This is a genomic window from Dyella solisilvae (assembly GCF_003351225.1).
In the GTDB taxonomy this organism is placed as follows: Bacteria; Pseudomonadota; Gammaproteobacteria; order Xanthomonadales; family Rhodanobacteraceae; genus Dyella; species Dyella solisilvae.
Window position 1 is genome coordinate 404,722 of sequence record NZ_QQSY01000002.1, and the last position, 53,196, is coordinate 457,917.

Consider the following 53,196-nt stretch of genomic DNA (forward strand, 5'->3'; position numbering starts at 1 on the left):
AGGGCATCCTGCCCTGACGAAAAGTACCTGGCGTCCATGCCAGGCACCCCTGCGGGGCCTGATCGTCCACCCCTCACCGCCTCACAGGGGTTTGGGCGACGGCTCGTGCCGCTTCGCGACACATCGCGTCGCAAAACCCCAAGGCTCCTATGGAGACTATTTCGCGCTTGGCGCTTGGCGCTTGGCGCTTGGTTCTTGGCTCTTAGCTTTTCGCTTTTCGCTTTTCGCTTTTCGCTTTTCGCTTTTGGCTTCGGCTCTTGACCCCCTCCCCTATGGCGCGAGCGGGCGGGTGGAGGAATAGCCCGAAGGGTGGCCGGCAGGGATGCCGGCCAGTTTGACGTCAGGGCAGGAAGCCCTGTCGGCAAACCCCGTAACCCGCCCGCGGACCTGGAGGGCGAAGCCCGGAAGGCGCGCCATCGGGGTGGCCTCTCTTTTGGTTACTTTTCTCTGGCCACACAGAGAAAAGTGACCCGCTCGTCGGCAGACGAGCGGAAGCCCGCCGCAGGCGAGCAACCAGGAGGCACCCTCAAACCAAGAGCAAAAGGCACTGGATCCCAGCCTTCGCTGGGATGACGAGTAGGACAGGCCTTCGCTGGGATGACGGGTAGGAGAGGCCGTCGCTGGGATGGCGCCAAGCGGAGCACATCGACACGAGCTATCCGGGAGCAAACCTCGAATCCCATTGGCCCCTGCGATCAAATTGAACCAGAATCCCCCCACCGGGTACGAACGCATAGGCAGGACGAAGGCTTCCGGATGCCGCCATGCTCCACGGGCCAACCCAACCGGCACGACCCCGCGCCAGCGACTGCGATGAAGCGACGCTGCTGAGCCGCGTCGCCTCCGAGGACATGGAGGCGTTCGAGACGCTCTACCGCCTGTACGGCCCGCGCCTGCAGCGCTTCGTCAGCGGCATCACGCGGCAACCCGCGCTGGTCGAGGAAGTGCTCGATGACACGATGATGGTGGTCTGGCGCAAGGCCTACACCTTCAATCACGCCGCCAAGGTGTCGACCTGGATCCTTGCCATCGCTTACCGCCAGTCGCTCAAGACGCTCAAGCGGCTCGGCAGCCTTTCGGAAGTCGAACTCGACGAGGGCGTTGAAGCCGCCGCCCCCGGTCCCGATGACGAATTGCAGCACCTGGAGCTTCGCCAGCATCTCGATGCCGCGCTCGCCACGCTGTCGCCGGAACAGCGCACGGTGATGGAGCTCACCTATTACTTCGGCTACGCCTGCCGCGAGATCGCGCAGATCATGGGTTGCCCGGTCGATACGGTGAAGACGCGGATGTTTTACGCGCGACGCAAGCTCAAGCGATGGCTGGCCTCGCGCAGGGAGGCCATATGAACGGTCGGGTCATCAAGTTCGAAGGCTCCGCGCACGCGCAGGTCGACCGCCTGCTGCCGTGGTGGGTGAACGGCACGCTGGACGAGGACGAACGCGCACTGGTCGAGCAGCACCTTGCCGAGTGCCCGCCATGCCAGCACGAAGCGGCGTGGCTGCGTGGACTGCAGGAGCAATACGCCGAGGACGACGCGCCCGCGGCGGACGTCACCCGCGCCGCGCGCCGTCTGCGTCGCCGGCTGGCCAACGAGACACTGCACGTGCACGCCACGGCGCCGACGCCCTGGTGGCGTCAGGGCTGGCGGCTGGGCTGGCTTGCTGTGGCGCAGGCGGCGTTGATCATCGTGCTCGGCGCCAGCCTGTTTCACCAGCGCGCAGCCGGCTACCACACGCTGGGCGGCGCGGAGCCTGCCAATGCCGTGCTGGTGGTGGTGTTCGACCCGCAGACCAGCGAGGCGCAGATGCGCCAGCTCGTGCGTGATAGCCACGCGCATATCGTCGGCGGCCCCACCGAAGCGGGCGCCTATCTGATTTCTCTGCCGAGCAGCGGCGCGGCGGCCGCGCGCAGCCAGTTGCAAGGCTCGGGGCACGTGACGCTGGTTGAAAGCCTGGACGGCGGAGCACAGCCATGAAACGGCTTTACGCGGCCATCGTGCTGTGCGGGCTGTGGCTGGCCGCCAGCGCGTCCGCGCATGCTGCACAAGCGGACATGACCTACGCGACCCAGGATGACGGCGCGCAACTGCTGGTGATGCTGCGCGCCGCGCCGCCGCATCTGCACGCCACCGATGGTTACGCGGGCAACTACAGCGCGTCTGCCGACGAAAGCGGCCGCGAGCGCGTGGCGCGGCAACTGGCGCGCGAGTACGGGCTGCAGGTGAAAGACAGCTGGCCGATGCCGGCGCTCGGGCTGGACTGCTTCGTGATGCGCACCAGCGACGGGCAGAGCACCACGCTGGTGGCGAAACTGCTCGAACGCGACGCGCGCGTGGAGTCGGCCGAACCGATGCAGCGATTCCATGTGCTGGCCGGTCGCGATCCGCTCTATGCGCTGCAACCCACGGCCAGCCAATGGCATCTCGCCGAGCTTCACGCCATGACCACCGGCCGCAACGTCACCGTGGCCGAGCTCGACAGCGGCGTCGACACCACCAACCCCGACCTCACCGGTCAGGTGGCGCAAACGCACAATTTCGTGGGTGACGGCGACTATCGCGCCGAACTTCACGGCACCGAAGTCGCCGGCATCATCGTGGCGCAGGAAGGCAACGGCGTAGGCATCGTCGGCGTCGCGCCGCACGCACGCCTGCTCGCGCTGCGCGCCTGTTGGCAGGAGGCGGACGGCAACGCCGCCGCCAATTGCGACAGTTTCACGCTCGCCAAGGCCTTGCAGTTTGCGCTGGAAAACCACGCGACCGTGGTGAACCTCAGCCTGGCCGGCCCGCACGATCATTTGCTCGAGCGCCTGCTGGACACCGCCATCGCGCGACACGTCACCGTGATTGCCGCCGTTGATCCCGGCATCGCGGATGGCGGCTTCCCCGCCTCGCTGCCCGGCGTGCTGCCGATCGCCGACGAGCGGAGCAGCGCGGCTGCCATCCCCGGCCTGCTGCGCGCGCCCGGCGAGGACATACCCACCACCCTGCCCGGCGCGCGCTGGGACCTGGTGTCTGGCTCCTCGTACGCCGCTGCCGAGGTCAGCGGGCTGGTGGCGCTGGTGCGCGAACTGTCGCCGGATATCTCGCCGCAAGCCTTGCAGCACGCTCTGGCCGCGCGAAGTGCAGTAGGCTTGGCGACATTGCGGCCTGCGGTGATCGACGCATGTGCGGCCGTGGCGCAGGCTAGCGGCAACTGCACCTGCGGATGCGCCACGGCGAATGCCTCCACATCGGTGCCGCGCCGATGAGTACGCGCCGTGTTACGAACGCTCGTGGCAGTCGGTATCGCTTGCGTCGCGGTCGGGGCCCATGCGCAGGTCTCGGGCAACGCGACGCTGCTCTCCGACTACCGCTTTCGTGGCGTATCGCTCAGCGACGACAAGCCGGCGGCGCAGGCGTCGATCAACTTCGACGCACTTTCCAGCGGATGGTACGCCGGCGGCATGCTGTCGAGCGCGCGCGTGGAACAGAAGGACGTCGCGCAACTGCTCGGCTATGGCGGCTATGCGCAGCGTCTTGGCGCGGATTTCAGCTGGGAGGCGGGCCTGACCTACAGCCGCTTCACCGGACACGACGCCTACCCCTACGCCGAAGCCTATGGCGGCCTCGCATGGAAGCGGCTGGTGGCCCGCCTGTACTACACGCCGGATTACTTCAATTCCGGCGTGCCCGCGTGGTACCTGGATCTGGACGGCAGCCAGCCGCTATCAACGCACTGGTACCTGTTCGGTCACGTCGGCTGGCTGCGGCGCAACGGCGAGTTGAGCACCGACCACACTACCCGCTATCGCACGGACCTCCATGCCGGACTTGGTTTCACGCTCAAGCCGTTCGACTTTCAGCTGGGCTGGTCGGGCGTGCTCGGCTCGCACGGTTCGAGTTATTTCTTCGGTTATCCGGTGGATGAAAGCGTGAGCCGGGACGCTTGGATCGCCAGCCTTTCCTACGCCTGGTAACCGGCGCCGCGAGCATCGCCCGCAAGCAATTGAGGAAGGGAAGCGGCATCGCCTGATGCCACGGCGCCACGCCTACCGCCTCCCCCACGGCCGCGTCACCTGACGACGCCCCCGCTCCGCGCATGACGCGGCAGGCATGGATGCGCCCTTTTCCTTCCAACCCCCAGGAGGAATTCCCCATGGCACGCGTATCTCCCCGCACCCCCCTGCCCCTCCGCCTCATCGCCACCATGGTGATGACCGCGCTCGCGGCGCCGCTGCTCTATTCACCTCCGGTGGCCGCCGCTGGCAACGGCGCAGGCCACATCCTGATCGCCGACCAGTTCAACAACCGTGTCATCGAGGTCGATCCGGCTACCCACAAGGTGGTGTGGCAGTTCGGCAACGGCTCGGACCTGCCCGGTCCGCACAGCGTGGTAGGCACCAATGACGCGGAGCGCGTGGGAAGCTTCACGCTGGTCTCCGGCACCGGCACACCGCCGGGCTTGCCGGGTTGCTCGGACGTGGTCAATGGCTGCCCTGACAACCGCGTGTTCCTGGTCGGCCCACAGGGCAACATCGTGTGGCAGTACGGCCAGGCCGGCGTCGCCGGCTCCGGACCGAACCAGCTCAACACGCCGGTGCAATCGCTCTACGTGCAGAGCTTCCCTTCGCATCCGGGGCCGGCCGTGCTGATCGCTGATCAGGCGAACCAGCGCATCATCCTGGTCAACCTCAAGCACCAGATCGAATGGCAATACGGCACCACCGGTGTCAGCGGACTGGGCCCGAACCTGCTCAACAACCCCAACAGCGCCGAGGTGCTGGCGAATGGCCACATCCTGATCGCCGATGAGAACAACAACCGGGTCATCGAGATCACCGTTGGCGGGAGCCTGGTCGCCCAGTTCACCGCCGGGGGCTCGGTGAGCGGCGCGGCCTTCGCCAGCCGACTCCCCAACGGCGACACGCTGATCACCGACTCCAACAACAACCGCATCGTCGAGGTCGACGGCCATGACAACGTGGTGTGGCAGTACTTCACCAACACCGAGGCGGGCAGCAATCCCGCTCCGCTGCCGACGCGCGCCGTACGCCTTCGCAACGGCAACACGCTGATCAGCGACCAGTTCAATGATCGCGTGATCGAGATCGACAAGAACAAGCACATCGTGTTCGACCAGGGCGCGCTGAACGCACCCGGTTCGGGCTTCAATGAACTCAATGGACCCTACGACGCCAAGGTCATCGACGACTTCACTGGCCTGACGCCGCCGTTTGCGTTCTGATCATTCACCGGCTGCGGTTCATGCGGCCCAAGGCCCCACTCCCGGGTGGGGCCTTGCTTGCGTCCGCGGAGTTGGACTTACCCTAAGGCGCCGCCACATACACGTACTCGTGCTGGCCATCGCGCAGCACGAGCCGCTGCTTGCCGCCCGCATTGGCCACGACGAATTCGAAACCATCGACGGAAGGCGAAATCGTCACGAACGACACGCTTCCATCGTCGTTCTTGCGCGTGGCCACTTCGCTGCGCCACTGGCCAAAGTCGAACACCGTGGACTTGCCGTCATGCTGCACCTGGATGCTGCCCAGCGCCGCATTGCGATACACCGTCCCCAGCCCAGCCACTGCGGCCGGGTCGGCCGGCACCGCCAGGCGGCGACGTTCGGCGGCGATCTCCGCCTTGAGCCGTTTGACCCCAGCATTGATGTCGCCTTGCGCCTGCGGCTTGCCATCGAACAACACTTCCAGCAGGCGCCGCTGGAACGGACCGCGCAGGTAGTACCCACTGTCGGCGTTGGTGAGAATCACGGCGCCCACGTCCTGATCGGGCAGCCACAACATGTCGGAGTGGAAACCTGCCATGTCGCCGCCGTGGTGCACCACCGGGATGCCCCAGGTGTGGTCAACCACCAGGCCCATGCCGTAAGTAGCGGTTGTGCCCATCGCCACGTTGGGCTTTCGCCGCTCCAGCAGCGAATCTTTCGACACGTAGCGCTGACCGTCAGGTAGCAGGCCGTCGCTGAGCTCCATCTGCACGTAGCGCAGCATGTCGCTCACCGCGCTCCATGCTGCGCCTGCAGGGCGCGCCGCGCGGATCGAGTCGTTGAGTCCCATGCTCGCCACGGCGGTGTGTCCATCCACGTCGCGCCCATGCGGCGTGGCGTGGTCGCCCAGCAAGGCGCGGTCGTAGTCGAACGTGGTCAGGCGCATCCCCAGCGGGTCGAACACCTGCTTCTGCATGGCGAGATCGTATGCGGCGCCCAGTTCCAGGTTCGGATAGAGCACGTGCGCGCCGGCGTAGCCTGCCGCCGCCGCCATCAGGTTGGAGTACTGGAACAGTTCGCCGAACTTGCTGGTCGGCTGCATCCCGGCCAGCGCCTTGAGCACGCTTTCCGGCGTGGCGTCGCGGCTGTTGAAAAGCCATTCCATGTCCTGCCGCGGCATGCCTGTGCAGGCGCAGATCAGGTGGCGCATCTGCACCTCCCGGGTGGTCTGCGCGTCGCCGAGCTTGAACGAAGGCATCACTTCCACCACCGGCGTGTTCCAGCCGAACTTCTGCTGGTCGACAAGGCGCGCCAGCATCAACGTGGTCAACGCCTTGGTGTTGGAGGCGATCATGAACAACGTGTCGGCGTCGACGGGCTCGGGCTTGCCGATCTCGCGCACGCCCAGGCCACCGGCGAACACCACCTTGCCATGGTCGATCAGGCCGATCGCGACGCCCGGCACGTCGTACGCCTTGCGCGCGTCGTTGACGAAGCTCTTCAACGTCTCCACGCGCGCAGCGTCCAGCGGGTGCGCCTTGCGTCCGGCGAAACTCTCGCGCTTGTACCCCTTGGGCAGCAGGCGGTCGTAGATGGCGCGCAACTGCGACGCGCGCTTCTCGCCGACGGCATTGTCGAAGTCGTAGATCAGCACCGTGTACTGGCCGTCGCGTCGATAGGCGATGGCGGTCACGCTGCGCTTGTCGTTGGCCGAGGTTTCGTAGTCGTAGACGCGGATCTGGTCCCAGTTGTCACGCGGCGACAGGTCATTCGCCACTTCCAGCGGCCAGGTCTTCGCCGGTGCATAGAGTTTCCAGGCCTGAGCCACTGCGGCGTCGGGATCAGTCGCCGCGACGTCCACCAGCACCGCCTGCGAGCCCGACTCCGGTGGACTGAGCGTGATCTTCGGACCGCTGGCGCGAACGGTCCACCCGCCCGGCGCCACGAACTGCGTGCCTGAGGAGGTGGTCCTTGGCGTGTCCGCCTTCTCCGTCACCACGGCGCTGGCCGCGTTCGCCGGCGGCGTGGCGGCCAGCGATGGCATGGCGAGGCAAAGCAAACCAAGGAAGGCAACGCATCGCATCAACATGGAGGTACCTCGTGGCGGGAGGGAACGCTCTGCTGTCGGCAGGCTCCGGACCGGCAAGCCGGATTCGGTGCGGCGAAAGTGGATGGTGGCCCGAGGGAGTCTACACAGGCTGCCCGTGGTTGCCAGTGCGCGCATGACTTCAAGCACGTCCGGTCGCCATGGCGATCGCGCCAGAATCCGCCACCGCAAGGTTGCACCAGCCGTTTTCCCCACTCCCCGAGAAGGACCGGCCTCATGAATCGTGTGACAGGTTTGCGTTGCGCCGCCGCGTGCGCGGCATTCGTAGCCACGGCGTTGTCCGCCGCCCCCATCGATTCGCCCACTCCCGAGATCTTCGCTCCCGGAGTGATATCCGGCCCGGCCAACGAAGACTCCGCGGCGTTCACGCCTGACGGCGACACGGTGTTCTTCGATCGCATCAGTTGGCCGAATGCGGTGATCCTCGTCTCGCACAAGATCAACGACGTCTGGACGTCGCCGCAGATCGCGCCTTTCTCGGGCCAGTGGCTGGACCACGATCCGGCCATGGCGCCGGATGGATCGTTCCTGATCTTCAGCTCCAACCGACCTGACGCCGAGGGCGGCAAGCCACTCGATGCGGTGATGGCCAACGGCAAGGTGAGTCCCGGCTCGGGCGGACACCTGTGGCGGGTGAACCGCCAAGGCAATGGCTGGGGCAAACCGGCGCGATTGCCAGATAGCGTCAACAGCAGCACGCGCACCTATGCGCCGAGCATCGCCGCCGACGGCAGCGTGTACTTCCAGCGGCCCGGCGGCGATGGCGACTTCCGCCTGTTCCGCTCGCAGTACAGGGACGGCCACTATCTGCCGCCCGTAGCCGTGCCGCTGGGCGACGCCGCGGCCCACAAGCTCGACCCGGCCATCGCGCCCGATGAATCGTTCATCGTGTTCGACGCCAATTTCACCGGCAAGGACGATCCGGATCGGCTCTATATCGCCTTTCGCGAGGGCGAGGCCTGGGGCAAGCCGATCGACCTGGGCCCCGTGATCAACGCGAAGGGCCCGTGGGGTTCGCACCTGGGTCCGGATCACCGCACCCTGTACTTCAGCAGCACGCGCTCGGTGAAGGTGAATTACCCGCGCACGCGCGAACAGGCTGCACAGGACCTCGCGCGCATGCAGGCGTGGGACAACGGCAGCGACAACATCTGGGCCGTGTCGCTGGCGCCTTGGCTCGACGCGCACCACGGCGGCGGTTGATCACTCACGCGCTGGCCCGTCCGAGGTTGAAGATGAGGCCAAACGGATCGCGCAAGTAGCAGCGCGGAACCGATGCATCCTCCTCGACCAGGGTGCAGCCGGCGGCGAGCAGACGATCCCTGGTCGCCGCGACGTCGTCGACCAGGAACTCGAACACCGGGCCATGCGCGCTGCCGCGCTCCACATACAGGGCGAAGGCACCAGTCTCGAAGCGGGCGAGCGCATCGCCCGCCGGCGTCATGGCCAGGCCGAGCACCTCGCCGTAGAAGGCCATGGCTTCTCCCCACCGCTCGGTGCGGACGATCACATCACGCGAAGCGCGGATCTCTGCGGACATGACACCCTCCATCGATCGCCGCGCCTTCGTGCGCCGCGCGGGCGCGACGAAGGCGCGCCGTCAGCCCGCCGTCGGGCCGACCACTCGTCAGCTGCTGTGGTCGAGGACGATCTTCCAGCCGCTGGCCGTCCGCTGCCACAACAGCGAATAGACGCCGTCGTCCTTGCCGGCATCGCCATGGGCGGTACGCTCGAGATGGAAGCGGCCCGTCACCATGGCGTAGGTTGCGACGCCATCGGCGCACGGCAGCAACCGTACCTCGATGTCCGAGTAGCTGAGCGTACCCATCTGTTCTTTCGAGGCGTAGTTCTTCTGGTAGTTCTCCAGGATCGGGCGATAGCCGTGGCGAATCCGGGAGCCGATGAAAGTGGTGTCGGTAGCGTCGTTGTAGGCCTGCATGAAGGCGACGATGTCGCCGCGATTCCATGCCGCCTGCTGGTCGAGCATGATCTGGCGGATCGTCGCTGCGTCGTCCGTTGCGGCCCGCGCCATCGGCGCGATGCCGGCGAACGCGACCATCGCCACCATCCATGCGATCAAGCCTGAAAATCCCTTGCGCTGCATGCCTCGTCCCCATGTGGTTGGTTGCGCGGCAAACTTACCACGCGCATCTCACCTCACCATCGATCCAAGGGTGGCGCGCGCACCCTCGCCTCAGGTACCCCGCGGCTTGGCGCGGTGGGTGGGAGCCGCCGTCCACGGATCATCCGGCCAGGGGTGGCGCGGGTAGCGCCCCTTCAGCTCTTTTTTCACTTCCGGATAAGTGCGCTCCCAGAAGCCCTTGAGGTCCTGTGTGACCTGGATCGGGCGGCCAGCCGGCGACAGCAAGTGCAAAGTCACCGGAATGCGACCGTTGGCGATGCGCGGAGTATCGGCGAGGCCGAACAGCTCCTGCAGCTTCACCGCGAGCACAGGCGGTTCGCCTTCCGCGTAGTCGAGGCGGCGACTCATGCCGCTGGGCACCGTCAGGCTTTCGGGCACCTGCGCGTCGAGCTGGCGGCGCTGTTCGTAGTCGAACAGGCTGCCGAGCGCCTGCGACAGTTCCTCGGCGCTCAGGGCGTCGATGCGTCGCTTGCCGTTGAGGTACGGCGCCAGCCAGTCGTCGAGCGAAGCGAGCAGGGCCTCATCGGAGAGATCCGGCAGGCCAAGCTCGGGCATCCAAGCACGCAGCGCCTGCATGCGCGCCCGCAGGCGACGTGCGTTGTCGCTCCACGGCAGCGTGTCGACGCCCTTGGCGCGGATCGCCGCGAGCAGCGCGGGCAGCGCGTCTTCCGCCGTTACCGGCACACTTCGACGATCCAGCACGATGGCGGCGTAGCGATGTTCCTCGAAGGCTTCCATCGCGTTGCGCTGATCGTTCCAGCGCAGCACGCGCTCGCGCCGGAACTGCGACGGGTAGTCGCGCTCCAGCACGCGCGGATCGAGCGGCGCCGCGGCGAGAATCAGGCTGTCGCGCGCCTCGAAGCGAAGATCCAGCGCCACCAGCCAGGGCTCGCCGAGCAGCGCGGTGCTTTCGTGCAGCCGCGCGCCACGGCCGTTGGCGAGCGTGTAGCGCAAGGGGTTGCCGTCGTCGCGGCGCGCGACGCGATCGGGGAATGCATGCAATAGCAGGTCACCCACCGCGTGGCTGTCGGGCATGCCGCTAGCCGCGCTGCGGACGTCGAGCCGGCGGCGCCAGCCCTTGCTGGCCTGCTCGATCGCGGCCAGCGCGCCCGCATCGGCGCCGCCACGCGCGCCGGCCGTATGACGATCGCGCCAGGCGTGCAGCGCGGTGACGCGCGCGCGGAAATCGTCGGTGCGCGCCAACTCGCCGCGCAGCGGCGAACGCGCCTCCATCAACGCCAGCAGGTCCGCCACCAGTGCGCGCAACTCAGGCGCCGCGCGCAGGGCGGCAGCGCCGAGGCGCGGCGTGGCGCCCAGTTCGAGCATCTCGCGGCCTAATGAGGTGATGCGACCGTCGGCCGCCAGCGCACCCAGCAGCACCAGCAGCTCGCGACCCTGCGCCAACGCGCCTGACGGCGGCGCATCGAGCCAGCACAAATCATTGCCGCTGCCGGCGGTGATGCCCCATGCCGCCAGTTCCAGCGCGAGACCGGAGAGTTCGGCCTGGGCGATTTCCGCGGTGCGCGAGGCGTCCAGCCGTTTGCTCTGCGGCCACAGGCGATACGCCGTGCCCTCGGCGACGCGGCCGGCACGGCCGGCGCGCTGATCGGCGGAGGCCTGCGAGATATTCACTGTCTCCAGGCGTGTAAAGCCGGAGTTGGGATCGAAGCGCGGCTCGCGCGCCAGGCCACTGTCCACCACCGCGCGGATGCCCGGCAGGGTGACGCTGGACTCGGCCACATTGGTGGCGAGCACCACGCGTCGCGTGCCCGGCTCGGCCGGACTCAGCGCCGCCTGCTGCTCGGCCATCGACAGCTCGCCGTGCAACATCACGATCTCGATGCGCTCGTCCAGCGATGCCTCAAGCACGGCTTGCGTCCGCGCGATCTCGCGCCGCCCCGGCAGAAACGCCAGCACATCGCCCTCGTTCTCTTCCAGCGCCTGCCGTGCGATACGCGCCAGCTGATGCTCCACACTCTCCTGCACACGGGCCGGCGGATAGTCCACCCGCACCGGGAAACTCCGGCCGGGGCTGGAGATGCGCGGCGCGTCGAGCCACTGCGCGATGCGCTCGCCATCGAGCGTGGCGGACATCACCACGATGCGCAGATCCGGGCGCAAGGTGCCCTGCACGTCCAGCGCCAGCGCCACGCCAAGATCACCGGCGAGGTGTCGCTCATGGAATTCGTCAAACAGGATCGCGCCGATGCCATTGAGCTCGGGATCATCCTGGATCAGCCGGGTAAGGATGCCTTCCGTCACCACTTCGATACGGGTGGCGGCGCTGATCCGCGACTCGAAGCGGATGCGGTAGCCCACCGTCTGGCCCACTTCCTCGCCCAGCTGCCTGGCCATGAACTGCGCGGCGGCGCGCGCCGCGATGCGACGTGGCTCCAGCACCAGGATCTTGTGCCCGGTCATCCACGGCTGCCCGAGCAATGCCAGTGGAACCTGGGTGGTCTTGCCGGCGCCCGGCGGCGCCTCCAGCACCAGCCGCGGATGTGCGGCAAGCGAGGCGCTGATCTCCGGCAGCACAGGGGTAATGGGAAAGGACGGCGAGTTGCTCATCCCGCCAATGATAACGGGGCGGCGTTGCCCTCAGGCCGCCCAGCCGAGGAAGGTCTCTCGTTGGCGCTGAATGGCGGGTTTCTCTTCCCCATGAGAAAGGCTGGAGCGAAACGCGCGAACGCTCTTCTCTAGCGCGCCAGCATCACGTTCTTCGCCTCGATCTTGACCACCCCCGAAAGCGCCGATGCCGCCAGCGCCAGCAGGGGCGGCCCGAATATGACGGGGTCTATTTGCCCCCTTCGAAAATGGTTGTCCACCCCGGGTCGACCGCAGGCCGTTCTAGCGTTGCTGGAACACAAGGGTGTTGCCACTGGGGTCATCGATGTATACCTCGCGCGTACCCCAACTCTGATCGACCGGCGCATCGTGCACCGGCGATCCAGCACGTGTCGGCACGACAAGGCCTCGCGCCCTGAACGACTCGAACGCCGAGTCGACATCGTCGCAGAGCACGATCGCCGAACCGTGCCCGTAATGGCCCTCTTTTGTCGCAAGTGCGAGATGCATTTCGTCTGCGCCACGCATGAGTCCGGCGTAGATGGCCCGCTCGTCGGGCCACGCAAACGCAATCCGAAAATCCAGTACAGCCGTGTAAAAGCGCATGGCCTCAACCATGTCCCTCACGATCAAGATGGGAATCACCATTGGCCTCTACCTTACTTTGATCGACCGCCCACGGAGCGCAGGGAAGAACGCCAGCGATCCAGTCGTCCGCTACGGGTCGCAAGCAGCGCTTGATACAGCCAGGCAGGGATTAGACTCAATCGACGACTTGCTTCCGCCGCGCCGGAACGATGAGAAATTCTCGTGTCTGCCCACGACTGACGGCGGCCCGATCACGGCTCCCTTAACGTACTCTGCCGAACCCGCGAAATTGCCTCAAAGCTGCCCGGAAATAGCCGGCGTCCGCGGCGCTAGCTTCGGAGGCTGGGCGAGCGATCAACGGAAGCGCCGTCCACGGCAGCGATGGATGCTGATGGTGCAACCGGTGAAGGTGATGATTCATCAACACCGGTCGCCAGATGGCCGGCGCGCGAAAATTGCGCGCCCGCCCCTCTTCGTCAAGCGTGACATCGTAGTGCGGCAGGTTATCGGCCAGAGAGATCCATATGCCTCGCAAGACCATCGTTACGGCCAGCGCCGGCCACCACGCCCCATAGAAGTAAAAGACGCAGCCGTAGAGCGCAACCGACAGCATCCAGTCACGCCTTATGCGAGTGCGCCGCTCCTTGTTACCTGCAAAGGCAACGAACATCCGCTGGATGTCCCGTCCTGTGGGCTCTTCGCTGCGAAGCTTGTGCTCGACGAGTCGGCACGCCCAGGTTGAAGGCAGAAAGGTGAGCAACGGCAGCGCAACTTCCCCCAGATACATGCCGCCCAACAAGTGCGCGTAATAGCCGACACTAGCAAGGACGTGAGGCGTCGCGCCATCATGGACGTCCGGGCGGTCATAGGACTCCCGCGTAAAACGGTGATGCATCAGGTGACCGAAGCGCACCGCATCGAATGGCAACGCGAGGGCGATGGCCAACGCTCTTCCAACCCACTCGCTCAGCCGCCGCTGCTCCAGGAGTCGCCCATGGATGGATTCATGGATCAGCCCCCAATGCGCCGGAGTCAGCACCACGAGCGGGACGGCGACCCACAGCGCACTTGCTCCCCAGTGCCGCAGCAGGAATGGCCACGCGATGAGTTGTGTCAGTACGGCGGTCCCGACCACGCCGAGTAACGTCAAATTCGCGTGAAGGTCGATGGGAACATGCTGATCCGTTCCCGGTTCCGCCATGGTTTTGGCGTCATCCATTCCGACTGCTACCTGCGGACCCATCCTTCCCTCCGTAAGCAGAGAATAGCCACTGCACAACCTGCAAGCCCCTTTGCGCGCTTCAGAAAGCTGCAACAGCCCGAGGGCAGCACGAGATCACGACGGTCGCTCGTCACTCGCCTTGATCATTAGGTGCGCCCAGGGTCAGAAGCGGAGCTTCCCGGACTATAACCGGAGTGGCGGTCCGGACGCGTGATCATCGCCAGCGGGGTATTCGGCGCGCACTCGAATCTCGATCACTCTGACTGAAATCTGCAACCATTGAGGTGAAACGGCGGGTCACCCTCGAACTTGGCAACCGAGCTGCGCGCCGCCCCGACAAGCCGCACGCGTCACAAGGCGCCTGGATCGACCTTCTTGCGGGCAAAACGATCAACGGCGCGCCGCCTCTATCTCCGATATGTGGCTATCGATGCTACGCAGCGCAAGAGCACGCTCAATCGCAAGGTCATTGTCATAGACGCTCGCCACACGCGAACGCCTGTTCCTCATCCATCTCAGCTGTGCGTCAAAGTCGTCACTCAGCGACAGGGGAAGCATGACCAACGCATCAACCATCTGTCGATCGGATATCACTCGATTTTTCGCGTACCTCAGCAACTCGGTCGCGTGGTGATCGCCAAATTGGCCAAGCGCAACTAGGCTGTCCTCCAGCTCTCCGCCATCAAGCTGACTCAAGTGCTCCGCCAGGAATCTGGCAGACCAGAAGTCCCCACTTTCGACATGCAACAGCAATTGATCCAACGTTTCGCTTGTTGAACTGACGAAAGCCCAGCATCCGCTGTCATCGCCGCCATCAAGGGTCGATAACGTCTGTTTGCTCGGGTTGGACAGGAAGAGTTCAACACCTTCCTGGCAAGCGGAGGCTGCCGTGCGGTCATCGGCCCGGACACCGCCCACAGTCAACAATGTCGTGATCAACGCAAAGACAAGCTGACGGAATCTGGAAACTTTCGTCATGGCGCGGGACCCACATGATGGCGCTCTGCCACTGTTGGCTTACCGATAATCCGTGGCCTGCGCACGGTTTGGCATTCGCATCAAACTCGAAGAGATTACTTCAGGAACGGCTTGCTCAGCACTGCGTGGCCCGGAATGACACTGGCGGCGGCTTCCGACCGGGGTGATGGCGGATGCACCACCGCGTAGGACGCACTAATAGCTACGTTCGGGTTTTCGAACCTCGCGCCCTGTCCATCCCCCGGCAATAAAGCGGGTACACCCACGCGCCGACGGGGCGAAATTGGCGAGCTCCCTCCTTCACACCGAGCTATCGACGTATTCGCGCCGTCCGTAGCGCCCGGACGGCTACTTGCCCTTGCCGATCCGCCAGCAGGCTTCCAGGAAAATCCGTCGCTCCGGCTCGCTGTCGATTTCCGGCGCCAGTCGCCGCGCAAGGTCGTCCAGGTCACCACAAGCCTGCGCCGCCCGGCGCACGAGGTGTCCGGCCACAGGGCCGATGCGCCTGGCTAGCTCTACTTCCAGCAGCCGCAGGTGAGCCGCGTCGACGCCGGCGGACGGACGTCCGGAATCCGCTTGCCCGGCGGCTCGCGATGGCTCGTGCGTGGCGTGACTGTCGTGAATGGCGAAACCTCCGAGGGACGTATCGAGGTAATCGCACAGACGATCGATATGAGGTTCAAGGGGAGACGGAAAGGCATCCATCCAGTGTTGCGTGCTGAGGAAATACTCCAGGCTCTTCGATGGCACTACGTCTTCTATCCGGAACGGGAGGATAGGCAAGCGCTTGTGCACTGCGCGCTCCACCTCGCGGCGCACCTGGTCCGAGTCGTTGCTGCTGCCGGAGAAAACCAGGACCATGAGCCGCGCACTGGCAATCGCGTCGATGATCTCGGCGGCCCAGTCGGCCGCCGGGGAAACGTCACGCGGCGCGATCCAGACGCTGATGCCGTGTTCCTCCAGGCGGCGCACCAGCGCAAACGCAGCCTCACGATCCGGCTGCGAATAGCTGACGAAGAGATCGTGTGTCATGGCTCAGCCGCCCAGCATTCGCAGCGCCTTGTCCAGGCTCTTGCGCATGCGATTGAAGGCGGCCGACAGGGCAGTCACCTCAGCCCCTCCGCCTTTCGGGAAATCGGGGGCCGCCGTGTCGCCGAGGCTCACTTGGTCGGCTATTCGTGCGATCCGGCGAACCGGGCGAATGACCAGCAGATAGAGCGAAGCATTGACGATCAGCCATACGCTGGCGAGCACCGCACCGATGGCAGTCAGCACCTCGCGGCGGACGCGCCCGGCGTTGGCCTCCGCACTGGCGAACGGCACTGAGACGATCTGCGCGCCAACGACTTCATCTGGCTGCCATCCAAATCCGTTGTCGCTGCCATAGCGCGCGAGCATCGTTGCAGGCGCCGCGGAAGGCAGGCTATGGCAGGCCAGGCAGCCAGCTTCGACGCGGATCGGGCGCGCCACGTAAAGGCTTCTGCCCATGGGGGTCTCACGTGTACCGCTTACTTGTCGGGTAGCGCCGTCATTGCGAAAGCGCTGCACGATGTCCGCTTCCCAGTCCGTCGCGCGGTCGCGTGGATTGGTGGGGTTGAGCGTGGCTTCCTTGTACGCGTAGTCGGGGTGCTCTTTGCGCAGCGTGATGAAGTGTTGCGTCGCTGCGTAAAACGGCACGCTCTGCGGGCGGAACGCGCTGGCCATCTTGTCGTCGAGCAACGGCCCGATCTCGGTCTCGGTATAGGTGCGAATGGCCGCAGCGCTGTCGATCATCAGACCGGCCTGGGCAAGGACTTCGCGCGTTGCGTTTTCCTGCAGCGTTGAAGTCACGACCAGGGAGATCGCGGCCATGCCGAGCGCGAAGGCGACTAGCAGTATGAGGTTGATCCGCAGCAGCACGCTCGGTCCCCCTACTGGGGCGCAGGTCCACGGACCCGGCCCCGACTGTATTCATGGCTGTTGGAAGTTCATCGACGCCCCCAGAAATCCGCCATCCATGCCGTCGTGGGAATGATGGCACAAAGCGGCAGGGAGCGGGCGCCAGGCCAGCCCGTGCTTTCGTCGTTACATCAATAGCTTAGATAGGCATGGCGAGACACCCAGGGCCAGGCAGAGCCGTGCCGCGGTGGTCGACCACGACAGTTATCCCTCGGGAAGCCGGGGACGCGAACTGCAACGCAAAGGCAGGATGGACCGCACCCGTGGGCGAGCGTCACTGGTGATGCGCCGGGGCATTCAAGGCTGCGCGGGGCTTCGTCCATTTGAATGACAACGACAGAACGGCGCTTCCGTTTCGGGCCGGAAGCAGTCCCCACCGTCGACCCGGAGACCACGGCTGGAACACACGCCGCTTATGGGCTGGATCGCCCGAAAAGTCGCTTATGCACAGGCGTTACATGCTCCTGCCGTTTTGTTATTTCCAGATCCGCCATGGCCAGCGAATACTCCACGAAGACTTGGGGGAGAAGGACCCATGGCGCGCATTCCCTGGCATCGGGCGCCACAGCCCCGTTTCCGGGCCAAGCTACAGCCGGGCTGCAACCCATGGCACGACACAGAGATTTGATGGTGGGCGAGCATTCGACATATCGGTTGCCTATGGGCACACCGCTTTTCTGCCTCATTGGCCTCTACGCGCTAGGTTTCCTGATAGCGGCGCAGCCAAGTCTCACGATGCTGTTCGCTGGAAAAGTGGTCGTCGCAGCGTACTTCCTCGTCAGCACCTTGCTCGGCATATACCTCTACAGCTATCGCGTGATACTCGACGCAACATCCATACGGACGGGCGCGCTCTTCCTCAGGAAGATGGAATTCGCCGATGTTGTTCGAGCCAAGTACGCCCAGGACAATGACTCTGGGCAAATCATCCTGTATGCCAGCAATGGAATGCGGATCCGCATCGGGGAAACCATCAACGACTTCGCGGATTGCGCCAGAGCGATCAACTCGAGACTGCCCATGCATCTCTTGATCACCCCTGCCGGGCGCACGACGGACGTTTTGAGTGGTAGCGACCTGGTTTAGGGCCGGTCAGTACTTTGGGTGGGTTCCCTTCCAGTCGGAAGCAGACGGTGCGCTAGTTGCGCCGGAGAGCCACGATCAAGATCAGCAGCCCTATGCCGAGCGCAGCTCCTACAGCCATCCAAAGCCTGGTCCCTCGTGGAAGCAAGGCCAATGTGAACGCGGCGCCTGTACAAGAGTAGGAATCAGCGGACATCGAGGGATTGGGCTGGCTCCATGGTCTGAGAATATGCAGATAAACCACTGCGAAGCATGCGATCACAACCCTCGTGCGCCAATTCAAGCTCCATGATTTAGCCAATGTCACTCCCGAGTTTCATCGTGCATCCGGCTTTATTCCAAGGCCTGCGATGGGTTGAGACTTCAGCCGGTCGAGAGCGGATGCAATTCGCTACCAGCTTCAAACTCCCTGGCCGGCCTTGAGGGAACATCCGCGCCGTCGTTGATGGATACGTCGAAACGAGCATTCATCCCGCGCAGGTTCAAGCCTCTTCACGCGAACAAAGAGGAAGTCGCCAAGGAGATGAGTTCTCAACGTGCAGACGTCGTCCTGCCACGCTACGTGGTTACCAAGCCGTGGCTGTTCACATGGGCCTGACCGTGCGGATTGATCTGATAGGCACGGTTGCAGCGGCGCCACTTCCTTCGGCTATCGATTGGCGTCGGCCTTGACGTCAGGTTCCGGCAAGCAACTCGCATCCCATTCATGTCTCTCGTCGATAGGCCATAGGAACTATCTACGACATGCATCGACTAACGGTGACCCAGTTGTGATTGGCCTTCACCAGATGAGCCACCTTCCACCCTTGAAGAAACCAGCGTCAGACGCACTCTTTCACGTCACCTAGATGCATCGAGGGGGATCGTCGCGACACCTGCCGGTTCGGGGAGTCGTGCACGGGACTTTGTCTATGATTGTGGCGGCCCGATCGGCGCGCCTGCAGGGATGCCGGCCATCCGGCGCAACCACTGCAACCACTGCATTAAGGTCGGAGCGCACGTGCATCCGTGCTAGCAGGCCCTCGCCATCGTACCTTCATGAGGAGACCTGCCATGCTATTGCACCTCAAGCGCAAGCTGGTGACGGCGTCGCTGACGCTGCTTCTCGCCGGCGCCACCGTGTCGACCGCACTTGCCGCCAATCCCGGCCAAGCCACCGAGGCGGGCGCGACCAGCGCGAACGCACTGATCAACGCGTCCGTCGTCCTGCGTGTCCACAATCAGGATGCACTGGAGAACTTTGCCAGGGATGTCTCCAGCCCCGGAACATCCAACTTCCGGCAGTTCATCACCACGGAGCAATTTGCCGCCAGGTTTGGCGCAAGCGATGCGGAAATCAGTCGCGTAACCCACTATCTGCAGACTCACGGTATCCAAGTCAATGAAGTGGCGAGCAACCATCTACTGATCAAGGCCAGTGGTACTGCCGCCCAGTTCAACGCCGCGTTCGCCATCGGTCTCCGTAACTATGTAAGGAACGGCCGCGTCTACCATCGCCCTGATCACAACCCAAGCTATCCGGCAGGACTGGTGGATGTCGTCGCACACGTAGCTGGCTTGTCAAACGAATCGTTCCGCACGCCAAAGAACCATCGCTCGCTCGAACAGCCGAACTTCTCTGCTACATCCAACTTCGTTCGGTCGTCCACGGCATCGGCCAGCGGAAGCCCGTCCGTCACGTTTGGCACGCCACTCACGGTGTTCGACGTTGCCAACATCTATGACATCAATCCGCTCTACGCCGCCGGCATCAGTGGCGCTGGCTCCACGGTAGGCATCGTCACGCTGGCCGACTTCACTCCGATGGATGCCTACACCTACTGGGCAATGATCGGGCTGCCGGTGAAGTCAAACCGCATTCTCGATATCCCCGTGGATGGAGGGGGCCAGCTGAGCGGGGCCGCCGGGTCCGATGAGACAACGCTGGATGTCGAGCAATCGGGCGGGCTAGCGCCGCAGGCCAACATTCGCGTGTACCAGGCCCCCAACACTGACCCGGCCTTCATCGACGCCTTCAATCAAGCCATCTCCGACAACGTCGTCGACTCGATCTCGACCAGCTGGGGTGAACCGGAGGTGTTCCTGTACCCGACGGCGTTCGATGGCAACATCGACAACCGGGGGGAATTCGCAGCCTTCCATCAGTTGTACCTCGAAGCAGCAGTACAAGGTATTTCCCTGTTTGCCGCTGCGGGCGACTCGGGAGCGTATGACACCAACCGTGACGGCGCTCCCTACCCGTTCTTCACCAAGGTGCTGACTGTCGATCATCCGGCCTCGGACCCCGCCATTACCTCGGCCGGCGGCACCACGCTGCCCTACTCGCATATCTTCAGAGGCGCCACCGTACCGTTTGTAGTGCCCACGGAAGAGGTGTGGGGCTGGCAAGGACTTCAGAACTATCTGAACACCTACGCTGGACGCAATGTCGACTTGTTCTCAACAGGCGGCGGCGGTGGTGTCAGCATCGTCTTTCAAGAACCGTTCTATCAGCTCTTCACCCATGGTATCCGCACGACCGAGCCCAACCAGAACTGGGTGGACGTCGTAGACGGCAATATTGAGCTCCTGAAGCTTCCTGCGAACTTCCATGGACGCAATCAGCCGGACGTGTCGCTCAATGCCGATCCGGAAGTTGGTTACTTGGTGTATACGACGCTGCCCGACGTAGGAACGGTCCAGGCGGGTGGAACCAGTTTCGTAGCGCCGCAGCTCAACGGCATCACGGCACTGCTGAAGCAGGCTGACCATCGCCGCATCGGCTTCTGGAATCCGCAGATCTATCTGCTGCAGAACGTGCTCGGCTATGGTGGATCGTTCAGCCCGTTCCACGACATCACCCACGGCGACAACTGGTTCTACTCGGGCATCGCCGGCTATGACGACGGGGCTGGCATCGGCACACTGGATGTCACCAATCTGTCGCTCTGGCTCAACGCCTTCTGAGCCTCACATTGAGCAACCGGCGGCGCCTCGCGCGCCGCCGGTTTTCTTCAAGGCATTTCGATACGGGATGACCACCATCTGTGTGCGGCCAATTCCGACCGTCACGAAGCATTAGAGTCGATGGAGAAGATTGCATTGGGCGCCTGGCCCGGCTGCTCGCCAACGCGGGGTCAAATGTGGGCAGCATGTCAAAGGAAAGCGAAGAAGCCACTGAACGCAGCGACCGTCTTGTCATGGCTGGCGGAGAACGCTCTTGCCCATGCCATGCGACGCGAAGTCGCGGCAACCTGGGAGCGCGGCCCCTGCGAGCCCAGTCGGAGTAAATCCCGACAAACCGGCCTGACCTGCACTGATCCCGGAAGCGCGTTCAAAACAAACGCGAACCGAAGTTCGCCTCGCTGTCTTCCTGAAGGATGGCAATTCCCGGCTGGCGGCGCAGTTGCTAGACCCGTTTGCTCACGACGCCCGGGCTAGATCCGCATAAAGTGACGGAAGCTGCGCGTCGTCCGCCGCGGTAGTGGACCGGGCTTCGGCGTGCATGGAACCGAAGTGCACATCGTCGATGAGCCCAACCACCTCCCGCACCCACTCTCCATAGGTTTGGCGCACGCGATCGCGGATTGGTGACGCCAGGTCGAGCTCGTCCATCGTCTCCTTGATCTTCGCGATGGCCTTGCGCGCGGCCTGCGCCATCTGGGCGACCGGGTCAACGTAGTCCTGGCCAACAAACTTCTCGAGGAAGGTGAGGGCCTCTTCGGTGGTCATGTCCTGTTCGCTCACAAGGGGTCCTCAAGAGTCGCTGCGCCAATAGGCGGAATGGTTGGCGACAGAAATTGTATGTGCTTGACGAAGGCCGTTGGGCGCCTTCAGACCGGGGTGCGTCATCATGACTCGATGCGGGAAGCACGCCAGGAGCACTTGCAATTCGCAGACGTCCACTTCATCTCGACAGTGAACGTCGCCGGACGCCAGTTCCGGACAATGCGCCCACAGGATGCGCGAAGCGCGCTCTATCGACGCTTTCTGAGCGGGTCGAGCAGCGGCTTCAGACCGTTGTGATCGAGCTCCAGCGCGAGGGCAAGCAGATTGCCGAGATCTCCCGGCGGGAAGCCCTTGCGTGCGTACCACGCGAGATACGCGCCCGGCAGGTCGGCGATAAGGCGACCCTGGTACTTGCCGTAGGGCATGGCCATCGTGACCAATCGCTGGAGGTCTTCCGGTTTCATGGGGCGTTCCAGTGCAGGCGATCAGTGCGCCGCTGGTACTCGCCCTTGGTGACGTCCCACATTCGATACTCCGAATCAAACCCATCGTGGCGAATGCCGCTTCAGATAAAGCGCTGGCGCGCCTGCCGCCATACGCTTCGTTGACGGCCGCCCGAACAAGGCCGCCGCCAGGAATGCTAGCGAATTCCCGCCGCCCGGCTCAACGCCGGTCAATCCCAGCGATTGGCATTCTTTGGGAAGCCCGGACGCTGAAACCGCACGACGCAGAATCGATGCCCCGTCGGCGCCTGCATCACCACCCAACGCTCGAGGCGCTCCGCCACGCGAGCGCCCAGTTTTTCCAGGCGCGCCACTTCAGCCGGGATGTCATCGGTCTCGATATCAATATGCACCCGGCTCTCATGCGACACCCGCTGGATCTGAACGATGGGTTCGCCATCCGGTGTTTCCAGCATGCGGTAGTTGTCGCGCGTGCCAGGGTGCTCCGGGTCGACTGCTCGCCCCAGCGCCGCGGCCCAGAAGCTCGCGGCCTGATCGACGTCAGCCGTATTGCAGTCGATGAGCAGTGCACATAGGCGAGAGTGATGCATGACGTCCTCATCCGAAGCGGGTGGCAGCCGATCTGAAGATGTTCATGGGGTGGCGAGGCTGAAGATCGCCAGGAAACCGTGACCTACCGGAATGCCATCTCGGCAGTTAGATAACGAACCACATGACGATCGCATGGTACTCCGGCTGACTTGACTCAAGCGCTGCAAAGCACGAAACCGTCACCCCAGCGAAGGCTGGGGTCCAGAGCCTTAAAACCCCTGGATTCCGACCTTCGTCGGAATGACGACCTTGAGCCGCTGCTGTGTTCGATTAGCAGATCTGAGTGGCCATCCGAACGCTGCCTATGCATCACCGCCTCGACGCTTCCCGCTGCTTGCGGAACTCAAGGGCCGGCAACCCACCCCAACCCCAGTTGTCCGGATCCACCTCGTCGATCACCACAAAGGTGGAATCGAAGGGCTTGTTCAGCACGTCCAGCATCAGCTGGCTCGCGCCCTTGATCAGGGCGGCCTTTTCTTCCGCCGTCACTGCGTTGCGACCAGGCGCCGTGCCCTCGCGCGTGATCTGGATGTTTATGTAAGGCATGACGTTCTCCTCGATGTGTGCAGGGCGGGCCGAAGCCCGCCCGCGTTCGCTTTAGTGACCCGCGCTCTGGCCACCGTCGACGTGCAGCACTTCGCCCGTCACGAAACCGGCCGAATCCAGGTACAGCACGGCATCCACGATGTCGGCGATGTCACCCATGCGACCGACCGGATGGAGCGCAGCGAGGAAATCATGGGTCTCGGGACCGTGCATCGGGGTCTTGATCACGCCCGGCGACACGGCATTCACGCGAACGCCGCGCTTGGCGTATTCGATGGCAAGCGACTTGGTCGCCGCGTTGAGGCCGCCCTTGGTGAGCGAGGCCAGCACCGAAGGCACGCCATCGATGGCATGGTCCACAAGGCTGGTCGTGACGCTCACGACATGGCCGCTACCCTGCTTCTCCATCTCGGAGATGGCCAGCTGCGTGATATTGAAGAACCCGTTGAGGTTCACGGAGAGGTTGTTGGCGTAATCGTCCGCCGTATAAGCAGTAAACGGCTTGGCGGTGAAAATGCCAGCGTTGTTGACCAGCGTGTCGACACGACCGAAGCGAGCCAGTGCTTCCGACACAATCTTCTGCGCGACGGCGCGGTCGGCGATGTCGCCCTGCACCGTGATCACGTCCGGATCGCTGGAGGCCTGGATGTTGCGGGAATTGGCGACGACACGATAGTTGCGATCGCGGAAGGCCTTGACGAGGCCCGCGCCGATACCCTGCGATGCGCCAGTGACGATGGCGACTTTCTGCTGACTGTTCATGGTTGAGTCTCCGGTAGTTGTGAACGTTTCGGCGGTATGCCGACCGGGTTGCTGACCCGATGAACACAAGCTACGCGCAGACTTTGGACGTGCGAATCCACGTCATTCGGTAGACATTCTTCCGCGGCGCGGTTGAATCGGCGCCTTGGGCGCCATCTCCATTTCCTTGGACAGGCTGGCGAAACGCGAACGCAACCGCGGCAGTGCGAAATCGACAAACGCCCGAACCTTGGGGACAGACAGCCGCCCGAACGGCGACACGATGTGCACCGGGATGGGCGCCGGCTCCGCCTCGGGCAGAACAACCTGCAGCAGACCCTGCCTCACTTCGCCGGCCACGTGATAGGAGAGCACCCGGGTCAGCCCGTGCCCTTCCACCGCCGAAGCCACGGCCGCGCGCACATTGTTGACGACAAGGCGCGGCGTGAACGCCACGGAGCGCGCGATGGACGAGCCCTCGACAGGTGGAAAACTCCACGAGTCGGGCCCCATATGGGTCGAGGCAATGACCTGGTGCTTGCCAAGATCCGCCGGCTCGGAAATCCGTGGATGCGTGGCGAGATAACGCGGCGACGCCACGATCACTCGCCGCACTTCGCCGACCCGATGCGCCACAAGGGTCGAATCGGCGAGGTGCGTAATGCGCAACGCCAGATCCAAGCCCTCTTCCACCAGGTTGACCGCGCGCTCGAGCAGGTTCATCCGCACGCTGACGGTGGGGAATTCATCCATGAAGGCGTCCACGATCGGACGAAGCACTTCAACGCCCGAGAATACGGTGGCGCTAATGTTCAGCATGCCGCGAGGAACGGAACGTTCACCCGCAGCGTTCCGGTCCGCTTCTTCCAGGTCCATGAGTACTTTGCGACACGCCAGCGCATAGCGCTCGCCCGCCTCGCTCAGCTTGATGGAGCGCGTGGTCCGGTGCAGCAGCGGCACGCCCACATGCGCTTCAAGAAACGCTATCGCGCGGCTCACCGCAGCGGCGGATCGTCCGGTCTTGCGGCTGGCTCCGGCGAGACTCCCTTCGTCCAGTGCTGCGACGAAGATCTTCATGGCGTCGATGCGATCCATTGGGGCTGCCTCGCCTACCGTGGTGGAAAGAATGCGCCTGAATTTGACGCGTGGTCATGGGCAAGCCCGACCTTCATCCGTCACTTCCATGATGCCACGCTGGAGCGGCGTGACGACGGCGCGGACGGCTTTCCGGCTGGCCCAGACCAGCCCGCCTTTTATTCGCGGTAGACCATAAGCAGCTGGTCGTGACGCCAGTGGAAGCGCCTATGGCGCCAGCGGCTGTGGCCGCCACTGAGCCGCCCAACGCGAAGGCCGGGGGCCCATCACGAACTCCAGCGTCCCGCCGGCCATGATCTGCTCGTAACGGACCACGGGTTCATCAAGCGGCTGGCCGTTGAGCGTGGCCGACTGGATGTACACGTTGTCACGCGAGTTGTTGCTGGCATTGACGACGAAGGTCTTGCCGTTGTCGAGCTTCAAGGCGAGGTGCGTGAACATCGGGCTGCCGATCATGTATTCGCCCGACGCGGGATTGAGCGGATAGAAGCCCATCGCGCTGAACACATACCAGGCCGACATCTGGCCACAGTCCTCGTTGCCGAGGATGCCGCCCGGTGTGTTGGAGTACGCATCGGCGGCGATGGCGCGAACGCGATCCTGTGTCTTCCAGGGCGAACCGGTGAAGTCGTAGAGGTAGCCGTAATGGTGACTGGGCTCGTTGTCATGATGGTTGTGGCCACCATGGAAGTGCGCATCGAGCTTCGCCTCCGCGGCGGATGATCCGCCGATCAGTTCGACGGTGCCGGGGATGTCATGCAAGGCGGCGAAGAGGTAGGTCCACTCGTCACCCTCCGTCCAGCCGTCTTTCGGCGAGGCCCAGGAACCATCGGCGCGACGTGCCTGCATGAAGCCGCGGGCGGGGTTGAAGAGAAGGCGGTAATTAGCCGCGCGCTGCAGGAAATAAGCGTAATCGTCAGCATGCCCTGTGGCCTGGGCAACCCGCGCTACCGCGTAGTCGTCGTAAGCTTCCTCAAGTGTGCTCGAGGCGGCCTCCGCGACCTTGTCGGCCGGTATGTAACCGAGTTTCAACGCATAGGTCAGGCCGGCTCGCGCCTCATAGGGCGTATGCGGCTCGCGGTCGCGCCAGCGTCGGGTCACGTCGCCATCCGGCGGCGTCGTGGCGTCCTTGTGCACGGCCTCATAGGCGAGTTGCCAGTCGAAGCCGTGGAAACCTTTGGTGATCGCCTCGGCCACCAGCGAGTCCGCATGCGTGCCGATCATGATGTTGGTGTAGGAGGGGTTGGGCCACTTGGGCATCCAGCCACCTTCGCGGTAATCCTGCAGCAAAGCCTGGACCATGTCGTTGACACGCTCAGGGGCGATCAACGTCAGCAGGCTGTTTTCCGCGCGAAAGGTGTCCCAGATCGAGTAGTCGGTATAGGACACGCCAGGGTGGACCTGGTCGTCGAAGGCGCTGTAGTAGCGGCCGTGTTCGGAGAACAGCCGGGGGTACAGCAGGGCGTGGTAGAGCGCCGTGTAGAAGATGCGCCGCTGGTCCGCATTGGCGCCATCGATGGTGATCAGGCCAAGCGTGTCGTTCCAGGTGTTCTTCAGGCTTTGACGTTGCGCGTCGAAATCCCACTGGGGAAGTTCGACGTCCAGATTGGCTTCGGCTTGCGCGATGCTGATGAACGACGTTCCTACCTGCGCCTCGATCGGCTCGCCGGACGAGGCATCAAAGGATACGAAGGCGCCGACGTTGGTCCCTTCGATGTCGCCTCGCCCAGCCACCTTTTGGGCGTCCCTGTACACCTGCGTGGCCGCAAAGGGCTGCCTGAAGCGCACGACGAAGTAGCCCTTGAAGTTGGGCAGGGCCAGGGGTCCGAGCCCGGCGTCCTGGCGATCCGGGTTGTAGCCACGAACTTCATGGCGCGCTTCGTCGACCTCCACGTAACCCCGCACTCCTGGACGTGTCGCCTCGACGAGCACGCCGGCCTCGCCGGCCTTGGGATACCAGAAGCGCAAGTAGCCACAGTGGTCGGTTGCAGTAAGTTCGGCGCGTATTTGTCTTCCCGCGCCGGCCTGCATGGTCACCGCGTAGTAATCAGGCTTCGCGATCTCGTCCTTGCGCGAAAACGGCAGCTTTCTTGCCTCGGGCGCATAGCGCGCTTCGCCAAGCTCCGGCATCAAGGTGACATAACCATAGTCGCCCATCCAGATCGCCGGCTGGTGTGTGCCGATGAAGCCCTGAATCTGGGTGTCACCGAAGTTGTAGGAGCTGACACCCACGCGGTTCTGGCGCGTCTGCGGCGTCCAGTTGGTCATGCCGAACGGCGTGGTGACCAGCGGCATGGTGCCGCCGTATTCCGAACCGCTTCCCGCCGTGCCAATGTACGGATTGACCCAGTTGATCGGCGTCTCGGCGGCAGGCATCGCCACGGCTGGCATCGACAGGCAAAGCATCGCCCATACGGCCCTGACCCACTTGCGTTTGATGACGTTGCCCGTGATGACTGCCATGCGATGCGTCGAAGGCCTGGAATAGCGTGGAGGCATCGTAAGGAGTCTTGCCTCGGCGCGTCATCCCCACCACGAAGGGAATCCGGCGCCTTGTCCCTTCCGAGCCTGCAAGGCGCCAGACTTCCGACGTCGCAGGACGCATGGGTTCGTTCAAACGGTCACGGCAGCGAGAGCGGCAACGGGCAACTGCCAAGCCGGCGCGAGACATCCTGGGCCAGCCCGGCCTTGTTCGCCACACGTCCCCTGTTCAACGGAATCGTCGTGCAGCTCAGCGCAATTGCTGGATACGGATCATGTTGCCGGCGGGATCGCGCACGGCGCAATCGCGAACGCCGTACGGCTGGTCGGTCGGCTCCTGCACGATGTCGGCGTCGCGGGCCTGCAGGCGCTCGAAGGCGCCGGCGAGATCCTTGGTGGCGAGCAGGATGATGCCGAAGGTGCCCTTGGCCATCATTTCGGCGATGGTGCGGCGCTCGTCATCGGTGATGCCGGGGCTCGCTTCCGGCGGATACAGCACGATGGACGTGCCGGGCTGGCCGGCCGGGCCAACGGTGATCCAGCGCTTGCCGCCGTAGCCGACGTCGTGGCGCACTTCAAAGCCGAGGGTATCGCGATAGAACGCAACCGCCGCGTCAGGGTCGTTCTGCGGTAGGAAGCTCGAGTGAATGGTGATGTCCATGGCGTGCTCTCTCAGTGGGTGGTCAGGTCCATGGCGTTCAGTCTATGTCCGCCTTGGTGGCCCGCGCTTCTCGATTCCTGATCGGTCGCGTCACCTGCTTGGCCACACACGAGGAGAGCCCTGCGGTCGCCTGTGCTTCCTGGCGTCGATAGGCGCCGGGGGACATGCCGACCAGTTCCGTGAACCGCGTAGTGAACGTGCCCAGCGACGAGCAACCCACCGCAAAGCACACCTCGGTGACGCTGAGTTCGCCGAGGCGGAGCAAGGCCATCGCGCGCTCGATGCGACGCGTCATCAGGTACGAATAAGGCGACTCGCCGTAGGCCAGCTTGAATTGCCGACTGAGGTGGCCGGCCGACATGTGCACGCCCTGGGCCAGCGCTTCAACGTCCAACGGTTGCGCGTAGTCCCTGTCGATCCGGTCGCGGACGCGGCGCAGTCGCGCGAGGTCGCGCAGATGCGTCGAGGCTGCGGGCCGGTTGGTCATCACTCGATGCTGGCACGAGCCAGAGGGTGGCTCAAGTGCACAGGTGTGGCCTATCGACCAAACGATTGCATGGCCATATAGCGGCCGTCGCAGGCGACCTGATTCGGGATCGCAGTGTCACCGAAGACTGCGCGCATCGGCGCGGGGCGCCCGAAGGGCCGCCCCGCGCCGGCATGAAACATCAGGGATGCTGGCTGGTGCCCTCGGCTGCCGCCCGCAACGGCGCCAGCGATTCGAACTTGCGCTGGTACTCGTCGGTGACCTGCTTGGCTTCCTCGCTGCTGGTGATCACGCGCGGGGTGATCAGCACGATCAGCTCGGTGCGGGTGCGGTTGTGACTGGTGGTGCCGAACAGGCGGCCAACGACCGGCACCCGGTTGAGATAGGGAATGCCAGTGTCGGTGTTGTCTTCGTTCTGCTGGATCAGGCCGCCAAGCAGCACGGTCTGCCCGCTCTGCACGGCAATCTGCGTGCCCACGGCGCGCTGCTGGATGGTGTAGTTGCCCTGCGAGTTGGCCGTGCCGGTGGTATTGCTCACCTGCTGCTGCACGTTGAGGTAAACCAGGCCGCCCGGATTCACGCGCGGCTGCACATCGAGGATCACGCCGGTGGGGATGTAGCTGACGCTGCTCGCGGTGGAGGCGGTGGTGGTGGAACCCAGACCGGGGACGATCGAGGTCTGGTTGATCGGCACCTGGTCGCCGACCTGGATGTGCGCCACCTGGTTGTTGAGCACCACCAGCGACGGCGCTGACAGCGTCTTGGTATTGCCGTTGGTTTCCAGCGCGCGTATGGCGATCTGGAACTTGCTGTTGCCGCTCAGGAACGAATAGAAGAACGGCTCGCCGCCGTACTGGTTGCCGCCACCGCCCAGTGCGGCCTGGTGGCGCATACCAGGATATGCCGTCTGGGCGCCCACGATGTTGCCGTTGCTGTCGGTGATCGGCGTGCTGTTGGCCAACCCCTGCAGGTACCACTGCACGCCGAATTCCAGCTGTCCGGTCAGGTCGACCTCGAGGATGCGCATCTCGATCTGCACCTGCAGCGGCACGTTGTCGAGCCGCTTGATCGCCTGCTGCATCTCCTCCCACTGCGACGGGCGCGCGCGCACCAGCAGCTGGTTGTTCGAATCGACCGAACCAATGCGGATGCTGCCGTCCTCGGAAATGTATTGCTTGCCCGTTCCCGCGCCGCTGTTGGGGTTGTTGGGATTGTTGCCGCCGCCGTAGGTGGACATGCCGCCTGCTGCGCCGCCGCTGGTGTTGCCCATGCCGTTGGCGAATGCGCTGCCGGTGGTGCCGAACTGATTGTTCGTGCCCGTGTTGCCCAGGCCGCCGGCGCTGCCGAAGCCGCCACCGACGCCACTGACCGTGGGCGTAGTGCTGCTGCCGAAGCTGCCGGCGGTGCTGCCCATGCCGCTGGCCGAGCCGTTGGCGTTTTCGTTCGTGCCCAGCGTGGTGCTGTTGAGGCCCGGCCCCACGTGGCCCCCGGCGCCGCCTTCACCACCACCATTGGTGTAGATCTGGGCCAGGTATTGCGCGAGGTCGGACGCCTTGATGTTGCGCACGTCGTAAACGAACAGCTCCGGCTCATTGCCGCCGCCGCGATCGATCTTGGTGATCCAGCCGCCCACTTCCTGCAGGTAGTTGGGCTGCGTGCTGATCACCACCAGCGCGTTGGTGCGCTCGATCGGAATGAAGCGCAGCATGCCGGCCAGCGGCGTGTCGCCCTTGGCGCCAAACATCTGGTCGAGCTGCGGCATCAGGTCGGTGACATTGGCGTGCTGCAGGCTGAACACGCCCACCGACATGCCGCGCAGCCAATCCACGTCGAAGGTGTGGATGGTGCGCTGGTAATTGTCCAGTTCGGACGGCGTACCCGACAGCACGATGAGGTTGCGCGAGGCGTCCACCAGCAGCACCGCATCGGCGCGCGCAAACGGCTTGATCAGCTTCTGCATCTCGTTCGCCGAGATGTAGCGCAACGGGAACAGCCTGGCCTGCAGGCCGGCCTGCGGCGCCACCGCATTCAGGCTGGGCACCAAGTTGCCGGCCACCGCATCCTTGGCCGGCATCACCACGTAGCGGCCGTTCTGCATCACCAGCGCGTTGTTGGTCCAGGACAGCAAGGTCTCCAGGATCGGGATGGCCTGGCTGCTGTCCACCGGCTCGGAGGTGGAGAAGGACACGTTGCCCTGCACGCCCGGCACGATGGTGTAGTTCTGCTTGAGCAGGTCGCCGAGAATGGCCTTGACCACCGCCTGTATCGGCTGGTTCTCGAAGTTGAAGGTCACCGCGCCTTCGCCCGTGGCGGCGTTGTGTGGCTGCGCGGCGCCGACCGGACGCACGAACTGGCCGCTGCCGGTAGTGAGCTGCTGCCGCGCCGTGGCGTTCTGGTCCGGCGCGCCGGATGCCGTGTTGAGCGGCAGCGGTTGAGGCACCGGTTTCTCCGTGCCGGCCATGGCCTCGCGCTGCAGCGCGCCGTCATCATGGGGCGGCGGCAGGCTTTGGCAGCCGGCGAGCCAGAGGGCCAGGGTAAGCGTACCGATGCGGTGGATCCGCGACGCGCGCTGGGTGGACATAAATCAGTGTGCTCCTTCGGGGGGCGCCGGCACCGGCTGGCCGCGTCGCTTCTGGATGGCTTCGTTCAATTGGCGGATGCGATCAGCCTGCAATGGGTTGTTGCCCTGCACGGGTGTCACGAAATTCGCGCCGGGCGGCACCGGGCCGCTTTGCATGGGCGCCGGCGCCACCACCATGCGACCAGGCTGCGGCGCAGCCGTTGGCGCCGCATTCGCATTTGCGTTGGCGTTGGCATTGGCATCGGGCTTGGGCGCGTCGATCGGGGCGCCGGCCGGCAGGTCGAGCTGGGTGCGGCCACCGGCGGACTCGAACACGGCGGCGCGCGGTTTCACCTCAACCAGTCGCCAGCTGCCGTCGGGCAGGCTGTCGCCTTCGCGCACGCGCACTTCGTGCTCGCCGCTCTTGTCGTGCAGCAAGGCCATGTGCAGCGCCGGCGTGAGGATGATGCCGGTGAGCTGCATGTCGCCCAGGCTGGCTCCACCGCTGGCGGTGTGCATGCTGGGCTTGCGGTCCGGGTTGAACAAAGGCTGCTGCCACACCGTGGCGAACTGGGTCAGCGGCAGTGGCGCCGGCATGCCCTGGTCGTGCGTTTCAGGCAGCGGCGCGGTGGGTCGCGGCGGCCCCCAGTGCACACCCCGGCCCACGCCCGCGAGCAACAGCAACAACAACAGGCCGAAGCCGGCGGCGACGCCACCAAGCACGGGCGTCAGGCGGCGCTGCGCATTGGCGTTCATGGCGCACCTCCCTGTGCATCACCCGCGGCGCGCGGCTGGCGCACATAGCCGGACAAGGTGAACTGCACTTCCAGCGGGGCGCCCACCTGCTGCAGGGCCGCCACCGGATTGCGATAGATGCTGAGATCGTCCACGAACAGGTACGGCGAACCCTGCTCGAGGTCGTGCAGGGTTTCCGCCAGCGGCTGCACGTCGCAGCGCAGGCTGATGCTCACGGCCACCTTGCGATAGGGTTCGTCCGGTCCCGCCGGCGGATTGGTGACCGGCATCTTCTGGGTGACCTCGCAGGCGCCGCCTTGCGGGTGCGCGGCCACGGCGTCCACCACGCGCTGCATCAGGCCGGCGGCGGCGGCGTTCGGATCATCCTCGGGCAGGAACGCATGGCTGGCGACCTGCCCCGCCCCCATCGCGGCGATGCGTTGCTGCAACTGCGGCTTCTCCGCGATGGCCGCCGCGTAGCGCGCATGGGTGTCGCGCAAGTCATCCATTTCGGCATGGATGCCGCGAAGCGGGGCGACGAACCACCAGTGCAACAGCACGAAATAGGCGATCACCAGCACTACCAGCAGCAACAGCACGGCGGCGATGCGGCTTTCGCGGGGCTTGAGCGCGGTCATCTTCATGGCGCGCCTCCCACGGTGGCGGGAGCCGGCTTGGGCTTGGCTTCGGCGGGCTTGCGCAACTGCGCCACCATGTAGAAGCGCTCCTTGCCCGTGGTCGGGTCCACCTGGATGGTGCCCTGGAAATTCGCATCGGTGATGACCGGCGAGCCCTTGAGCGCATCGACCAGGCGCGCCGCCTGCGGGCTTTGCCCCTGGAAGCCGACCTGGCCAGTGTTGTCGATGCTCAGGCGTTCCAGCCACGCGGTGGTCGGCAGTCGCTGGCTGAGGTCCTGCATCACGGCCAGCGCGGACACGCGGTTGCGCTTGCGCTCGGCAAGAAAGCCAGCGGCGCCGGCGTTGTCCTGCAACTGCTGGCGCAGGCCGGCCACCTGTTGCGCGTCGCCGCGCATGGCCTCCACGTCGCTGCGCATCTGCTCAAGCGCACTTTCGCGGTTGTGCAGGAACTGCAGCAGCGACAACACCAGCAGGACGATGGCGGCCGCACCGAGTGCAAGATTGAGCCGTTGCCGCGGGTGCTGGCGGCGTGGCAGCAGTTCGGGCGGCAACAGGTTCGCGCCAAGGCGATCGGCGCCGGCCGCGACGTCCAGCGCATCCACCTGCAGGCCGGAAGCGGCCAGCCGGGCGAGCAGTGGATCCAGCGTGGCCCGCGGCGCCACCACCAGTTCGGCGGCGAAGCGTCCGGCAGGCGCGGCGGCGCGAAGTTCACGCACGTCGTAGCGCACCTGCTCGACGCGGAACGGCGTCTGGCGATCCATCTCGAAGGCGCCGATCTGCTGCAGGTTGTCGCGCGCGGCGAGCGGCAGGCTCAGGCGCGGCCGCAACACCATGAAGGGATCCAGGCACAGCGCCAGCCGCAGGTCTTCGGTGTCGACGCCGCGCAAGGCGTCCCGCAGGGCGACCTGCTGGCTGGTCGCATCCAGCTGGCTGCTCCAGCGCGCCAGCACGTCCAGGTGGCCGGCGCGGCGCACCACCCATTCGTCGCCTTCGTGCCGCAGCAGGTACCAGGCCAGTCCGCCGCCAAACAGCGCGCGCCAGCGTGGCGGCAGCAGGGCGGCCAGCTCGCCGCTCCACCACGCCACGAAACGCGGCATCGGCGAAGCGCGCCAGGCCCGGCGTGCACGATCGAGCTGCGAACGCAGCGGAAGCGTTGCCGAACTCATTCCCCGTCACCCTCCTGCCAGCGCAGCACGGCATACGGCGGGGCCCCTGCGCGGAGACCCTGCAAGCGCACCGTGGCGCGGACGATCGCGCGCGTCCCGTCGGCCAACGTAGCCTCCGCGCGAATACTATGCGTCACTCCCTGGGCAACGGCTAGGCCCGGGATCCCCTGCGAGGCTGGCCCGGCCTGGCGCGCGGCCAGCTGGGCCTGCACCTGCGCCGACGTCATGCCGGGGATGGCCGCCAGCGCCAGGGGCGGCGCGGTCGCCGGGTTGGGGCTCTGTCGCCCCGACCACAGGGTCACCTGGGACGCCACCGCGCGATACACCGCCGGATCCATGCCGAGCACCATCTGAAGCTCCTCGATCGTGGCGAAGGGTCCGTGCCGCGGACCGTAGTCCTTGCCGGCCTGCGCATATGCCGCGTTGGGCACGGTCCCGGGCGGCGCCATGGCGAAGCTGCGCCAGTCCACTACGTTCTGGGCGACTGACTGGGCCGCGTTGTCGGCCATGCCGGCCGCGCGGAACAGTTGCTGCAGCACCTCGGGCGTGGCGGCGTTGAGATCCACCTTGCCGCCTTCATCAACGATGCTCACGTTGACCTTGGCGCCATCGAAGGCGAACGGGTAGATCCGGCCGTCCGGCGTCCAGCGCTGCTGCAGCTGCGGATCCTGCAAGGCGTAGATGGCGCGCATCAGGCCCGCCTCGGCCGCATAGTGCGCCTGGGTCTGGGCGAACAGGTAGCGCGCCTGCAGGCCTTCGGTGCGGGCGAGCATGGCGTAGCCGCCCAGCAGGATCGCCAGCAAGGTGCAGGCCCACATCACCACCAGCAGGGCAACGCCCTGCTGCCTGTGCGCGTGCGCAACCATGGCGCGGCTCATGACCCGTTTCTCCGTTGCAGGCCTTGCAGCAGGTTGAGCTGGCCTTGCATCGCCGAAGCGTCGACACGCAGCGGCGCATCCAGCTGGGGCCAGCCTGTCGTGCCATCCAGGCGCATCGCAATGCGCACGATGCGCGGCATCGTACGCACGTCGCCCCAGTGATCATGCCAGTCGCCACGCCCCTGCTCGGTGTCCGGCGCGCGATAACTGAACGAACCATCGCGGATGCCATCCACCAGCACTTCCGGCTCGCCCAGCGGGCGCGGTGCGCTGCCATCGGGCGGCATCAGCGCGAAGCGCGCCTCCAGGCGCTGGCCGCCCTTGCCGTTGGATACCAGCGTCAGCTCCTGCAACTGCGGACCCAGCTTGCCGAGATAGCCAGGCAGCGGGGCGACGAAGCGCATGGTGTGCGCATCACCCGTGAAGAACACGGGGTTGCCCTTGTCGTCGTACGACAGGGGCACCGCACGCGCCTGCGCCAGTTCGCGGCGCAGAAACTGTTGCGCCGAGCGCACCTGGTCCTGCCGCTGGATGCCGGCTTCACCGGAGCGAACCGCATGCGTGGCGGTGCGCACGCCGCTGTACACGCCGATCAGCAGCAAGGCGAGCAGCGCCAGGGCGCCCAGCACCTCGAGCAAGGTGAAGCCACCAGCAGCATGGGCGTGACGCCGTGTCATGGCGTGTCGGCTTCCGGACCAAGCACGCGCAGCGTGCTGAAATGGGCCGAGTGCTCGCGCGGGCGATGGCCCCAGAACACGTCCAGGTCGAGCTTCATCATGCGCGCCTGCGCATTCGCGGCTGGCTGCCCGGGACTCCAGGGGCTCACCACCAGCCGCCAGCGATAGTTGTCGTCGAAGCGTCCCTCGCTGCTGCCCGGCCGCAGCGGCGTGGTGATGTCCACGGTGTCGAGCAGGCTGCGCGCCCACAACGCGGCCTCGCTGTGGTCATCCGCGTTGCGCGTCAGCGCGATCGATCCACCGGCCACTTTCATCAGCGCTGCGAACACGATCGCCAGCAGCAGCGTGGCGGCGATCACTTCCAGCAGGCTGAAGCCGCGCGCGCGCCGCATCATGAATGCGCACCCTGGTCAGCCACACTGACCGCGCCGGTCAGCCAGGACACGTTGACCTGCCACCGCCGACGATCGCGCTGCAGGGTGACATGCCCGCCAGTGGAACTGCCGTCGGGAAAGAAGCGGATGCGCCCGGTGTAGCTGTTGACCTGGTCTTCCTTCGCGCTGGTGATGCCAATGCGCATGCCCGACGGCAACCGCACCGGCTTGCCATCGCCGACACGGTAGGTGTTGTCGCGCGTGTTCACGTCGAAGGTGCGCTCTTCGCCATGCACGATCGCCTGCGCTCGCGTGGCGCGCAGCGCGCCGGCCAGCTCGCCGCTGGCCGCGCTCACGCGCGCGCTGGCCAATCCCTGGTTGACCGACACCGCCACAGCCGCGGCGGCGATCCCGATCAGCAGGATCACCGCGAGCATCTCCAGCAGGGTGAAGCCCTGCGGCGCGCGCACGCATCGCCGCTCGCGCGATGCGAGGCGAAGGCGGGATGCGTTGGCCGCAAGGGCAGACATGCTTACTGCCAGTTGCCCACGTCGGCGTTGTAACCGTCGCCGCCGGGCTTGCCGTCCTGGCCGTAGAAGATCAGGTCGAAGCTGCCGTGGTCACCCGGGTACTTGTAGCCGAAGTCGTGGCCCCAGGGATCATGCAGCTCCGATTCCTTCGCATACGGGCCCTGCCAGTTGCGCGCGGTCGGCGGACGCACAAGCAGGTCCTGCAGCTGCTGCGGCGGCGTGCCGTTGTCCAGAGCGTAGTTCTCGATCTTCTGGCTGAGCGTGGTGAGCTGCGCCTTGCCGGCGCCGTACTTGCCCTTGTCGACGTTCTTGCCGACCTGGGTCACCACCACCGCGCCGATGATGCCGATCAGCACGATCACCGCCAGCATCTCCAGCAGGGTGAAGCCACGGGCGGCGCCAGCACGGCGGAAATTCCTTGGTTGCATGAAGTACCTCGTCATCAATCGTCAATTGGCGTTACTGGATGTTGCTGGTCAGGCTGAGCAACGGCAGCAGGATCGCCGCCATGATGATCGCCACCAGCACCGTCATCACGATGGTCAGCGCCGGCACCAGCGCAGCGAGCAGGCGATCGATCGCGCGGCGGCTCTCCAGGTCAAAGGTGTCGGCCACCTTGAGCAGCATGGTGTCGAGCTGGCCGGCCTCCTCGCCCACCTGCACCATCTGCACGGCCAGGCGTGGAAAGCGTTGCGACTGCGACAGCGCCAGGCTCAACCCGGCGCCGCCCTTGACCTGCTCGGCGGCCTGCTCCAGCGCCTGGTCCAGCGCGCGGTTGGCGGTGACCTGGCGCGCGATGCCCAGCGCGGAAAGCAGCGGGACGCCGTTCTTGAGCAGCGTGCCGACCGTGCGCGCAATACGTGCGGTCTGGACCTTCAACATCAGCGGACCGACCACGCGCACGGTGAGCAGGCGCGCATGCCAGGCCAGCTGCATCGCTGGGTCACGCAGCCGCGCGCGCGCGATGAGCACGCCAAGCACCAGCAGGATCAGGATCGCCCACCACCACGACTGCAGCGCGCCACCCAGCGTGAGCACGGCCTGGGTGATCCACGGGATCGGCACCTGCATGTCCTGGAAGATCGGCACGAACTGCGGCACCACGTAGGCCAGCAACAACAGCAGCGAGCCGAGCACGCCCACCAGCAGGAAGGCGGGGTAGATCAGCGCGTTGATAATGCTGCCGCGCAGTTGCTGCGAACGCTCCAGGTAATCGGCCAGGCGCCGCAGCGTTTCCTCCAGCGAACCGCCGGCCTCGCCTGCGCGCACCAGGCTCACGTACAGCTTGGGAAACACGCCGTGCTCGTCGTCCAGCGCCTGCGACAGCGGCGTGCCGCCGCGCACGCGGTCGCGCACACGCTCGATGAGTTTTTTGGCGCGCTCGCCCTCGGGCAGCTCCATCAGGATGCCCAAAGCGCGATCCAGCGGCTGGCCGGCGCCGAGCAAGGTGGCGAGCTGATGGGTGAACAGCGCGAGCTGGTCGCCGGTGAACTGCCCGCGCCGAAACAACGCCGCCAGCCCGCTGCCGCCGCCTTCAAGCTCGGCTGCGCGAGCGTCCAGCGGCGTGTGGCCCTGGTCCTGCAGCCGGCTCACCACCTCCTCAAGGCTGGTGGCCTCCATCTGGCCCTGCAGCATTTCGCCGGCAGCGCTGACGGCGCGGTAGCGGAACTGGGTCATGGCATCGCCCTCTTCCTCTCCCCTTCGGGGAGAGGACCGAGGTGAGTGGTCGGGCCTTGCGGGCACATTGCCAAGAGCGACGAGGCGCAATTCAACGCTTTCGCGAGCACCCACCCCTCACCCCAACCCTCTCCCCGGAGGGGAGAGGGAGTGACCCTGTCAGCTCTCCTGCGTGACACGCAGCACCTCCTCGATGGTGGTGATGCCTGCCACCGCCTTGGCGATGCCGTCCTCGTACATCGTGCGCATGCCTTCGGCGCGGGCCTGTCGTTCGACCTCACCGGCGTCGGCATGCTGCATCACCAGTCGTCGCAGGGGATCGCTCATCACGAGGAATTCCATGATGGCGCGACGGCCGCGATAACCGGTGGGATTGGCGGCGCTGCTGCCCGGCCGCCACAGACGGATCGGGCGTTCGTTGGTGTATTTGTGCAACTCGAACTGCTCGACCACCTCCGGCAACGCCTCGTACGGAATCGCCGTTTCCGGATCGAGCCGGCGCACCAGGCGCTGGGCGAGGATGCCGTTGACGGTGGAGCCGAGCAGGTAATCCTCCACGCCCATGTCGAGCAGGCGCGTGATGCCGCCAGCGGCGCTGTTGGTGTGCAGCGTGGACAGCACCAGGTGGCCGGTGAGCGCGGACTGGATCGCGATGCGGCAGGTTTCCAGGTCGCGCATTTCGCCGATCATGATCACGTCGGGATCCTGGCGCACGATCGAACGCAGCGCGCCCGCGAAATCCAGCCCGATCTGCGGCTTCACCTGGATCTGGTTGATGCCTTCGATCTGGTATTCGACCGGATCCTCGACGGTGATGATCTTCACGTCGGGCGTGTTGATCTTCGACAGCGCGGTGTACAGCGTGGTGGTCTTGCCCGAACCGGTCGGGCCGGTGACCAGCAGGATGCCGTGCGGGCGTTCCAGCACGTCGACGAAGCGCTGCTGGAAGTTGTCGGTGAAACCAAGCGAGGCGAAGTCGAATACCACCGACTCACGGTCGAGGATGCGCATCACCACCGATTCGCCGAAGCTGGTGGGCACGGTGGATACGCGAAGATCCAGCTCCTTGCCCTGCACGCGCAACTGGATGCGGCCATCCTGCGGCAGGCGTCGCTCGGCGATGTTGAGCTTGGCCATGATCTTCACGCGGGAGATCACCGCGGCGGTGGAACTGGAGGGCGGCGCTTCGACCTCGTGCAACACGCCGTCGATGCGATAGCGCACCTTCAGGCGGTTCTCGAACGGCTCGATGTGCACGTCGGAGGCGCGCTGCTCGACCGCGCGCTGCAGGATGAGGTTGACCAGGCGGATCACCGGCGCCTCGGAGGCGAGGTCGCGCAGGTGCTCGACGTCGTCCTCCACCGCGGCGCTGCCGTCGAGGTTCTCCACGATGGCGCCCATCGCCGAGCGCCCGGAGCCGTAGTAGCGCTCGATCAGGTCGTCGATCTCCGAGCGCAGGCCGATGCGCAAGGCCACCGGCCGGCCGGCGGCCAGCTGGATCGCCTGCAGCGGATAGGGGTCGGCCGGGTCGGCCACCACCACCGCCAGCCCGTCGTCGCCCACGCGCACGGGCACGATGTGTTGCTGCTTGAGGAAACGGGTGGAGATGTCGAGCTCGGCCGGCGGCAGCTCCGCCGCCTCGCGGGCCGACAACAGCGGGGTATGGAGCAGTTCGGACCAGGCCTCGGCAAGATCGCGTTCGGAGACCAGTCCCAGACGCGCCATCAACGCCGTGAGCGTGCCCTCGGGCGACTCTTCGTGAAGGCGGCGTGCACGGGCAAGGTCGGATTCCTTCAGCCGCCCACGCGAGACCAGCAGCGCACACACCGCTGCTTCACGGCTTTCCGTCGCCGTTCCCCCCTCACTGACCGCTGGCTTTGCAACCACCGCCATGCGTTCACCCCGCTTCGTGTTGCTGTCCAGGCTTCGATCACGCCGCCCCCACGGCGTCGAAAGCGCATTGGTAACACACCCGTCTGGCGCCGCGCGAGCACGGTTTCTCACCCTGCCTCACGAATCTCGACCACGGCTTGATCCGGACGTTCAACGCGTGGCGCAGGGTAGGTGGGTTCCATGACGATTCAAGGCACGGCCCCCAGGACACGATCCTGAAGAGGCGTCCGGCCGAAACCCATGGCAAAAACGTACGGGCAGGCGGCGTCCAATCGCCATATCTTGCGACCATGGGCGGCTCCCGGCACGGCGCGGGTGTTCCCCATCCGGTCGCTCTGGGACAATCCCTCCTTTCATCCGCCCCACCCTACCCATGCAGCTGATCGACATAGGCGCCAATCTCACCCACGAATCGTTCCACCACGATTTCGACGACGTCATGCGGCGCGCGAAGGAGCGGGGGGTGGTGCAGTTGATGGTCACCGGCGCCTCGCGCGAGGGCAGCACGCACGCGGTGGCGTTGGCCGAGGCGCATCCGGGCGTGCTGTATGCCACCGCCGGCGTGCATCCGCACCACGCGATCGATTACGACGACGCCACGGATGCCCTGCTGCGCGAGCTGGCCACGCACGAAGCAGTGCGCGCCGTGGGCGAGACCGGGCTGGACTACAACCGCAACTACTCGCCGCGCGACGTGCAACTGGCGGTGTTCGAGCGCCAGCTGCAGATAGCGGTGGACGTGGCCAAGCCGGTGTTCCTGCACCAGCGCGACGCGCACCACGACTTCATCGCCGTGCTGCGCCGTTACCGCGACAGGCTGCCGGGCGCGGTGGTGCACTGCTTCACCGATAGCGGCGCGGCGCTGCGCGACTACCTTGCGCTGGACTGCCACGTCGGCATCACTGGCTGGATCTGCGACGAGCGGCGCGGCACGCACCTGCGCGAGCTGGTGAAGGACATTCCAGCCAACCGCCTGATGATCGAGACGGACGCGCCCTACCTGCTGCCGCGCACCGTGCGCCCGCAGCCCGCACATCGCCGTAATGAGCCGATGTTCCTGCGGCACATCTGCGAGGAGATCGCACGGGACCGCGGCGAACCGGCGGAGCTCACGGCCGCCAACAGCACGGCCACGGCGCGCGCCTTCTTCGGACTGCCCGACGCCTGAGCCGCCCGGGGCTGCTCTTGGCCGGCCCTAGCGGCCCGGCCCCATCGCAAGGGTGCTGCCGGGCGGCGCCGGCAACCACAGTTCGAGGATGTTGCCAGGCCCTCCGAGGGAGGCCGGCATCGGCACGACCTGCAGTCCCTGCATGCCCTGGACACGCGTCGGCAGATAGCTCTTCAGCGCCCTCGCGCACGCTTCGCCCGCCGGGCGATACAGCAGCGCCGGACGCGACCAGGCGGCCGGCGCACTCTCGCCCTGTAGCTTGGCCGACTCCACCACGTTCTCGACCCCGGGCACGATCAGTCCGACGGCGCGCGCGGCGGCGACCACCGCCCGCGTCTGCCCGGGCTGGCTGTCCTGGTAGATCTGCGTATAGAGCACGAAGCGTTGCGTGGCGCTGGCGGCGCATAGCGTCCGCGCCTGCATCTCCGCTCCGGCGCGAAGCGAGCTGGCGGCCAACCCAGGAGAAATCGTGGCGCCGGCCATGGACTGCACGCTTGCCGGCGCACTGCGTTGGACTGCGAGGTTGACCGGCGCCACGGCGGCCAGCGAGATCCCGTCGCGGGCGATCACGTCGGAGCCCTCCTCGCCCGGGATGCCGGGCCGCGCGGCCACCGGCGGATCGGGGGTCGCGACGTCGCCGGTCATCACAGCCGGGCCCAGTCCGGCGACGGCCGATGGATCAGCGGCAGCCGCTGCGCCAACGGGTGGTGGCGGCGGTGGCGGTGGCGGCGACGGGAGTGTCGCCTCCGGCGTAGTCGCGCCAGCGATATTGCCGGCGCCGCCTTCGGGAGCCGGCGCCGGTTCCGGCGCCACGATCGGTGTCGGGGCACTCCAGGTTGCATAGTCGGCAAACGAATCGCCCACGTGCAGATTGACCCGGCCGGCGCCCTGCAGGAGCACGCCATCCTGCAGGCAACGACTTTGCAGCGTGGCGTCCGTGGTCTTGTCGCACAGACCCTTCAGCAGGCCGAACAAGGCGTGCATGGTCTGGATGTCGTCGTCTCCGGCCGCAAACTCAGCAACGGCGGAATCGACCAGCCGAATCCTGCCGTCCAGCTCCCAGTCAAAGCCCTTGCTCACCCGCTCGGTCGAGCCCAGGTCCGAGAGCAGCGCGTCGGCCTGGCTGGCGAACGCGGCCTGCGACTGCATCTCCTTTTCGCGGTGCGCATCCAGCGCCTGCCAACCCGCCAGCAGCGCGGTAAGTACGGCGCCTGCTCCCAGAGATGCGCCTACCGTGCCGGCGATGCGGCGCGAACGCGATGGCGGCGTCTCCGGTGGCGCGAGCTTGGCCACTTCGGTGCCCACCACCTCGGCGCTCCACGCCCACTGGAAGGCATGGTCGAGCACTGCCTGGTCAATCGGCTGGCCCAGCGCGCCACCGAGATGGAAGTAGCTCTCCCATTCCTCCTCGCTGAAGAACTGGTTGAGCGTGCTTTGTTGGGGAAAGCCCGGATTGCGGTCGGCGTATCCGGCCACGTCCAGCGGCAGGTCTTCTTCGCAATGCGGCTTGACGATCAGAAGCGCGCCGCGCGAACCATCGCCGTATCTGATGCGCGCCAGCAGCAGCGACTGCGAGCCGCGCTCGGGCTGGATGCTGTCCGGGGTGCCGAAGCACGCGCCCAACTCCCCGCCCGCCAGCGCGGTCAGGCTGGCGGGGCTGACGAACTCGATGGCGGCGTCGTAGTCGATGCGCGCCTTGCGGATCAGGTTCTCCACGTCGCCGAACACATAGGTCGGGTCCGCGCCGCAATCGGCCATGATGATCAGCGGCAGGCGCCGCTTGAGCAGGGCATACACGCCGGTGTTGTCGAAGTGGCCGCCATCGGAGACATACCAGCGCGGATCGCGCAGGCCGGGGAACCACGCGAACATCTCCGACAGCATGGCCAGATACTTCTGCACGCCAGGCTCGATCTTGCGCAACAGGCCCGCCCAGCCGCCGCCTCTTTGAGCATGTGGTTTTTTCAGCGGATCGCGTTGCCAGTAGCCCAGGCGCAAGCCGCTCAGGAACATCAGGGCGGCCAGACCCGAGTTGGTGAACGACCCCATGCCGGTGCCAATCGCAGCGCCCGAAATGGCGACCCACTGCGCCAGCGTGGCATGTTTCTGGAAGTCCTCCACTGCATCGCTTGGCGGCTGCGTGCCAACCTCGATGCCCAGCGCACTCACCGTCAGGCACACGCCCTTGCGGTCGGCATTGAAGGTGCCGGTGCGGTCATCGCGGGTCTGGTTGATGCAGCAGTTGATGAGGTGGATGGGTCCGCCGGCGGCGTACGGTTGGTAATCGCCCAGCGCGACGTCGTCGTGCTTCAGTTGCTCGGTCACCTTGCGGATATCGGCGGTCCGCGCCGGCGTGCTCTCGTCGAGCACCGAATCCACGAAGCGGTAGTTGGTGGCTTGCGCTCGCCGGTCATTGCCGACCGACACATAGGTGCGCGCAAGCCGCGAGCGATAGAAAAAGTGCAGCGACGAGCGGTTGAGCTGCTGCAGGTCGAGACCGTTCAACAGCAGGTACGCCACCACGCCAAGCAATATCGCCGCCCAGCGCATCCACGGCGCCGCCGGCAGACCGGGTATCACATGCACATTGGTTGAGAACACCAGGATTTGCAGCAGGGTCAGCCAGAACAGGCCGATCGCCAGCACCAGCAATGCGCCGCATACATTCGCCACTTCCAGCAGCGGCAGCTTTTTCAGCCAGCCGTCCGCGGAGGCCGTCTGCACCACCGGCAAGCCGAAGCGACCCAGCCCCAGCAGCAGCGCGGCCACGCCAGCGCCGAGGCCCACATGAAAACTGCCGTGGTTGCCGAGATCGACGTCAAGCAGATAGCGGATATGCCAGCTGGTCATGTCGAGCGCGCCGAGCACGGCGCAGAGCAGGCTCAGCGTGAGGCATCCGGCCAGAAAGTTGATGAAGGCGACGCGGCGAATCTCGTCGAGGCGATCCTTGCCTCCCCAGCGCGCCCAGCACCAACCCGCGATGGCGGGCGTGAGCACAATGGCCATCAGGCCAGCCACCATTTCGGTGAGGATCAGGCTGAACTGGTTGTCCGCCTGCGTGGCCAGCACCTTCCGCGCCGACCATGCCAGGTAGGCGCCGTAGCTGCCCACCACGGTACCGAGCAGGGCGCTCAACAGCGCGGTTTTCTTGAACGGTCCAAGGAACCAGTAGGCGTAGGCGGCGACCAGCGCCACCAGTGCAATGCCCGCGATCGCCCACCACCACGCGCTCACGGCGAACCGCGCAAGGAAGGTCGGCAGCGGCAAATAAGGCATCAGCAGGTGTGGCAGGATGACGATGCAGGCCACCAGCACGGCGAGCATGAGCACTTCAAACTGCGTCACCAGGAAGCTGCGCAATTGCCCGGCCAGCGCCAGGATCATGTCTGCGCCGCCCGCCGGCGTGAGGTAGCGGCCGTTGTTGCGCAGCCACCACAGCAACACCGAATCGTCGGCGCCGAGGCGCTCTTCCACGTGCGCCGCAGCGCTCTGCGGACCATCGCCGGCCTGCGGCCGCCAACCCTTGGCCGCGCTCTGGTACAGCCGTCCGAGGCTTGCGCCGATATAGCCACCGCCCGACACGGTGGACAGGTAGTCCACCCGGTGCAGCACCTTGTTCTTCGCCAGCGCGTGTAGAAGGCCAAAGCAGAAGGTGGCGCTGCGTATGCCGCCGCCTGACAGCGCCAGCCCGACCGGCATGCTGCCGGCCGTCACCTTTGCGGCGTGGCGACGCGCGTTGAACGCCGCCTGTTCGTCCGCGTTCCCCAGCACGATCGCCGGGTTCCACTCCGTGTGCGCCGTCATGGCTTCACCCCCAGACAGGGCCTCGTGGGCGCCGCGACGCTGCGCTCAACGCGCGTGGCCGCGGCCGATGTGTGGGTGACACGACGGACTATGATCAATCTCGCGCCTGGCTGCGCCTATTCCACGTAAGGCGTAGCCAGGTCGAGGGATGCGATGGACGTTTTGATCAGTCGCAGCGGCGCCAGCTTCCCGGCGCGAGGCCGTCGAGCCGGTAGTGTCCGATGGACCAACGGATCAGGCGCAGGGTGGGCAGGCCGACCGCGGCCGTGGTGCGACGCACCTGGCGGTTACGGCCTTCGGCCAGCGACAGCTCCAGCCAGGCATCGGGCACGCTCTTGCGCACGCGAATCGGCGGATCGCGTGGCCACAGCGCCGCGGGCGCCTCCACGCGCTTCACCGTGAGCAGGCGGCTGGGGCCATCGTTCAACACGACGCCAGCGCGCAAGGCGGCCAGTTGTTCGTCGCTGGGATCGCCTTCCACCTGCACCAGATAGGTCTTGGGCTGCTTGTGCCTGGGATCGGTCAGTCGATGCGCCAGCGCGCCATCGTCGGTGAGCAGCAGCAGGCCTTCGCTGTCGAAATCGAGCCGCCCGGCGGCGTAGACGCCGGACGGCAGGCCGAACTCCGCCAGCGTGCGGCGTGGCGGCTCGCTGCGATCGGTGAACTGGGTCAGCACGCCGTAGGGTTTGTTCAGCGCGATCAGCACAAGCGTGGGCGTTCCAGCAAAAAACCGGCGCGGTCGCGCCATCGTGCAGCGGTGATCACCACTCAGTTCGCCGGCGATGCCGGCGCCGGCTTCACGAAGCGCAGCGTCATGCGATCGGATTCGCCGATGGCGAGGTACTTGGCGCGGTCCTGGTCACCCAGTTGCAGCGTGGGCGGCAGCGTCCACACGCCCTTCGGGTAATCCTTGGTGTCCTTCGGGTTGGCGTTGATCTCGCTCTTTTCCTCGAGCTTGAAACCCGCGTCGGTGGCCAGCTTCACCACGAACGGCGTGGGCAGGTAGCCGCTCTCCTTGACCGACTCCAGGTCCGCGTTGTCGGCCGCGCGGTGATCGACGACGCCGAGCACGCCGCCGGGACGCAAGGCCGCGTAGAACGCCTTGAACATCGCCGGCGCGGTATCGGCCATCACCCAGTTGTGCACGTTGCGGAAGGTCAGCACCAGGTCGGCCGAGCCGGGGGCGCCGAACGCCGGCGCCTTCGGATCGAATTCCAGGATCTGCGCCTTGCCGAAACGCTCCGGATCGCCCGCGAACTTCGCGCGCAGGCCGGTCAGGTTGCGGCTGGCCTCGCCCTCGCCCGAGGCCTTGGCCACGGCGGCGATGTAATGGCCGTTGTCGCGCAGCAGCGGCGCGAGGATTTCGCTGTACCAGCCGCCGCCCGGGGTGATCTCGATCACCGTGAGGTCGGGCCGGATTCCGAAGAACTGCAAGGTCGCCTTGGGATGGCGATAGACATCGCGCGCCCTGTTCTCCTGCGAGCGCCAGCTGCCGGCCAGCACCTGGTCAAGCTGGGTGGCGGTGAAGTCGGTGGCGGTGGTCGGCGGCACCGGGCCGCCGGCAGGCTGATCCGCGGTCTGTGCGCTGGAGGGCGCGGAACTGCCACTGCAGGCGGCCAGCAGCAAGGCGGCCACGCCCGGAATCACACGACTCTTCATCGACTTCCCCTAACGGCGGTCCTGGTACGGCAAGCGCAGCATAACGGGGGCAGCTTGCCGGCCACGACGTATACAAATGGTGGATGGACAAGGCCCTCGCTTGCCCGCCACGCAGCAGAACACAGGAAACTGGAGTTCCCCTTTCGAGGGCCGCGTTGGCCGCATGCAGCAGCGACCAACGGCACAGTCCATGCCAGCGTCCCGGCCCGACGCCGGGAACGCGCGCACTCAGTAGTGGATGACCGAGCGGATCACCTTGCCTTCGTGCATCAGGTCGAAGGCCTCGTTGATGCGCTCGAGCGGCAGCACCTCGGTGATCATCTCGTCGATCTTGATCTCACCGGCCATGTAGCGATCCACGTAGCCGGGCAGCTGCGAGCGACCCTTCACGCCGCCGAACGCCGAGCCGCGCCACACGCGTCCGGTCACCAGCTGGAACGGCCTTGTGCTGATCTCCTGTCCCGCGCCGGCCACGCCGATGATGATCGACTCGCCCCAGCCCTTGTGGCAGCACTCCAGCGCCGAGCGCATCACCTGCACACTGCCGATGCACTCGAATGAGTAGTCCACGCCGCCGTCGGTCAGGTCGACGATGACCTGCTGGACCGGCGTATCGGGATAGTCCTTCGGATTGATGCAGTCGGTGGCGCCAAGCGCGCGCGCCATCGCGAACTTGTCCGGGTTGGTGTCGACCACCACGATGCGTCCCGCCTGGGCCATCACCGCGCCCTGCACCACCGACAGTCCGATGCCGCCGAGGCCGAACACGGCCACGCTGGCGCCCGGCTCCACCTTGGCGGTGTTGAGCACGGCGCCGATGCCGGTGGTGATGCCGCAACCGAGCAGGCACACCTTCTCCAGCGGCGCCGCCTTGCTGATCTTCGCCAGCGAAATCTCCGGCAGCACGGTGTATTCACTGAAGGTGCTGGTGCCCATGTAGTGCAGCAGCGGCTTGCCGTTGAGCGAGAAGCGCGAGGTGCCGTCCGGCATCAGGCCCTTGCCCTGGGTGATGCGGATTTTCTGGCAGAGGTTGGTCTTGCCGGAGCGGCAGAATTTGCACTCGCCGCATTCGGGTGTATAGAGCGGGATCACATGGTCGCCGACTTTCAGCGAAGTCACGCCCTCGCCCACTTCCTCCACGATGCCACCGCCCTCATGGCCGAGGATCACCGGGAACTGGCCTTCCGGATCGGCGCCTGAAAGCGTGAACGCATCGGTGTGGCACACACCCGTGGCCACGATGCGCACCAGCACCTCGCCGGCCCTGGGGCCGGCCACGTCGACCTGTTCGATGGAGAGGGGTTTGCCTGCTTCCCAGGCGACGGCGGCGCGCGATTTCATGGTGTCCTCCAGATGACTGCGGGATCGTGCAAAGCGGAATGATCGCGCGTTGGCGTCGCCATGTGAAATGCGCCGATGGTCGACGCTCGCTTTCCTGCAGGAGCGCACGTTGTGCACGACCGCTGCGTGGCGGCGTCAACAGAACTCCGGATCACTTTGTGACAAGCGCTTTTCGCGCACTGGGCGCGCTTCTACGCGTGTGCGCCACCGTTCGCGGTCGACGACATCGCCTCGCCGTACTTGCGCGCCTCCGCCATCAACCAATCGCGGAAGATGCGCAATCCCCCGTGGTCGCCGGCGTGCTCCGGATACACCAGGAAATAGGCTTCGGGAATCGGCTGATAGCGATCGCCGATCACAGTCAGCAAGCCCGCCTCCACGAGCGGCCGCGCCATGACCATGCGGCCCAGCGCCACGCCCATGCCTTCCAGTGCACCGCGCTGCAAGGCGTCGGTGTTGTCGAAGTGCGCCACGTAGCGCTGCGGCGGCTTGCCTCCGGTGGCGGCGAACCAGTCGCGCCAGCGGTCACCGGGATCGCCCAGCAAGGGCCATTGGCCCAGATCGGCAGGGTCGGCGTCGGCCATGCGCTCCAGCAGCGCGGGCGAGGCGACCGGGGCTATCCATTCGCCGAACAGCCGCTGCGTGACCAGCCCGGGCCAGGGCCCGCGGCCGTAACGCATGGCGGCATCGACCGGATCGCGCTCGAAGTCCACCAGCTCCACGCTCGATTGCAGGTTGAGCTGCAACTCCGGATGGGCGGCCACCAGCCGGGCCAGGCGCGGCACGAGCCAGCTCGACATCACGCCAGGAATCGCGCTGATGGTCAGCACATCCTCGCGACGGCTGCGATAGCCGGCCATGGCGCGGTCGATGCCTTCGAAGTGATGGCCCACGGCTTCCATCAGCCGGCGCCCCTCGGCGGTGAGCTGCACGCCACGCGGACCGCGATCGAACAATTTGCGCTCCAGCCGCTGCTCGAGCTGGCGCACCTGGTGGCTCAGCGCGCTGACGGTAAGGTTGGCGCGCTCGGCGGCGCGAGAGAGGTTACCCAGCCGGGCCACCTGCACGAACTGTTGGAGGAGATCCAGCGAAATCCGCGCCATTTGAATTTCCCTCAAGGCTGGCTTGCGAATATATCGCTTTTTCGCCGTGCGCAAGGCTTCTATGTTGAGCAACACTCGATATGGAAACGCGTTGGGAGGAACTCATGAGCTCGCTCTGGACCAACCTGTTGTTCATGCACGGCCACATCACCGACCCTGAACTGGCGCGTCGGCTGGCCAACGACCCGTCGCCATCGTCGCGGCCAAGCGGCAAGCGAGAGCGCGCGACCAAGGCCGCAGAAGCAGCGCGCAAGGCGGCCCCCGTCCCGGTTGCCGTGCCCCAGGGCGGTTGCGCGTAACGGTTTCGTCCCCACGGGCCGCCCGGCGCCGCCTCGCATGGCGGCGCCGGCTGCGGTCTCAGAGCTGTCGGGCGGGGAGCTTCAGCTGAACCGGCGACCCCAGATCCTCGGAGGATCGCCCTTCAGCCACGACGTAGTCGCCACCTCGCAGCACCCAGCCATGCCGGGCCGGGTCAAAGTCGGCCAACAGGCGCGGCTCCAGTTCGATGCTGAGCTGGCGGCTCTCGCCCGGCTGCAGGTTCGCCTTGGCGAAGCCCGCGAGCCGTCGGACCTTGGCCCCGGGGACCTGCACGTAGACCTGGGCCACCTCGGCGCCGGCGCGCGACCCGGTGTTGCGCAGCTCCACCGTCGCCACGATGCGCGACCCGTGCGTGTCCAACGTGAGTGGACCGTGCGCGAAGCTCGTATAGGACAGGCCGTAACCGAACGGGAACAACGGCTTGATGCCGCGCGACTGGAACCAGCGATAGCCGACGTCGGCGCCCTCGATGCGGTAATCCACGCTCTCCGGGGGCGTGCCGCCCGCAGCCCCGGGCAATGCCGGGCGCGGCAGCTGCGACAGGTCGCGTGGCCAGCTCTGCGGCAGGCGCCCGGATGGATTGACCTTGCCCGACAGCAGGTGCGCGATGGCCGTGCCGCCGTCCCCGCCGGGATACCAGGTTTCCAGCACCGCGCCGACCTGGTCGAGCCACGGCATCGCCACCGGCCCGCTGTTCTGCAACACGACCACCGTGTGCGGATTGGCCTTGGCCACTGCGGCGACCAGCGCGTCCTGGCCGTCCGGCAAGGACAGGTCGGGACTATCCACCGACTCGGTCTGCCACTTCTGCACGAACACCACCGCCACCTGCGACTTCGCGGCAAGCGCAGCGGCCGCCGCCACGTCGTCACCAGCGGCGAATTCCACCTTCGCCTTGGGCGCCATCGCGCGAATCGCCTTGAGCGGCGCATAAGGGTGATACATCACTGGCCCGGGCCAGCCAGTCGGCGCGAGTCCCGGCACTGCGTTTCCGCCTCGGGCCGTCACCAGCGAGGAACCGCCACCGGCCAGCACGCCCTTGTCAGCGTGCGCGCCAATCACCGCGACCGACGCCAGCTTGTCCGCCTGCAACGGCAACAGGTTCTGCTCGTTGCGCAACAACACGGCGCCGGCTTCCAGCGTTTCGCGCGCGACGGCGAGGTTCGCCGCCTCGTCGATCGGCGCCTGCCTGGCCGGATGCTCGAACAGTCCCGCGGCGAACATGCTGCGCAGGATGCGCTGCACCATGTCGTCGATGCGCGCCTGCTTCACGTCGCCCCGCGCCAGCGCCTCGCGCAGCGGTGCATCGAAGTACACCTGCTTGTCGAAGACTTCGCCCGCCGACTGCTGATCCAGACCGGCGTTCACCGCCTTGGCCGCGCTGTGCGTGGCGCCCCAGTCGGACATCACGAAGCCAGGGTAATGCCAGTCCTGCTTGAGCACCTGGTTCAACAGGTAGTCGTTCTCGCAGGCCCAGTCGCCATTGAGCTTGTTGTACGAGCACATCACCGAGCCGGGCTTGCCGTGCTCGATGGCCAGCTCGAAGGCGAGCAGGTCCGACTCGCGCATGGCTTCTTCGCCGATCTGCACGTCGATGGTGTTGCGCCCGGTCTCCTGGTTGTTCAGTGCGTAGTGTTTGATGGTGGAGATCACGTGCGCGCTTTGCACGCCGCGGATCGCTTCGCCGACGATGATGCCGGCGAGCAGCGGATCTTCACCGGCATATTCGAAGTTGCGACCGTTGCGCGGCTCGCGCATCAGGTTGATGCCACCGGCCAGCAGCACATTGAAACCTTTGGCATGCGCCTCGCTGCCGATCATCGCGCCACCGCGATAGGCCACCTGCGGATCCCAGCTTGCCGCGGTGACCGGCCCGGCCGGCAATGGCGTGGCGTGATCGCCCGGACGCATGCGATCGGAACTCGCCACACCCAGGCCCGCGTCGCTCTCCTGCAGTGCGGGAATGCCAAGGCGCGGAATCGGCGGCACGTAGCCGGCCGATTCGATCGATCCCTTGGGGAACGGTACGTTGGCGGGGCGATCCCGGCCACCGTAGTAACTGCGGATCAGCTGGAATTTTTCATCCTGCGTCAACTGCGCCAGCAGCAACTTGGCGCGCGCATCCGGCGCGAGCGAAGCATCGCTCCACGGATGAGGCGCCGCTTGCGCCGACGCCGCGCCGATCCAGGCGCACAAACCCATCGCAATCGCGGTTCGCAATACCGTTGCAGCCTTGCCCTTCATCCGTCGTCTCCCGTCGTGGCGTGGTACGCGCTCGCCTCGGCATCACGTGGGTGGCGCGTATACTCGCGTGTCTCGATCATTCGAGTATGCATGAAACGCCCCTCCCCTTCACCGCACACGGAGCACCCCATGAATCTGCGTCCCCTTGGCCGATCCTCCTTGTCGGTGGCGCCGCTTGCCTTTGGCGGCAACGTGTTCGGCTGGAGCGCCGATGAGGCGCGCTCGTTCGAGTTGCTCGATGCCTTCGTCGACGCGGGACTCAACCTGATCGACACGGCGGACGTCTATTCGGCATGGGTGCCCGGCAACCGCGGCGGCGAGTCGGAAGCCATCATCGGCAAGTGGCTCAAGCGCAGCGGCAAGCGCGACAAGGTGGTGATCGCCACCAAGGTGGCGAAATGGGCGGAGCACCCGGGCCTCTCGCCGATGAACATCCACCAGGCGGTTGAAGGTTCGCTCAAGCGCTTGCAGACCGACTACATCGACCTGTACCAGGCCCATGAGGACGACGCCACGACGCCGTTGCACGAAACACTGGGCGCATTCGGCCAGCTGATCGAGCAAGGCAAGGTGCGCGTGATCGGCGCCTCCAATTACGGCGCCGACCGCTTCGGCGAAGCGCTGGCGGTGTCGGCGCAGCATGGCCTGCCGCGCTACGAAACGCTGCAGCCCGAATACAACCTGGTCAGCCGCAAGGGCTACGAAAAGGAACTCGAGCCGCTCGTGGTAAGCGAAAACGTTGGCGTCATCAACTATTACGCACTGGCCAGCGGCTTTTTGAGCGGCAAGTACCGCAGCGAGGCTGACCTGGCCAAGAGCACGGCGCGCGGCGGCTCAGTGAAGAAGTACCTCAACCCGCACGGACTCGGCGTGCTCGAGGCGCTGGACCAGGTGGCCGCCGCGCAGCGCGCCACGCCTTCGCAAGTGGCGCTGGCATGGTTGATTGCACGCCCGGGCATTACCGCGCCGATCGCCAGCGCAACGACGGTGGCGCAGCTGCATGAGTTGGCGGGCGCGGTGTCGCTGAAGCTCAGCAAGGATCAGGTGGCGCTGCTGGATCGGGCGAGTGCTTGAGTTGTTTGTCTGTTGCTTGGCGTGAACTCATGGGTTTGGTCGTGCTGCATTGATGACGGCCTTCGTTTGAGATTAGCGCACATGCAGGCTGAGCGCTCGAGGGGCTCAACGTCGCCGACATTGCCATCATCCTCACCGACGTTCCCGCGCATGCTGGCTGGCGCACAAAGCGCGCAGAACGCTGTGCCGCTTCTTGCTCGTCATCCCAGCGAACGCTGGGATCCAGCGACTTTGTTCTTCGCTGTTGATGTGAGGTCTCCGCGATCGGGCTCGCCGCCCGCGGGGTTCCGGACCGATGCCGCGGCCCGGGTCACTTCTCTTTGCTTGCCCAAAGAGAAGCAACCAAGAGAAACGGCACCCCACTCGGCGCTGGCCGGGCCTGCGGCCCGCCCAGTCCGTGAGGGGCGGCCGGGCTTTTCGACCGGGCTCCTGCCCGGGCGAAAAGGGATCGACATCCCTGTCGATCCCCCTGCGGGCCTCATCGTCCACCCCTCACCGCCTCACAGGGGTATGGGTGACGGCTCGTGCCGCTGCGCGGCACATCGCATCGCAAAATCCTTTCGGCTCTTTGCAACGGCGCGCCCAGTGCGCGAAGGCTGAGGCGATCGCTGGTCCCTGTTCGCGCACTGGATGCGCTCCTACAGGGGCAAATCCGCTGTTGGCTCTTGGCTCTGGGCTTTGCGCTCTGGCTTTTGACTTCCACTCCCCTATGGCGCGGCGGGCGGGTGGAGGAATAGCCCGAAGGGTGG

General features: G+C 65.7%; 46 protein-coding genes. 11 read left to right on the forward strand and 35 right to left on the reverse strand.

Annotated features, from left to right (window positions below):
* Window positions 1-764 precede the first annotated feature (764 nt).
* The 5 genes from DVT68_RS09100 (at window position 765) to DVT68_RS09120 (ending at window position 5,228) form a co-directional block, all read left to right on the forward strand.
* Window positions 765-1,349, forward strand: coding sequence for an RNA polymerase sigma factor (locus DVT68_RS09100; protein ID WP_114824757.1), 585 nt, complete (start codon window positions 765-767; stop codon window positions 1,347-1,349).
* On the forward strand, window positions 1,346-1,978 hold the full coding sequence (locus tag DVT68_RS09105; RefSeq protein ID WP_158543476.1) for a zf-HC2 domain-containing protein: 633 nt from the start codon (window positions 1,346-1,348) through the stop codon (window positions 1,976-1,978). Before DVT68_RS09100 ends, DVT68_RS09105 begins: the two co-directional genes overlap by 4 nt.
* On the forward strand, window positions 1,975-3,252 hold the full coding sequence (locus DVT68_RS09110; RefSeq protein ID WP_114824759.1) for a S8 family peptidase: 1,278 nt from the start codon (window positions 1,975-1,977) through the stop codon (window positions 3,250-3,252). Before DVT68_RS09105 ends, DVT68_RS09110 begins: the two co-directional genes overlap by 4 nt.
* Window positions 3,253-3,276: 24 nt before the next feature.
* Entirely contained in the window at window positions 3,277-3,960 is a 684-nt protein-coding gene (locus DVT68_RS09115) for a TorF family putative porin (RefSeq protein WP_158543477.1), read from the forward strand.
* A 179-nt stretch (window positions 3,961-4,139) separates the two neighbouring features.
* Complete coding sequence (locus DVT68_RS09120; RefSeq protein ID WP_114824761.1) at window positions 4,140-5,228, forward strand: NHL repeat-containing protein; 1,089 nt, start codon at window positions 4,140-4,142, stop codon at window positions 5,226-5,228.
* 82 nt (window positions 5,229-5,310) lie between these two features.
* On the opposite strand, the gene DVT68_RS09125 is transcribed toward DVT68_RS09120, so the two are convergent.
* Window positions 5,311-7,299, reverse strand: coding sequence for a serine hydrolase domain-containing protein (locus DVT68_RS09125; protein WP_233523408.1), 1,989 nt, complete (start codon window positions 7,297-7,299; stop codon window positions 5,311-5,313).
* Window positions 7,300-7,533: 234 nt separating this feature from the next.
* Here DVT68_RS09125 and DVT68_RS09130 point away from each other — a divergent pair, with 234 nt between their 5' ends.
* Entirely contained in the window at window positions 7,534-8,520 is a 987-nt protein-coding gene (locus DVT68_RS09130) for a TolB family protein (RefSeq protein WP_114824763.1), read from the forward strand.
* 4 nt (window positions 8,521-8,524) lie between these two features.
* On the opposite strand, the gene DVT68_RS09135 is transcribed toward DVT68_RS09130, so the two are convergent.
* The 8 genes from DVT68_RS09135 to DVT68_RS09170 all read right to left on the reverse strand — a co-directional run bounded on the left by DVT68_RS09135 (window position 8,525) and on the right by DVT68_RS09170 (window position 16,712).
* A complete protein-coding gene (locus tag DVT68_RS09135) occupies window positions 8,525-8,857 on the reverse strand; it encodes a VOC family protein (protein WP_114824764.1) in 333 nt (110 codons plus the stop codon).
* An 87-nt stretch (window positions 8,858-8,944) separates the two neighbouring features.
* On the reverse strand, window positions 8,945-9,397 hold the full coding sequence (locus DVT68_RS09140) for a YybH family protein (RefSeq protein WP_233523409.1): 453 nt from the start codon (window positions 9,395-9,397) through the stop codon (window positions 8,945-8,947).
* Window positions 9,398-9,511: 114 nt separating this feature from the next.
* Entirely contained in the window at window positions 9,512-12,028 is a 2,517-nt protein-coding gene (gene hrpB, locus DVT68_RS09145; protein WP_114824765.1) for an ATP-dependent helicase HrpB, read from the reverse strand.
* 279 nt (window positions 12,029-12,307) lie between these two features.
* Window positions 12,308-12,673, reverse strand: a complete 366-nt coding sequence (locus tag DVT68_RS09150; protein ID WP_114824766.1) for a VOC family protein — start codon at window positions 12,671-12,673, stop codon at window positions 12,308-12,310.
* A gap of 202 nt (window positions 12,674-12,875) precedes the next feature.
* A complete protein-coding gene (locus DVT68_RS09155) occupies window positions 12,876-13,832 on the reverse strand; it encodes a fatty acid desaturase (protein WP_233523410.1) in 957 nt (318 codons plus the stop codon).
* A 393-nt stretch (window positions 13,833-14,225) separates the two neighbouring features.
* A complete protein-coding gene (locus DVT68_RS09160) occupies window positions 14,226-14,813 on the reverse strand; it encodes a hypothetical protein (protein ID WP_114824767.1) in 588 nt (195 codons plus the stop codon).
* Between the two features lie 348 nt (window positions 14,814-15,161).
* Complete coding sequence (locus DVT68_RS09165; protein WP_114824768.1) at window positions 15,162-15,845, reverse strand: toll/interleukin-1 receptor domain-containing protein; 684 nt, start codon at window positions 15,843-15,845, stop codon at window positions 15,162-15,164.
* Window positions 15,846-15,848: 3 nt separating this feature from the next.
* A complete protein-coding gene (locus DVT68_RS09170; protein WP_199536016.1) occupies window positions 15,849-16,712 on the reverse strand; it encodes a Tll0287-like domain-containing protein in 864 nt (287 codons plus the stop codon).
* A 531-nt stretch (window positions 16,713-17,243) separates the two neighbouring features.
* Here DVT68_RS09170 and DVT68_RS09175 point away from each other — a divergent pair.
* On the forward strand, window positions 17,244-17,837 hold the full coding sequence (locus DVT68_RS09175) for a hypothetical protein (protein ID WP_147281691.1): 594 nt from the start codon (window positions 17,244-17,246) through the stop codon (window positions 17,835-17,837).
* 1,050 nt (window positions 17,838-18,887) lie between these two features.
* Entirely contained in the window at window positions 18,888-20,780 is a 1,893-nt protein-coding gene (locus DVT68_RS09180; protein WP_114824770.1) for a S53 family peptidase, read from the forward strand.
* 456 nt (window positions 20,781-21,236) lie between these two features.
* Here DVT68_RS09180 and DVT68_RS09185 read toward each other — a convergent pair whose 3' ends face one another.
* The 20 genes from DVT68_RS09185 to gspE form a co-directional block, all read right to left on the reverse strand.
* The gene (locus DVT68_RS09185; RefSeq protein WP_147281692.1) at window positions 21,237-21,545 is read right to left on the reverse strand and encodes a hypothetical protein; all 309 of its coding nucleotides are present in this window, start codon (window positions 21,543-21,545) and stop codon (window positions 21,237-21,239) included.
* A 245-nt stretch (window positions 21,546-21,790) separates the two neighbouring features.
* Window positions 21,791-22,006 carry a DUF3820 family protein gene (locus DVT68_RS09190; protein WP_114824772.1) on the reverse strand — a complete coding sequence of 72 codons (216 nt, stop codon included), beginning with the start codon at window positions 22,004-22,006 and terminating at the stop codon, window positions 21,791-21,793.
* Between the two features lie 209 nt (window positions 22,007-22,215).
* The gene (locus tag DVT68_RS09195; RefSeq protein ID WP_114824773.1) at window positions 22,216-22,596 is read right to left on the reverse strand and encodes a VOC family protein; all 381 of its coding nucleotides are present in this window, start codon (window positions 22,594-22,596) and stop codon (window positions 22,216-22,218) included.
* Window positions 22,597-22,906: 310 nt separating this feature from the next.
* The gene (locus DVT68_RS09200) at window positions 22,907-23,143 is read right to left on the reverse strand and encodes a tautomerase family protein (RefSeq protein WP_114824774.1); all 237 of its coding nucleotides are present in this window, start codon (window positions 23,141-23,143) and stop codon (window positions 22,907-22,909) included.
* A gap of 51 nt (window positions 23,144-23,194) precedes the next feature.
* Window positions 23,195-23,905: an SDR family NAD(P)-dependent oxidoreductase gene (locus DVT68_RS09205; RefSeq protein ID WP_114824775.1), complete on the reverse strand. Its 711-nt coding sequence runs from the start codon at window positions 23,903-23,905 to the stop codon at window positions 23,195-23,197.
* Between the two features lie 102 nt (window positions 23,906-24,007).
* Entirely contained in the window at window positions 24,008-24,979 is a 972-nt protein-coding gene (locus tag DVT68_RS09210) for a LysR family transcriptional regulator (protein ID WP_114824776.1), read from the reverse strand.
* A 207-nt stretch (window positions 24,980-25,186) separates the two neighbouring features.
* A complete protein-coding gene (locus tag DVT68_RS09215; protein WP_114824777.1) occupies window positions 25,187-27,442 on the reverse strand; it encodes a GH92 family glycosyl hydrolase in 2,256 nt (751 codons plus the stop codon).
* A gap of 268 nt (window positions 27,443-27,710) precedes the next feature.
* Window positions 27,711-28,121, reverse strand: a complete 411-nt coding sequence (locus tag DVT68_RS09220) for a VOC family protein (RefSeq protein WP_114824778.1) — start codon at window positions 28,119-28,121, stop codon at window positions 27,711-27,713.
* Window positions 28,122-28,158: 37 nt separating this feature from the next.
* Window positions 28,159-28,608, reverse strand: coding sequence for a helix-turn-helix transcriptional regulator (locus DVT68_RS09225; protein ID WP_114824779.1), 450 nt, complete (start codon window positions 28,606-28,608; stop codon window positions 28,159-28,161).
* A gap of 181 nt (window positions 28,609-28,789) precedes the next feature.
* Window positions 28,790-31,189, reverse strand: coding sequence for a type II secretion system secretin GspD (gene gspD / locus DVT68_RS09230; protein WP_114824780.1), 2,400 nt, complete (start codon window positions 31,187-31,189; stop codon window positions 28,790-28,792).
* 3 nt (window positions 31,190-31,192) lie between these two features.
* On the reverse strand, window positions 31,193-31,924 hold the full coding sequence (locus DVT68_RS09235) for a general secretion pathway protein GspN (protein ID WP_114824781.1): 732 nt from the start codon (window positions 31,922-31,924) through the stop codon (window positions 31,193-31,195).
* Window positions 31,921-32,547, reverse strand: coding sequence for a type II secretion system protein GspM (gspM, locus tag DVT68_RS09240; protein WP_114824782.1), 627 nt, complete (start codon window positions 32,545-32,547; stop codon window positions 31,921-31,923). Before gspM ends, DVT68_RS09235 begins: the two co-directional genes overlap by 4 nt.
* Entirely contained in the window at window positions 32,544-33,707 is a 1,164-nt protein-coding gene (locus DVT68_RS09245) for a PilN domain-containing protein (RefSeq protein ID WP_114824783.1), read from the reverse strand. Before DVT68_RS09245 ends, gspM begins: the two co-directional genes overlap by 4 nt.
* On the reverse strand, window positions 33,704-34,585 hold the full coding sequence (locus tag DVT68_RS09250; protein WP_114824784.1) for a type II secretion system minor pseudopilin: 882 nt from the start codon (window positions 34,583-34,585) through the stop codon (window positions 33,704-33,706). Before DVT68_RS09250 ends, DVT68_RS09245 begins: the two co-directional genes overlap by 4 nt.
* Window positions 34,582-35,262, reverse strand: a complete 681-nt coding sequence (locus DVT68_RS09255) for a prepilin-type N-terminal cleavage/methylation domain-containing protein (RefSeq protein WP_114824785.1) — start codon at window positions 35,260-35,262, stop codon at window positions 34,582-34,584. The genes DVT68_RS09250 and DVT68_RS09255 overlap by 4 nt, the downstream gene beginning before the upstream one ends.
* The gene (locus DVT68_RS09260; RefSeq protein ID WP_114824786.1) at window positions 35,259-35,657 is read right to left on the reverse strand and encodes a type IV pilus modification PilV family protein; all 399 of its coding nucleotides are present in this window, start codon (window positions 35,655-35,657) and stop codon (window positions 35,259-35,261) included. The genes DVT68_RS09255 and DVT68_RS09260 overlap by 4 nt, the downstream gene beginning before the upstream one ends.
* On the reverse strand, window positions 35,654-36,166 hold the full coding sequence (locus DVT68_RS09265) for a GspH/FimT family pseudopilin (protein WP_114824787.1): 513 nt from the start codon (window positions 36,164-36,166) through the stop codon (window positions 35,654-35,656). The genes DVT68_RS09260 and DVT68_RS09265 overlap by 4 nt, the downstream gene beginning before the upstream one ends.
* Window positions 36,167-36,168: 2 nt before the next feature.
* Complete coding sequence (gspG, locus tag DVT68_RS09270) at window positions 36,169-36,594, reverse strand: type II secretion system major pseudopilin GspG (protein WP_114824788.1); 426 nt, start codon at window positions 36,592-36,594, stop codon at window positions 36,169-36,171.
* Window positions 36,595-36,625: 31 nt separating this feature from the next.
* A complete protein-coding gene (gspF, locus tag DVT68_RS09275; RefSeq protein ID WP_114824789.1) occupies window positions 36,626-37,843 on the reverse strand; it encodes a type II secretion system inner membrane protein GspF in 1,218 nt (405 codons plus the stop codon).
* A gap of 159 nt (window positions 37,844-38,002) precedes the next feature.
* Window positions 38,003-39,736 (reverse strand): type II secretion system ATPase GspE, encoded by a 1,734-nt coding sequence (gene gspE / locus DVT68_RS09280; protein ID WP_114824790.1) that lies wholly within the window; start codon window positions 39,734-39,736, stop codon window positions 38,003-38,005.
* 373 nt (window positions 39,737-40,109) lie between these two features.
* Between gspE and DVT68_RS09285 the strand changes: the two genes are divergently transcribed.
* Window positions 40,110-40,904, forward strand: coding sequence for a TatD family hydrolase (locus tag DVT68_RS09285; protein ID WP_114824791.1), 795 nt, complete (start codon window positions 40,110-40,112; stop codon window positions 40,902-40,904).
* 27 nt (window positions 40,905-40,931) lie between these two features.
* Here DVT68_RS09285 and DVT68_RS09290 read toward each other — a convergent pair whose 3' ends face one another.
* From DVT68_RS09290 to DVT68_RS09310, 5 genes are all read right to left on the reverse strand, one after another.
* Window positions 40,932-44,708 carry a patatin-like phospholipase domain-containing protein gene (locus DVT68_RS09290; protein WP_114824792.1) on the reverse strand — a complete coding sequence of 1,259 codons (3,777 nt, stop codon included), beginning with the start codon at window positions 44,706-44,708 and terminating at the stop codon, window positions 40,932-40,934.
* Window positions 44,709-44,874: 166 nt separating this feature from the next.
* Complete coding sequence (locus DVT68_RS09295; RefSeq protein WP_114824793.1) at window positions 44,875-45,414, reverse strand: pseudouridine synthase; 540 nt, start codon at window positions 45,412-45,414, stop codon at window positions 44,875-44,877.
* Between the two features lie 62 nt (window positions 45,415-45,476).
* Window positions 45,477-46,367 (reverse strand): class I SAM-dependent methyltransferase, encoded by an 891-nt coding sequence (locus tag DVT68_RS09300; protein WP_114824794.1) that lies wholly within the window; start codon window positions 46,365-46,367, stop codon window positions 45,477-45,479.
* A gap of 228 nt (window positions 46,368-46,595) precedes the next feature.
* Window positions 46,596-47,708, reverse strand: a complete 1,113-nt coding sequence (locus DVT68_RS09305) for an S-(hydroxymethyl)glutathione dehydrogenase/class III alcohol dehydrogenase (RefSeq protein WP_114824795.1) — start codon at window positions 47,706-47,708, stop codon at window positions 46,596-46,598.
* A 191-nt stretch (window positions 47,709-47,899) separates the two neighbouring features.
* On the reverse strand, window positions 47,900-48,811 hold the full coding sequence (locus tag DVT68_RS09310; protein ID WP_114824796.1) for a LysR substrate-binding domain-containing protein: 912 nt from the start codon (window positions 48,809-48,811) through the stop codon (window positions 47,900-47,902).
* A 104-nt stretch (window positions 48,812-48,915) separates the two neighbouring features.
* On the opposite strand from DVT68_RS09310, the gene DVT68_RS09315 reads away from it, so the two are divergent.
* Entirely contained in the window at window positions 48,916-49,110 is a 195-nt protein-coding gene (locus DVT68_RS09315) for a hypothetical protein (protein ID WP_147281693.1), read from the forward strand.
* Between the two features lie 58 nt (window positions 49,111-49,168).
* On the opposite strand, the gene DVT68_RS09320 is transcribed toward DVT68_RS09315, so the two are convergent.
* Window positions 49,169-51,373 (reverse strand): beta-glucosidase family protein, encoded by a 2,205-nt coding sequence (locus DVT68_RS09320; protein WP_114824798.1) that lies wholly within the window; start codon window positions 51,371-51,373, stop codon window positions 49,169-49,171.
* Between the two features lie 129 nt (window positions 51,374-51,502).
* Here DVT68_RS09320 and DVT68_RS09325 point away from each other — a divergent pair, with 129 nt between their 5' ends.
* Window positions 51,503-52,447: an aldo/keto reductase gene (locus DVT68_RS09325; protein WP_114824799.1), complete on the forward strand. Its 945-nt coding sequence runs from the start codon at window positions 51,503-51,505 to the stop codon at window positions 52,445-52,447.
* The last annotated feature ends 749 nt before the right edge of the window (window positions 52,448-53,196 follow it).

Bases quoted from the DNA above. Each gene is read 5' to 3' on its own strand.
- DVT68_RS09100 (WP_114824757.1), top strand. From the start codon at position 765: ATGCTCCACGGGCCAACCCAACCGGCACGACCCCGCGCCAGCGACTGC.
- DVT68_RS09105 (WP_158543476.1), top strand. From the start codon at position 1,346: ATGAACGGTCGGGTCATCAAGTTCGAAGGCTCCGCGCACGCGCAGGTC.
- DVT68_RS09110 (WP_114824759.1), top strand. From the start codon at position 1,975: ATGAAACGGCTTTACGCGGCCATCGTGCTGTGCGGGCTGTGGCTGGCC.
- DVT68_RS09120 (WP_114824761.1), top strand. From the start codon at position 4,140: ATGGCACGCGTATCTCCCCGCACCCCCCTGCCCCTCCGCCTCATCGCC.
- DVT68_RS09125 (WP_233523408.1), bottom strand. From the start codon at position 7,299: ATGTTGATGCGATGCGTTGCCTTCCTTGGTTTGCTTTGCCTCGCCATG.
- DVT68_RS09130 (WP_114824763.1), top strand. From the start codon at position 7,534: ATGAATCGTGTGACAGGTTTGCGTTGCGCCGCCGCGTGCGCGGCATTC.
- DVT68_RS09135 (WP_114824764.1), bottom strand. From the start codon at position 8,857: ATGTCCGCAGAGATCCGCGCTTCGCGTGATGTGATCGTCCGCACCGAG.
- hrpB (WP_114824765.1), bottom strand. From the start codon at position 12,028: ATGAGCAACTCGCCGTCCTTTCCCATTACCCCTGTGCTGCCGGAGATC.
- DVT68_RS09150 (WP_114824766.1), bottom strand. From the start codon at position 12,673: ATGGTGATTCCCATCTTGATCGTGAGGGACATGGTTGAGGCCATGCGC.
- DVT68_RS09155 (WP_233523410.1), bottom strand. From the start codon at position 13,832: ATGGATGACGCCAAAACCATGGCGGAACCGGGAACGGATCAGCATGTT.
- DVT68_RS09160 (WP_114824767.1), bottom strand. From the start codon at position 14,813: ATGACGAAAGTTTCCAGATTCCGTCAGCTTGTCTTTGCGTTGATCACG.
- DVT68_RS09165 (WP_114824768.1), bottom strand. From the start codon at position 15,845: ATGACACACGATCTCTTCGTCAGCTATTCGCAGCCGGATCGTGAGGCT.
- DVT68_RS09175 (WP_147281691.1), top strand. From the start codon at position 17,244: ATGGCCAGCGAATACTCCACGAAGACTTGGGGGAGAAGGACCCATGGC.
- DVT68_RS09180 (WP_114824770.1), top strand. From the start codon at position 18,888: ATGCTATTGCACCTCAAGCGCAAGCTGGTGACGGCGTCGCTGACGCTG.
- DVT68_RS09185 (WP_147281692.1), bottom strand. From the start codon at position 21,545: ATGACCACCGAAGAGGCCCTCACCTTCCTCGAGAAGTTTGTTGGCCAG.
- DVT68_RS09190 (WP_114824772.1), bottom strand. From the start codon at position 22,006: ATGAAACCGGAAGACCTCCAGCGATTGGTCACGATGGCCATGCCCTAC.
- DVT68_RS09195 (WP_114824773.1), bottom strand. From the start codon at position 22,596: ATGCATCACTCTCGCCTATGTGCACTGCTCATCGACTGCAATACGGCT.
- DVT68_RS09200 (WP_114824774.1), bottom strand. From the start codon at position 23,143: ATGCCTTACATAAACATCCAGATCACGCGCGAGGGCACGGCGCCTGGT.
- DVT68_RS09205 (WP_114824775.1), bottom strand. From the start codon at position 23,905: ATGAACAGTCAGCAGAAAGTCGCCATCGTCACTGGCGCATCGCAGGGT.
- DVT68_RS09210 (WP_114824776.1), bottom strand. From the start codon at position 24,979: ATGGATCGCATCGACGCCATGAAGATCTTCGTCGCAGCACTGGACGAA.
- DVT68_RS09215 (WP_114824777.1), bottom strand. From the start codon at position 27,442: ATGGCAGTCATCACGGGCAACGTCATCAAACGCAAGTGGGTCAGGGCC.
- DVT68_RS09220 (WP_114824778.1), bottom strand. From the start codon at position 28,121: ATGGACATCACCATTCACTCGAGCTTCCTACCGCAGAACGACCCTGAC.
- DVT68_RS09225 (WP_114824779.1), bottom strand. From the start codon at position 28,608: ATGACCAACCGGCCCGCAGCCTCGACGCATCTGCGCGACCTCGCGCGA.
- gspD (WP_114824780.1), bottom strand. From the start codon at position 31,189: ATGTCCACCCAGCGCGCGTCGCGGATCCACCGCATCGGTACGCTTACC.
- DVT68_RS09235 (WP_114824781.1), bottom strand. From the start codon at position 31,924: ATGAACGCCAATGCGCAGCGCCGCCTGACGCCCGTGCTTGGTGGCGTC.
- gspM (WP_114824782.1), bottom strand. From the start codon at position 32,547: ATGAAGATGACCGCGCTCAAGCCCCGCGAAAGCCGCATCGCCGCCGTG.
- DVT68_RS09245 (WP_114824783.1), bottom strand. From the start codon at position 33,707: ATGAGTTCGGCAACGCTTCCGCTGCGTTCGCAGCTCGATCGTGCACGC.
- DVT68_RS09250 (WP_114824784.1), bottom strand. From the start codon at position 34,585: ATGAGCCGCGCCATGGTTGCGCACGCGCACAGGCAGCAGGGCGTTGCC.
- DVT68_RS09255 (WP_114824785.1), bottom strand. From the start codon at position 35,262: ATGACACGGCGTCACGCCCATGCTGCTGGTGGCTTCACCTTGCTCGAG.
- DVT68_RS09260 (WP_114824786.1), bottom strand. From the start codon at position 35,657: ATGATGCGGCGCGCGCGCGGCTTCAGCCTGCTGGAAGTGATCGCCGCC.
- DVT68_RS09265 (WP_114824787.1), bottom strand. From the start codon at position 36,166: ATGTCTGCCCTTGCGGCCAACGCATCCCGCCTTCGCCTCGCATCGCGC.
- gspG (WP_114824788.1), bottom strand. From the start codon at position 36,594: ATGCAACCAAGGAATTTCCGCCGTGCTGGCGCCGCCCGTGGCTTCACC.
- gspF (WP_114824789.1), bottom strand. From the start codon at position 37,843: ATGACCCAGTTCCGCTACCGCGCCGTCAGCGCTGCCGGCGAAATGCTG.
- gspE (WP_114824790.1), bottom strand. From the start codon at position 39,736: ATGGCGGTGGTTGCAAAGCCAGCGGTCAGTGAGGGGGGAACGGCGACG.
- DVT68_RS09285 (WP_114824791.1), top strand. From the start codon at position 40,110: ATGCAGCTGATCGACATAGGCGCCAATCTCACCCACGAATCGTTCCAC.
- DVT68_RS09290 (WP_114824792.1), bottom strand. From the start codon at position 44,708: ATGACGGCGCACACGGAGTGGAACCCGGCGATCGTGCTGGGGAACGCG.
- DVT68_RS09300 (WP_114824794.1), bottom strand. From the start codon at position 46,367: ATGAAGAGTCGTGTGATTCCGGGCGTGGCCGCCTTGCTGCTGGCCGCC.
- DVT68_RS09305 (WP_114824795.1), bottom strand. From the start codon at position 47,708: ATGAAATCGCGCGCCGCCGTCGCCTGGGAAGCAGGCAAACCCCTCTCC.
- DVT68_RS09310 (WP_114824796.1), bottom strand. From the start codon at position 48,811: ATGGCGCGGATTTCGCTGGATCTCCTCCAACAGTTCGTGCAGGTGGCC.
- DVT68_RS09315 (WP_147281693.1), top strand. From the start codon at position 48,916: ATGAGCTCGCTCTGGACCAACCTGTTGTTCATGCACGGCCACATCACC.
- DVT68_RS09320 (WP_114824798.1), bottom strand. From the start codon at position 51,373: ATGAAGGGCAAGGCTGCAACGGTATTGCGAACCGCGATTGCGATGGGT.
- DVT68_RS09325 (WP_114824799.1), top strand. From the start codon at position 51,503: ATGAATCTGCGTCCCCTTGGCCGATCCTCCTTGTCGGTGGCGCCGCTT.